This window comes from Verrucomicrobiia bacterium (assembly GCA_035946615.1).
Classification (GTDB): domain Bacteria; phylum Verrucomicrobiota; class Verrucomicrobiia; order Limisphaerales; family UBA8199; genus DASYZB01.
In genome coordinates, this window is the sequence record DASYZB010000116.1 from 1 (window position 1) to 57,671 (window position 57,671).

The window sequence follows — 57,671 nt, forward strand, 5'->3', positions numbered from 1 at the left end:
GGCCTGCCCGGAGAGACGGGACATGCGGACGGGACCGGCTCTGCAGCCCTCTTCGAGGAACCTTCGGGGGTGGCGCTGGACAGCGCGGGGAACATCTATGTGACCGATACTGGGAATCTCACAATACGCAAGATAACACCAGCCATGGCCGTGACAACGTTCGCCGGCACTTGGGGCTCCTGGGGCTTCAAAGACGGGCCCCCGGGTGTGGCCCAGTTCAACGTGCCGGTGGGATTGGCATCAGACCCCGCAGGCAACCTCTACGTGGCGGATTGGCAAAACAGCACCATTCGGAAAGTCTCACCGGCTGGGGTGGTCACGACGCTCGGCGGGCAGCCCACCGGGCCAGATGGAAGCGCGGATGGAACAGGCCAAGGCGCCCAGTTCAATCGGCCTTATGGAGTGGCGGTGGATTCCTTGGGCCGTCTCTATGTGGCCGACACATTTAACGACCGCGTGAGCGAGGGAATACCGGTCCCGGTCTTCACAGGCTCTACGACCAATGAGGGAGGAGTGACGTGGACCTTGGACGGGCTGCTTGGCGGGGTAACGGTGGTGGCGGAAACCTCAACCAACCTGCACGATTGGTGGGCGGTGCAAACCAACATCGCCGGCTCATTTCCCTCGCAGGTGCAGGTCAGCCGGCCCCTGCATCCGGCCCCAGCAGAGGAATTTCTCCGCGCGTTTTATCATTGAACATCCCGCTCGATGGGGCTGTTCTAACGCCTCCCTTCGATCGTTTTTTAGGAAGTCTTTCTCCTAACCAACCGCCCCTTTGCCAGCTTGCTTGCTTGCTTGCCAAGAGATTGATTTGGCATGATATAGTTGCGATACTCTCGCACCGTTTGATGCCGTGCCAGTTCTGGCGAGGGACAGACAGTTTTATGATTGACTTAAAAGTGCTGCTGTTGCTTGCCGGCGCGGTTCTCCTTGATCCACACGCTTGGGCTGATTCGGTCTCTTCTCACAAGGTAGTGGTTAGGAATCCCGCTGTGGGGGCGCAAATTGCGGCACAAGGTGGGCGGCTGATAGCTGACTACGGCAGTTCGCAATTGTATGAAGTCCAGCAGCTTAGTCCGGTTTTGGCAGCCACTCCGCAGGCGGAGGTTCACGATGAATACAATTTCATCCTCCTGAATGCTGCGCGCCTGGACACTCGGCGCGCGGAGGTGAAGGCGCTTCATAAACCTGCTGGCTCGTTTGCAGGCAAACGGATGCACCTGGTCCAGTTCGCCGGGCCTGTGCAGCCCGCCTGGCGCCAGGCTCTGGCCGCCTCCGGGGTTCAAATAGTCGATTACCTGCCCTACAATGCTTACCTGGTGTACGGCGACGCCCAGAGCCTTGCCAAACTCCAGGGTCTTGCCCCCACCATCTCAGGCATCCAGTGGGAAGCCCCCTTCGCCGAGGCCTACAAAATCCATCCCGCAGCGGAACCGGTTGATCGCAAAGGCCACCCACGGGCGATTGGCACCGATGAGTTCGCTGTCCAACTGGTTGCCGATCCGCCCATCAATCAGCAGACGCTGCGACTCTTGAATCAGCTCAAGCTTGCACCTTTTGCCAAAGAACAAGCTGTTTTGCATTACATTGATGTTGTCGTGCGGCTTTCTCCCGGGTCCCTGGCGCGGGTTGCTTCGCAGCCGGACGTGATTTCCATTCAGCCCTATTTTCCGCGCCGAAAGCTCTGCGAACGGCAGGACCAGATTGTGGCGGGTAATTTATCAGGCAATATCCCCAGTGGCCCGGGCTATTTGGCCTGGCTGGGCAGCAAGGGTTTTACGCAGGCCCAGTTTAACAGCTCAGGATTTGTGGTGGATGTTTCGGACAGCGGGATAGATAACGGAACGACATCGCCCAATCACCTGGGCCTGCACCAGGGCGGGGTTCTCACCAATCCGAGCCGTGTTGTCTATAACCGTTTGGAAGGGACTCCGAACTCGGGCAGCACGCTGGCTGGTTGCGATGGACATGGCAACCTGAACGCGCACATTGTGGGTGGTGATAATAGCCTGTCGGGATTCCCCCATACCGATTCTGCGGGGTATCACTACGGCCTGGGCGTCTGCCCCTTCGTCAAATTGGGCTCTTCGGTCATATTCGACCCGGACTCCTTTACTAATCCCAATTACGACGACCTTGAAGCGGATGCCTACCAGTCCGGCGCGCGGATCAGCAATAATAGCTGGGGCGGCACCGGCGTGGGCGCCTATGACATCGATGCGCAATCCTACGATGCCCTGGTGCGGGACGCCCAGCGGGCTGGTTCCACTCACCCCGCCCCTGGCAATCAGGAAATGGTCATCGTGTTCGCTGCCGGCAACGAGGGTGTGGACTCGAGTGGGAACCCGGTTGCGCAAAGTATCGACTCGCCCGGCACCGCAAAGAACGTGATCACGGTCGGCGCAGGAGAGGATGTGCAAGCCTTTGGAGGGACCGACGGCAGCGGGGTGCCCGATACGCAGGCTGACAGCGCCAATGATGTCATCGATTTCAGCAGCCGCGGTCCGTGCGCCGATGGCCGGCATAAACCGGAACTCATGGCCCCCGCCTCGCATGTCAGTGGAGGCGCGCCCCAGGCAGCAAACCCCGGCCCGGATGGCACAGCCAATCCATGTTTCCTTTCTGATTGGACCTCCGGGGTCTCCGGCGGACCGAACAACACCCCCTTTTGGCCCAGTGGCCAGCAGTTTTATACAGCCTCTTCCGGCTCGAGCCATTCCACCCCGTGCGTAAGCGGTGGCTGCGCCCTGGTGCGGCAGTTTTTTATCAGCCACTTCACCAATCCAGCCAGCCCGGCCATGACCAAGGCCTACCTGGTGAACTCCGCCCGGTATATGACCGGTGCTTTCGCCAACGATACTTTGTGGTCTGATACCCAAGGAATGGGTGAAATGAATCTGGGAATGGCCTTCGATGGCATCCCACGAATCGTGCGTGATCAAGTCCCCGCCGACCTTTTCACCGCCAGCGGCCAGGTCCGTGTATTCACAGGCACTGTTTCCGATTCAACCAAGCCTTTCCGCGTCACCCTGGCCTGGACTGACGCCCCCGGCAGCACAGCGGCCAATGCCTACAATAATGACCTGGACCTGACGGTCACCGTCGGCGGCAACACCTACAAGGGCAACGTCTTTACAGGGGCGCTTTCGGCGACCGGCGGGGTTGCGGACTCGGTCAATAACGTGGAAAGCGTTTTCCTGCCGGCCGGTTTATCCGGCAGCTTTACGGTGACCGTCACCGCCGCCAATATCAATTCCGACGGCGTGCCCAATAATTCGTTTCCGCTCGACCAGGATTTTGCATTGGTCGTTTACAACGGGAACTCGACCTCTGTGCCGGTGCTCGCTCCCGATGGGACGACCCTTCTCAACGAGAGCTGCACCAACGGAGCCATTGATCCAGGTGAGACGGTGACATTAAATTTCGCATTGCAGAACCTGGGCAGTGCTTCGACTACTAATTTGGTGGCCACATTGCTGCCCGGCGGCGGGGTGGTTTCGCCGAGCGCGGCGCAAAGTTACGGCGCTATTCCGGCTGCGGGCGGTGTAGCGGCAGAGCCATTTACGTTTACCGCACAAGGCTCCTGCGGCGGTGTCATCACGGCCACCCTGCAACTGCGCGATGGCTCGGCTAATCTGGGCAATATCACCTTCACTCTGCAATTGGGAAGCCCGGTTGCGTTCACTGCGCTGAGCCAGAATTTCGATAGCGTGACTCCGCCAGCCTTGCCTGCAGGTTGGACTTCGGTCATCAGTGGAGGCGCTACCCCATGGGCCACCTCTTCAGGAGCTTCTGCTACACCGCACAATTCGGCTTTCGGCGGCGATGTTGCCAACCCGGGCATCGCCAATTTGGTTTCTCCGGTTGTCGCCATCCAATCCGCCTTCGCACAGCTCACTTTCCAAAACGCTTACGACCTCGAAGCCGATACCACTTCCGGCACGGCATACGATGGCGGAGTGTTGGAAATCAAAATCGGCAGTGGCCCGTTCCAGGATATCCTCGCGGCGGGCGGAAGCTTTGTGACCGGCGGCTATAATATGACCATCTATCTCAGTACGGACAGTCCGCTTCCCAATCGCCAGGCCTGGAGCGGAATCTCGGGCGGCTTTATCACCACCACAGTGAACTTGCCGGCTGCCGCCCAGGGCCAAAACGTCCAGTTCCGATGGCGCCTGGCCACCGACACCGGCAATCAGAACGGCGGGACCGGCTGGTATGTGGATTCGGTGTCCGTCCGGGACTATTCCTACAATTGCTGCACCGCGCCTTTGCCGCCAACCATCAGCGGCGTCTCTTTGGCCGGTGCTCACGTGACAATTACCTTCAACAGCATCGCGGGCGTCCATTACACCCTCCAATACAAGAATGCCCCGACCGATCCGCAATGGAGCACAATCCCTCCGACAGTTACGGGGACGGGTGGCATCCTTTCCTTAACCGATACCAATTCCCTGCCGCCCAGCCGATTTTACAGGGTCATGGGTTATTAGAGGGTGTTTTGAAAATGCTCCCACTCCTCCTCGCCCTCGATTCTTAAGGGCTTTCGACGCAAAGCGCCAGAGAGACTGGCGCAGTCCATGACGCTTCGCGCGGACCCACACCGGAAGGCGCCAGCGTTTTGGACTGCGGCAGTCCTCTGCCGCTTTTGGATGTCCTGCCCTCGGACCGCGCCTTCCCAATTCCATGCCGCTGGGCGTGGGAATGGAAACTTAACGCAAGGGGCGGCCCCAAAGCGCCAGAGGACTGGCGCAGTCCACGACGCTTCGCGCGGACCGGCGCCAGAAGGCGCGCAGCGTTTTGGACTGCGCGGCGTTGATAAACCTCTCCGCTCAGCCCCGTGCCACGTATTTCAGCTCGCGGATTTCCAGCGCGCCCGCCTTCGGTTCATAGAACGGCTTTCCTCCCTTGACCCCGACGGTTCCATAGCCGGAGGCGGTCGAAAAGAAGCAGCGGAAATCCCCCGCCAGAGAAGGTTCGAGATACAGGATTTTATCCACGGCATCGTACCGCGCGCCGCTGAGGCCAAAGAGCAGGGCATAGGAGGACATCGCACGGGCGTACCAATGGCCGCATTCGTATTCGTCGAAGGGATTGCGCACCCGTCCGTCATAGCGGTCGCGGCAGAGGCGCACGATTTCGAGTCCTTGCTTCACCCGGCCCATCCGCATCAGGTGCGAGGCGACGTGGTATTCGATGCCGGTCCAAACCTCATTGGAATAGGGGAAGGGCAGCGATAGCTCGCTCCCTTTAGGCCAGGTGCACACCAGCAGCCCGCCTTCGGCCCCGCACGCATAGGTTGGCCGTTGCGGGTTGGCAAACGTTGCCAGCGTCCGCTTCAGATTGTAGCGGTGGACGGCTTCCAAATGACTGAGGACCTTGCCCGAATCGAGCACCTGGCCAACTCCGCAGACCAGCGCCAGCCATGAACCCAGCACCCCGTCGGCCAGGCAGCCGGTCCCATATTGATATTTGGGCCCTTCCTTCTCAAAGATGGCCACAGCCTCTGGAGAATAGCTTCCGACCATGCTCTTGTTTTCCAGCGGATTCTGCGCGCGCAGGCCCTTCCACTGGATGTGTTGGAAAAAGTACTCGCCATTGAACAGGTCGGTTTCCGCTTTCTGTGTCCCGCGCTCGAGCAATTCCCCATAGAGCGGTACCGCGTCGTCCAGCGCTTTGCCCATCAGCACAGCGGCCTGGAGCGCTCCGAGGTAGAAGCTGGTGCAAAACCCGCCTGGCCCCCAGAATTCGATATCGTATGTATTATGGTGCGGTTCCTCGATCCATCCCTTGTGCGCCGGGTCCCACGTCTCAATGCCGTAGTCCAGGCTGCGTTTGACCTTGGGCCAAAGACCGCGCAGCCATTGGCTATCCCCGCTGATGCGCCATTCGCGGAACGCCTTCATAATGCCCCCGAGCTGCCCGTCGGCTGCGGCATAAAAATCGTGTTCTATGGGCCGGATGGGCAAGGCGCTGCGGAACTGCTGATGGCCGGCATCGTTCTGCGAGGGTCCAAACTCTGTCTCGCGCAAGGTGCGTTCCAGCGCGGGGAACAGGTGAGGAATGGCCTGGGCATAGTTCCAAACATGGGTGCAGGAACCGTGGCAGCAGCCCGAATCATCCCCACAGCCTTCCCACGACCACAACCTCCCGTCCGTCTGGCGCAGCACCGTCGGGGATTTCAGAATGCTCAGGTCGGCTCCAACCGCTTCGAGCACCTCGGCTGGAAGCGTGGAATCAAATAAGCAATCGCTGAAGCGCTGGGTCTTTTGGCGCAGTTCTTCATAATGATCACGCCAGTAAAAGCTGATGCTGTTGATGTCCGTAAATCGGCCAGCATACCACGGTCGAAAATCCGCCGTGGAAACCGGCCCAGGCTTCACCCCGGGCAAATCCCTGCCAATACGCAAATTGGTCTGCGCGGCGAACCAGGCTAAACGCAGGACCACTGTTTGGGAGCCCCCCGGGCCCAGTTCGATTGGAACGAACAAACTGGCGCCGGGGCTGGCAGCCCCCTCGGTAATGGGCGGCCGGTCGAAACACGCGCCTTTGGCCACGTCCTGCCAGGCCATGGTGAGTGGGTCCCACCAACCGCCCCGGAACCAGGCATGGTTCACTTTAACCTCTGGAGATGAAACAGTCGCCGAGAAGGCCCCCTCTTCCCATGGCCGCTCTGCATCGCTGCCCCCCCACAGGATGAAGCCCCCGGCGATTGGCCGCACCGCTTGCGGGTTGTTGCCGTTGGCCATGAAGTTTTTGGCATTAAACGAGAACACCCCTTCGAGCCGCACGCGGCCGGCATTATGGAACCGATACTCGAGGGCGGCAACCGGCAGGCTCGAATTATCGGCGTCGCCCGGCTCGAATGGGCTCCAGCCGGTAATCTGGATTTCCAGCGGCAGTTCCGGGTCGCTGAGGGTCACCACGCCAAAGGGAAAGCGGCTTTTGAAACTGGCCGACGCACAGCGCGGCAATCCATAGGTCGTGCCCCCGGCCCCATTCGCCGTCCCGGGCGGCCCGAAGATTTTTCTGGCAGGCACCGGCCCCTCCAGCACCCGGGCCGCCTCCGGTTTATCTTTCAATGAGATGGCTGCAAACACGCACGGTTCGTTATAGACCTCTGGCCGGTTGCGAAACGAAACATGCGACAGCGTCCCGGCGCCTTCGAGACAAACCATGCCGGCGCCTATCCCGCCCAGCGGAAAGGCGACCTGGTTCAAAAACTCGCCTTTGTAATCTGAGTTATAGGCGCGGGTGCTCCCGCGCTTTGAAGCCCCGGCCCTTTTCGGCGCAGAAGTTTGCGGCAGGACCTGCTCGGCTTGGGCAGGCGGCATTGCCTGAAGGCCGCCAACAGCCCCCACCGTTGCAGCGGATAATTTCAGAAACCTTCGCCGGGGCATCGATAAGTCGCCAGGATTCTTTTTCATCGAAGTCTTTCAGGTCCTAGAAATGAGCCAATCAAAGGCCCGGCCTCAGCCTGGACATTTCATATTTGATTTCGCGTTTCATTCATCGGGGCTTTAGCCCAGTGAAGGGGCTCGCTCCTGTTGCGGCTCTGCCGCGCTGCAAAATACGCGTCTGGCTCAATTCTGGCCCCTGCCCGAAACCCCTCTTGTCCCTTTGGCAATCGCCCGCGCCGCTTCCTTTGGCCGCAGCGCGCGGACCGCTTTGCCCGCCTGCCACATCTCAGAATCGCCAATGGCGGCCAGTTCCTTGGTCAATTGCGCCTGGTAATCGGGTTTGCCGCATGCCGAGAGCACCCGCGCGCATTCTTTGCCAGCCTTGACCCGCTGATACAGCTCTTTGAAAACCGGCATCACCGCCTTCTTGAAACGAGGTTTCCAGTCCAGCGCACCCCGCTGGGCCGTCGCCGAGCAATTAGCATACATCCAGTCCATCCCGTTTTCATCGACAAGCCGAATCAGGCTCTGAGTGAGCTCTTCGACCGTTTCGTTGAAGGCCTCGCTGGGCGAATGGCCATGCGAGCGCAACACATCGTATTGCGCCTCCATGATGCCAGCTAAGGCCCCCATCAACACCCCGCGCTCACCGGTCAGGTCGCTATACACCTCGTGCTCGAATGTCGTGGGAAACAGATACCCTGAGCCGATCCCAATCCCCACCGCCAGACAGCGTTCCTGCGCCCGGCCAGTCGCGTCCTGGCCCACGGCAAAACTCGAATTAATCCCCGCGCCGGTCAGGAAATTCCGCCGCACGGAGGTCCCCGAACCTTTGGGCGCCACCATGATCACATCCACGTCCTTTGGCGGGACCACCCCCGTCTGCTTCCGGTAAGCTATCGAAAAGCCGTGCGAGAAGTACAGCGCATCCCCTGGCTTCAGGTTCTTTTTGACCCCCGGCCAAATCGCGCGCTGAGCGGCATCGGAGACGAGCATCTGAATGATCGTGCCGCGGCGCACCGCCTCGTCGATCTCAAAAAGCGTCTTGCCCGGCACCCAGCCGTCCTGGATTGCCCGGTCCCAATCCCGTTTGAACCCGCTGGCCTGCCCGATGATGACATGGAATCCGTTGTCGCGCAGGTTGAGCGACTGCGCCGGCCCCTGCACCCCGTAACCGATGACCGCGATGACTTCCTTCTTGAGCACCTTGCGCGCCCGTGCCATCGGGAATTCCTTGCGCGTAATGACCTCTTCCTTCGTTCCACCAAAATTTATTGTTGCCATAGTTTTTCTTTCCGTTTCCCAACACCGCCCCAACGTTGTTACTTCCGAGGCAAGGCCACCTTGCCCGTTCGCGTCAAATCCACCACGCCGAAGCTCTTCATCAAATCCAGAAACTTCTCCACTTTGCTCTCGTTCCCAGTCACCTCGATAGTCAGGCTCTTGGGCTGCACATCGACGATTTTGGCCCGGAAGATGTCCGTAATCTGCATCACCTCGGCCCGCGTCTTGGAATCAACCGACACTTTGATCAGGACCAGCTCGCGATCCACATATTCCCCATCTCGAAAATCCACCACTTTCATGATGTCGGTCAGCTTATTGAGCTGCTTGACGATCTGTTCCAGCGTCGCGTCATCACCCCGCGTCACAATCGTCATGCGCGATGCGGTCGGGTCCTGCGTGGGCGCCACGTTCAGACTGTCAATGTTATAGCCGCGTCCGCTGAACAAACCCGCCACACGCGTCAGCACACCGAATTTATTCTCTACCAGCACCGAGATCGTATGTCGCATAAGCCCCGGTTTTACGGGAGGCGAACCCTAGCAATCGCCACATGGCAGGTCAACTGGCAAGTTTAGATCGTCTTTTGAAAGAAGAATCGCCGCCGGCGTCCTGCATTACCGAACGGAAGTTCAAGCCCTCTGGGTTCGCGGCGCCCTTGGGAGAGAAAAACAAAGCGAGAGGCAACTTTCGCCGCTTCTCTTGAACAAGAACCCGGGTCCGGGCGTCTATACCCTCGGTTGTTCCAGCGGGCAGGAGTTCTAATCAATAGCTATCTATGGTTTTGGATGAATTGGAGCGCGTGCCAGGCAGCCATCCCCTGGGCTTGGATTGCCGGGCCCATGCAATCCGGAGGTTATGACAACTTAATCATTTTCAGCCTCGAATCCCAGGCCCTCCGCAGCGGCTTCTCTGGTTATTTTCCTCGCTGCCACCGCCTTCATGATTCTGCTGAAGCTGCTGCTGGTTCCTCATCGTTATTTGGCCTTTGGTTACGTTTTGCCGCTCCTGCTCTGCTTGTGGCACCAAGACCGGCGGCTGCTCTGGGCATTGGCCCTGGCATTCGCCGCCATCAGCGCGCTGAAAAATTTTGTGGTGCTGCCGGGCCGCCCTGCTGAAGAACCTTTCGAACTGCTGCAGTGGCTGATGCAATGCCTTAATCTCGCGGTCGTCGCAGGCACGGTGCATGGCATCCTGAACCTAACCGACCGCCTGCGCGCCAGGAATCGCGAACTGCACGCCGCAAACGACGAACTCACCGCCCGCGGCGAAGAGATAGCGAGGCAAAACACCGAACTCCAGGCGCAATCGGAGGAACTGGTGCAGCAGAACGAGGAACTGCAACAACAAAGCGAGGAATTGGGCCGCCAAAATGAGGAGATGGCCCAGCAGGCCGAGGAACTCGAACAGCAATCCGAGGAGTTGCAGCGCCAGTCCCGGCAACTACTGGCTGCCAACCACGAACTCAATCAACGTGAAGCCATGCTCCAAACCCTTTTGGGCTCTTTGGGTGAGGTGCAGGACGAACGCCAAATGTTGGAACGCGTCTGCCAGGCCCTTAACGATCTCATCGGCCAGCCCGGCACCGTCGCTGCCGTTATGGAACAACTGGACGATACCTTGGTCCTGCAGACCCAGTCTGGAACTACCCCATTGACCCAAAAACAAAGGCCCTTTGCCGGTTCCTTTGCCGCCGTGGTGATGGAGCATAATCGCACCGCCTTCGTCGATGACCTCTCCGCGCATCCGGACCTGGATGTGCCGCAGCCTGCCGAGCGTGTGTTCCGCTCGGTCCTGGCGACCCCCTTGCGCCTCCATGGCAAACCCATCGGCGTGGTGAAGATTTGCTCGTTCGACCCTCAAAAATGGACCACCCGCCATTTCCGGATTATCGAATGGATCGGAGCTCAATGCTCCCTCGCATTGGGGATTGGGCGTCTGCAACAGGATTTGGCCCAAACCAACGCGAACCTCGAACAGCAGGTTCGCCAGCGAACAGCCAAACTCCAGGAGATGGTCAACGAACTCGAACATTTTTCCTATTCGATTACCCATGACATGCGGGCCCCACTCCGGGCCATGCAAGGGTTTGCTTCCCTGTTGCGAGAGCTTTGTGGAACGAATTTGAACAACGAATCCATGCTCTGTCTGGATCGGATCTGCAGTTCGGCCAGGCGGATGGACCGGCTTATCACGGATGCCCTAAGCTACAGCCAGACTGTTAAAAGCGAACTGGCGCTCAGTCCGATTGATGCTGCCGAATTGCTCCGGGGCATCATTGAATCGTATCCGCAATTCCAACCACCTTCCTCCCAAGTCACTCTTTCGGGCAAGTTCCCCAGGCTCCTGGCCAACGAGGCGGGGCTGACGCAGTGCTTTTCGAATCTGCTGGATAATGCTGTGAAATTCGTGGGACCCGGAAGGCTCCCTCGAATCTCCGTTTGGGCAGAGGCTCGCGAGGATTCTGTCCGCCTCTGGTTTGAAGACAATGGAATTGGCATACCCGAAGGTTTCGTGCCCAGGCTCTTCCAGATGTTCCAACGGGCCAGCAGGTCTTACGAAGGCACTGGCATTGGGTTGGCCCTGGTCAGAAAAGTGACCGAAAGAATGGGAGGCCGTGTTGGCGTGGAATCCAAGCAGGGGAGCGGGAGCCGGTTCTGGCTCGAGTTCAAGCGCGATCAGGGGTCGGATGGGCTTGATAATGGAAGCCCTCGATTCGATGCGCCTGAAATGGGGAGCCAACGCCACACCCAGCAGGAACACTCCAGGCGATTGTCGGCTGGCCGCCAGCCACTCAAAGCGGGCGCAACTCGAGAAGAGGGGCTCTGACCATGGCTAGCGTCCTTTACGTTGAAGATGAGGAGAACGATGTCTTTTTCATGCGCCGCTCCTTTGACAGGGCTGGCCTCGAGGGAACCCTGCAGGTTGTCCTGGACGGCCAGGCGGCTATTGATTACCTGGCCGGCAACGGGCCTTTTGCAAATCGCCAGGAGCATCCCTTGCCAGAGGTGGTCCTGCTCGATCTGAATCTGCCCATGATCTCGGGATTCCAAGTGCTCAACTGGATTCGAAACCAACCCCAACTGCGCGATTTGCCGGTGGTTGTTTTTTCCTCTTCAGCCCGGCCCGAGGATCAGAAGCTTGCACAGGAATTGGGGGCGGATGACTATTTTGAAAAGCCGGGGTCTGGTTTCGATTTTGGCAGGGTGGTGAAGGCACTCAGCAGTAAATGGCTGGGGCGAGTCAGCCCCGCCCCGGCTTGTCGGACCATACCGGCAAGGTCTTGAACAGGTGAAGTCTCCCTCTGCTCCAAGGGCATGTAGTCCATCCCACGGTCCACCCGGTATGCTCAATTAACCAGCCGATACCAATTGTCCCGCTGGCGAGGCTCGTAGCCAAGGTCCGCGATCAGCCGTTTCATGTCCTTAACGCTCATTCGAAAGGTCGTGCCGGCCTGAGAAACGACATTCTCCTCGATCATGATGCTCCCCAGGTCGTTGGCCCCATACTTCAATGCCACCTGCCCAATCTCCGGCCCCTGCGTCACCCACGAACTCTGCACGCTGGCAAAATTATCCAGGTAAATGCGCGCCAGCGCCTGGGTGCGCAAATATTCGTGCGCCCCTGCCGGCGGGACGCGCAACCTGGTGTGCTCGGCCTGAAAGGTCCAGCAAATGAACGCCGTAAACCCTTTGCTGCGGTCCTGTTGGACGCGCACCCGTTCCAGGTGTTCAACCCGCTCTTCGCGCGTCTCCACGTGGCCAAACATCATCGTGGCGGAGGAATTGAGCCCCAGCCGGTGAGCGACCTCCATCACTTCGAGCCAATCGTCTGTCATCGCTTTGAGCGGCGAGACCCGCTGGCGCACCCGATCGACCAAAATCTCACCACCCCCGCCGGGAATCGAGCCCAGGCCCGCTGCCTTAAAATCGGAGATAATCTTTTCAAGCGGCTCGTTGAATACATCGCGGAAATGGACAAACTCGCTCGGGCTGAAACCGTGAATGTTTATTTGCGGAAACTTGGTTTTAATGTGCGAGAGCAAATCGAGGTACCATTGTTTGGTCAGCTTGGGATGATGGCCGCCCTGCATTAAAATCTGCGTGCCGCCAAGAGCGACGGTCTCCTCGATTTTTTTGTCCAATTCGTCGAAGCTGATGACGTAGGAATCGGCGTCTTTTTCCGTGCGGTAAAAGGCGCAGAACTTGCAATAGACATTGCAGACATTGGTGTAATTGATATTGCGATCCACGATATAAGTGACGATTTGGTTCCCGCGCCCATCATAAGCCGAGGCTCGGGCGAGTTGGCGTCGCCGGTCGGCCAGCGCGCCAAGTTCTTCGAGGGGAAGCCCGTAAAGACGCAGGGCTTGTTGCTCGGTGATACGGTCCCCTTTCCACACCGAATGCAATAATTCGTCCAGCGAGGCATCGTAAATCACGCGCGCAACTTAACCGAAGGAGAGATGGCAGGCAAGTTGAGGGGGGCATTTCAAAACAGAACGGGCCCCGAAGGGCCCGTTCATGTAAATGAATGGACTATTCCCGAGCCTTAAAAGGGCACATCATCTTCTTCCACTGCCGGGCCGTCGGCTTCGGGCGCCGGGGCGGGAGCAGAAGCAGGGGCCCCTGCGGGGGCCGCGGCAGTGCGCGTGCGCGCGGCGTCCGATGGGGCGACACCCTCGGCGGCGCGATTCGAGCCGATAAAGGAAAAGCTCTCGAGAACGACTTTGAGTTTGCTCTGTTTCTGATGAGTGTTCTTGTCTTCCCACTGATCGAGCCTAAGCCGGCCTTCCACGAGGAACGGGTTGCCCTTCTTCATGTATTGGCAGACCACTTCGGCCTGGCGCCCCCAGGCCTCGATGTCCACAAAGGTAACTTCCTCTTTCATCTCACCGGTCTCGGTTTTCCACTTGCGGTTGATCGCCAGGCCGAAACCGGCGATAGCAGTGCCTTTGGGCGTATAGCGCATCTCGGGGTCGCGCGTGAGATTGCCGGCAAGGATGACTTTATTGAAGTTAGCCATAGGAGTCCTTTCGATTAGGTTGTTTTAACGGTTTTCTGAACCGGGGCATTCGAAAACATGACCCGGAAAACTTCCGAATTCATGGCAAACCGATGCTTCAACTGATCGAGGGCCGCCGGCTGGCTTTCAAAGATAATATTGACGTAAAAGCCCGCATTGTGCTTCTTATTGGCGACCCGCGTAAAACTCTTTTTGTCCATCTTCTGCACCGTCTCGACCTTGCCTCCCGCTGAGGTAATCTCCTCGGAGATTTTGTCGATGGTGTCTTTGATGGTTTCTTCTTTGCCCGCCGTATCGAGTATGAACAAGCCTTCGTATCGTTTCACTGCTCTTTGCCTTCGTTTAAGGAATCGATGTTCCCGTTAAACTGACTCATTGCTTTCTGTATTCCGGCATCGAACCAGGTTTCGACCTGCTCGCATGCCACTGCCACCACTTTATCGACCAAGGCCGCCTCCGTCGATGTAAATCGGCCCAAAACATGCCCCGTAATCTCCCGCGCCTGGTTTTGCCGCCCAATTCCAATTCGCAGCCGGGCATATTCGCGCGTGCCCAGGTGCTCTTCGATGGATTCCAATCCATGATGGCCCCCGCTGCTGCCACCGGGACGCAACCGAAGTTGCCCCAAAGGCAGGTCCGCATCATCGACGATGACCAACATCCGGGAGAGGGCCACCCGGTAAAAATCCTTTGCCGCTGCCACGGCTGCGCCGCTGGCATTCATGTAGGTTTGGGGCTGGCATAACAGCACCCGGCGCCCGCCTCGCTCGGCCCGGGCTGCCCGGGCATTGAACTTCTTCTCGTGACTCCAAGTTGCTCCCCAATGTTGGGCGAGGCAGCCTGTCACCAAAAAACCGGCATTGTGCCGAGTTCGGGCATATTCGGCCCCCGGGTTGCCTAATCCCACGATGAGATACAGGTTCTCCATGCGCGGGGCAGGTCCAACAACCAGCCTGCAGCCAGGCCGTCCATCGGACTATTTCTTCTTCTCGGCTGAGCCGGCCTTCTTCTCGGCCGAGCCGGCCTTTTTCTCGGCGGCAGGCGCTTTCTCGGCGCCCTTGGCGGGGGCTTTTTCCCCGCCTTTTTCCGCGCCTTTTGCAGCGGGAGCCCCTTTTGCCGCAGGTGCGCCCTTGGCCGCAGGAGCGCCCTTCTCGGCGCCTTTGCCTGCCGGGGCAGCTTCCTCGCCCTCTTCCTTCTTCTCTTTGATCATCTCGACTTCGCCCGCAGCAGCGGCGGCGGCTTCGGCGGCCTCGGCGGCCTCTTCCTCTTCGGTGCGCGGTGCGGCAACGGCGATGACGGGGATTTGTTTGTCGCCTACCAACTCGACACCCGGCGGCGCCTTGATTTCTCCCAGATGCACTGCCTGGCCGATCATCAAATGGCTCACGTCCACTGTAATGAATTCAGGCAAATCCTTGGCCACGCCGCGCGCCCGGACTTTAAACAGTACGTGTTCCAAAACGCCCCCCTGAGTTTTGACTCCTTCAGGTTCGCCGGCCGTCTCGACAGGCACGCTGATGGTCACCTTCTCGTCGGGGGCGATTTCGTGGAAATCGACATGGAGAACCTGGCCGCTCAGGGCGTGGTGCTGAACTTCCTGGACCAGCGCCAGCCGTTGGGGACGGGAGTCCTCCTGGACTGCGAGGTCCACCAGCAGGTTCTCAGAAATGGAATGGTGGATGAGGTCCTCGATTTCGCGGGCATTGAGTTCCAGACTCTGTGTCTGGGCCTGGCGCCCGTAAATCACGGCGGGGATGCGCCCCATCGAGCGGAGTTTCTTGGCCCCGGCGCGGCGCCCAAGGGCGCGCGGAAAAGCTTTTAAAGGTACTGATTTCATTGTCTTAACTGGTCTGGCCCGAAAAAGGCGCCTGCCGTTTTGCCGGCTTTTTCCGGCGAGCCCCTCAACTGGTGCGCCCGCCTTTAAACTCAAAAAGCGAAGTAACCGACGAATTGCTATGGATTCGCTTGATGGCTTCGCCCAAAAGCCCCGCTACCGACAGGGTCGTAATCTTGACGCCGCTGATAACAGGGCGTAGGACGGTATCAGTTGTTACCAGTTCGTCAATAGCCGATTTTCGCAATCGCTCGATGCCGACCTCGTTCAAAACCGCGTGAGAAACACAGGCCAGGATGCGCTTGGCCCCTTTGCGTTTGATCAGGTCCGCCGCCTGGGTCAAGGTGCCGGCAGTCTCGGTTAAATCATCCACCAGCAGCGCGTCTTTTCCTCGCGTCTCGCCGATAATGGCCAGCGACTCGACTTCGCTGGCGCTCTTGCGGCGTTTGGCCACAATGGCCAACCCGGCCTCGAGCACCTGAGAATAGGCATAGGCCATCTTCAGTCCGCCGACATCCGGGCTGATGACCACCAGGTCATTAAGCTTCTTCTTTTTCAAGTACTCATACATCACCGGGGCGGCGTAGAGATGGTCCACCGGGATATCGAAGAAGCCCTGGATTTGTTGCGCGTGCAGGTCAACCGTCAGAATCCGGCTGGCGCCGGCGGCCACCAGAAGGTTGGCAATAAGCTTGGCCGTAATGGGGACGCGTGGCTGGTCTTTGCGGTCCTGGCGGGCGTAGCCGTAGAAGGGCAGCACCGTTGTAATGCGGGCGGCGCTGGCTCGCCGCAAGGCATCGATCATGATGAACATCTCCATCAAATGATGGTTCGTCGGCGGGCTGGTCGATTGCACCAGGAAGACGTCTTCACCGCGAACGTTCTCTTCAATTTTGACGAACGTTTCTCCGTCCGGGAAAGGTTTGATGGTCGATTTGCCTAGGTCGATGCCGATATAAGCGCAAATGGCTTCCGCCAAAGGCGGATTCGATGTGCCGCTAAATATCTTCACAATGCTTTGATGGTTCTCGAAAAAAGCAAAAATCCACCGCAAGGGTGGAGAAAAGCAGCCGGACTCTACCAGCCCCGCCCGAGAGCGCAAGAGGAAAGACAACGCCGTAGTTGCTCACGAGAGGTAATTCGTTACTATCGACGACAGCCGCTGTTGCGCGCAGAATGCGGCGTTGGAAAAGCCCAAAGCATGAACACGAGTCCAGAGAGCTACAGCCGAATTTGTGACGAGGTCTGGGCCCTTTACACCGCCCAGTTGGTGAAGGACAAAAGGCGCGGGGCAAAACGCCATGTGCTCCTGCCGCCGCCGCCGCGTGGCAGGCCGGTGGATTTGTTGTTTGTAGGGATTTCACCCAGCCAGGTTGCGCCGGTGGCGTACGCCGCCGAACGCAAGGCGGCCGAGCGGTTTGCCGCTGAGTTCGAGTACGTGCGCACAGCAGGCGCTGGCCGCCCCAAATTCAGCAATGACCCTTATTACGAGCCCCTGTTGCAATTCGCCCAGCGCATCGACGAGCGGTTCGGCGTCTGGCCGCAGGTCGCCTCCGGCGCCAAGGCCCTCCTGGTCGAGTTTACCGACGCCCTTCACATTACCACTGACGAGCGAATCGCCGATGACTTGCTGGGCGTGATGAACCCTCAAGCGGACGATTGTCCTGAATGTTTGAAGTGCAAAGAGATACTTAAGATGGAGCTGGCTCTCTACCGGCCACGGGTCGTTATCTGCAATGGCCGGCTCCCATCCAAGTTCGTTTGGGAGGTTTGCACCGGGCACCCCGTTGAACGCCCGGTCAAGGAGACCGTGTTCAAAGCGGCTCAATTTGGCGGCATCGCGCATTTTTGCGGGTATTTGAACTCCAAAGGGCTCGACGGCTTCAGCAGGGCGCGGCTGCTGCGAGAGGTCCGCGAGAACACCCAATTTTGACTGCTGTTCATAGGGCCTTCCTTATCATGCGCTCCTTTGACAGCCTCGATGAACGGGAGATACTGGCTCTGGCCATCTCGCAGGAGGAGGAGGACGCGCGTATTTACGACGATTTCGCCCATGGCTTGGAGACCAATTATCCGGAGCAAGCGAAGAAATTCGCCGACATGCGCAAGGATGAAGACGGCCATCGCCATCGGTTGCTGGATCTCTATCGGACCCGCTTTGGCGAACACGTGCCGCTGATACGCCGTCAGGATGTCCGCGGCTTCGTGCGCCGGCGCCCCGTCTGGCTGGTGCGCCCTTTGGGGCTGAAAGCGGTGCAGAAAGAGGCCGAGTTGATGGAGATGGAAACCAAGCGCTTTTATGAGGCGGCGGCGCGGCGTTCGCCCGACGCGGCCATTCGCCAATTGCTGGGGGACCTCGCCGAGGAAGAGCGGCATCATGCTGAAACGGCGGAGAGCATCGCGCAGACCAAACTGAGCGAGGAAGAATCAGCCCGGCGGAAGCGGCTGTTTCTGCTGCAGGTCGTCCAACCCGGTCTCGCCGGATTAATGGATGGCTCGGTATCTACTCTGGCGCCCCTGTTCGCTGCCGCCTTCGCCACACACCAAAGCCTGGATGCCCTGCGCGTTGGCTTGGCCGCCAGCCTCGGCGCGGGCATCAGCATGGGCTTTGCCGAAGCGCTGTCCGATGACGGCAACCTCACCGGACGTGGCCATCCCTGGGCGCGAGGAACGGTTTGCGGGCTGATGACGACCCTCGGCGGCATCGGACATAGCCTGCCTTTTTTAATACATAATCTTCGGACTGCCACCTCCGTGGCGGTGACAGTGGTCATAATAGAATTGATCGTCATTGCCTGGGTCCGCCGGCGCTACATGGACACGGCGTTGTCCTCGGCGGTGATCCAGGTCGTTATCGGTGGAGTATTGGTGTTTTTGGTGGGAGTTTTAATCGGGAGCACATAGCTGCTATAGGTGTAGCTTTGATTGACACGCCCGGAAACTGTGAGATTTTACCGGCAAAAATGAGCTAAACGCTATGATTAAGAGATACCTATGCACGTGCCTGGCCACCCTGAGCGCCTTGGCTCTGCCGATTTGCAACGCTGCAGATAATGAGGCGTCTAAAACCCCGGTAGATGTCAGCAAGCTGCCGCTCCCTTCCGACCGGAAAGATGTGACCTACGCGGCTGATATCCGTCCGCTGTTCGAGAAGTCCTGCGTCCGTTGCCACGGCCCACAAAAGCCCAAAGGAAAATTGCGCCTGGACAGTCTCGAGGGTGTCCTCAAGGGCGGCGAGGATGGCAAAGTGGTCCTGCCGGGGAACAGCGCCGGAAGCGTGCTGATCCATAATGTCGCTCATATCGGCGACCCAGATGATTATATGCCGCCGCCGAAAAACAAGGCCGGCATCCCGCCCCTGACGCGTGAGCAGATAAGCCTCCTGCGCGCCTGGATCGATCAAGGCGCCAAGTGACCGGGCCTTTACAAGTCGTTACGACTGCTCTTGGTCTTGAAAAATATCAGCGCCATATCTTTTTGTGCGCGGACCAGACGGAGCCCAAATGTGCCCCGCGCGAGCAGGGTTTGGCTTCGTGGGAGTTCCTGAAAAAGCGATTGAAAGAGCTGCAACTGAGCGAGCCCAGGGGGCTGGTGTACCGCACGAAGGTCAATTGCCTGCGGGTTTGTGCGCACGGTCCAATTGCTGTGGTGTACCCGGAAGCCGTCTGGTATCATTCGTGCATCCCGGTAGTCCTCGAACGCATCATCCAGGAACATTTAATCCAGGGAAAAATCGTCCACGAGTTCGCATTCGCAAAAAACCCGCACTTTGGCCAGGGAGCAGCAAGCTGCTAAACTAGCCCCGAGAGAACCCATCGCGGCGGATGGCGGCTAGAATTTCCGCGGGCTGCGGGAACTTTGCATCTTAGCAGCGGAGCGAACTCAAGCGAATTTTTGAAAACCCGTGAAATTCGCCTCTCCCTTCTTCACTCCTCCAACAGCTTGTCCACTTTTGCGGCCATAACGAAATCGCTTTCGGTCAGCGCATCGATTTTGTGGGTCCAAATGGTCAGCTTGACTTTGCCCCAAGCAAGGTAAATGTCCGGATGATGCCCCTGTGCTTCGGCCAGCTCACCCACCCGATTAGTAAAATCAAGTGCTTCGCGGAAGTTCTTGAACTTATACTCCTTTTCGAGATGGTGCTCCTCGACTACTCGCCAACCCTGCAACTGGCCCGCGAATCCCGCCAGGGCCTTCCCTTTGAGCGGGGCGACTCCACCCTTGCAAGGCACGCACTCTTTTTCGGCTAATGTTGTCATAATACGCCTCTCCTTCCTCTTCGATTAATCTCACTTTACCACACAAAACCTAAATATGCTCCCCTAGCACCGGAGGCGGGTGGTAAGGCAGGTCGCGTTCGGGGGTCAGGGGGGCGGTCTCCCGGGCCAGCACACGATATTGGCGGATTTGGAATGATACTTCCTTGCCATCCTCGAGGCCTTGGCGGGCGTAGTCTTCTTTGCTCATCCGCGCGCGAACCACCAGGCCGCTGGAAAGCTCCAGCTCAACTCGCAGCATGACACCCAGGAAGAAGGTGCGCCGCAGCACCGCGCGGTAGCGGTGCTCGGCCAGATCGGAGGAAATCTCGACGGCATAGGGACGAAACCCGATGCGGAGCTTCTGGCCCTCGGCCTGACCATGCGCGGGGAATTCCAGCTCGCCAAGGCGCGCCACGCCATCGCGAACCTCGGGTTCGAGCACATTCATGACCCCAATGAACCGGGCGACAAATTCGTTGGCGGGTTGATCATAAACCTCGCGCGGCGCGCCGACCTGTTCGAGAACACCGCGCGAAAAGATCACGATTCGGTTGGCCACTTCCATCGCCTCTTCCTGGTCGTGGGTGACGAAGATCGTCGTCACATTCAGGTCATGGTGCAGTCTGACGAGCCATTCCCTGAGTTCCTGGCGGATTTTGGCATCGACAGCGCCGAAGGGCTCATCCAGCAGGAGGACAGTTGGTTTAGGGGCCAAGGCGCGGGCGATGGCAACCCGCTGCCGCTGTCCGCCGGAAAGCTGGTGCGGATAACGCCTCTCGAGACCGTCGAGGCCGAAGAGCGCCAGCAGTTCGGCAATCCGCGCTTTGATGTCGGCCCGTTTCCATTTTTTGATCTTCAAGCCGAAGGCGATGTTCTTGAAGACGGTCATGTTTTTGAACAAGGCATAATTCTGAAAGACAAAGCCGATGTTGCGCTGTTGCACCGAGAGGTCGTTGACCCGCCTGCCGCGGATGAACACGTCCCCCTGAGTGGGGATTTCCAACCCGGCAATCATCCGCAGGACGGTGGTTTTTCCGCCGCCGCTGGGTCCCAGCAAGGCCATCAACTCGCCATCTTTGACTGAAAAGGAAACATTATGAACGGCATCGACGTTGCCGAATCGCTTGCTGACGTGTCGAAGTTCAATGCTCATTCAGTTGCGTTCATCTGCCTTCATCCACGGTTTTGTAAGGGTTAAAAACCCGGGCATCCACCAGGCCCCGGGCATGCTCGCGGGCCTGTTTCCATTCGAGAAAGGTCTTGATCGCCAATGTGAGCAAGGCAAGCAAGGCAAGCAAGCTGGCCACCGCAAAGGCGGCCGGGGCGTCGTACTCGTTGTAGAGCTTCTCGACGCGCAGGGGCATGGTGTCGGTAAGGCCGGTGATATGGCCTGAAACAACCGAGACGGCGCCGAACTCGCCCATGGCGCGCGCATTGCAAAGGATAATCCCATAGATGAGCCCCCATTTAACCGAGGGCAGCGTGACATGCCAGAAGGTTTGCCATCCGTTGGCGCCCAAGGTGAGGGCCGCCTGTTCCTGCTCGGCGCCGGTAGCCTGCATCACGGGAATCAACTCGCGCGCCACAAAGGGGAACGTAACGAAAACGGTGGCCAGCACCATGCCGGGGACCGCAAAGATGATCTTTATATCGTGGGAAGCGAGCCACGGACCGAAAAAGCCTTGCAACCCGAAGAGAACCACAAACATCAACCCCGCCACTACCGGTGAGACAGAGAAGGGCAGGTCGATAAGGGTGATGAGGAGCGATTTGCCACGGAATTGAAATTTGGCGATTGCCCATGCCGCTGCCAGCCCGAACAAGACGTTTAAGGGCACGCAGATGGCTGCTACTGTCAGGGTCAGCCGGATGGCTGACCACGAATCGGGCGATGTAAGGGACTGGCAATAATAGCTCCAGCCTTTGGCCAGGGCCTGGGCGAATACATTCACGAGCGGCAGGAGCAGGAATACAACTGAAAACGCCAGCGCGATGGCGATCAGAAGCCATTTGATGAAGGGCGGTTCATCGGCGCCCCGCTGCGAGGCGCGCGGTGGCGGTGTCAGCTTGGTTGTAACTGTTCCCGGCATGTGGTTAATGTTCGAAACGGCTCGCCCATTGTTCGAGCAGGTTGATAGCCGCCAGCAGCGCAAACGAGAAGACCATCAAAACGAACGCCAGAGCAATGGCGCCGTGATAATCGTACTCGTCCAGGCGCATGACAATGAGATAAGGCGCGATTTCGGTTTTGAAAGGGACGTTGCCGGAAATGAAAACAATCGAGCCGTATTCACCAACCGCGCGCGCAAAGGCAAGGGCGAATCCGGTTAGCAGGGGTGGCGCCAGAGAAGGGGCGATGATGCTGGCGAACGTGCGCAATCGGCTGGCCCCCAGAGTAGCGGCTGCCTCTTCGACGTCGCGTTCGAGGTTCTCGAGGACCGGCTGGAGTGTGCGCACCACGAATGGCATTCCCACAAACGTCAGCGCAATCACCACTCCTAGCGGAGTAAAGGCGCCTTTGATTCCAAGGGGCGCCAAATAGCGGCCAAGCCAGCCATTGGCCGCGAACAGATTCGCCAGCGTCAGTCCGGCTACCGCAGTCGGTAATGCGAATGGGAAATCAACCATCGCGTCGATAATGCGGCGGCCTGGGAATCTGTAGCGCACCAGGACCCAGGCAAGAAGCGTTCCGAAAAGGGCATTGGCGAGCGCCGCCAGGCCTGAGGCGCCAAAAGTGAGCCGGTAAGCCGCCAGGGCTCGCTCGGTGGTCGCCAGCCGCCAAAAATCGTGCCAAGACAACTCGCAAGCCCGAATTATCAGGCCCGCAAAAGGAATCAGGACGATGGCGCTGAGATAAAAGAGCGTAAAGCCGAAGGTCAGCCCGAAACCGGGGAGCGCATTGAATTTAGCTCGCGCCATGGAAGTTAGGATTTTAGCGAGAATTCCATTACTTGACTATTTGTTTGTAAAGGATGCATAGCTCATAAACTACACTATGTCAATCGGAATACTGTTAATAACCGGAATCCTGAGTAATCTTTGCGTTCTTTGCGTTCTCTCGCGGCTGATCGGGTTGGTTGCGGCTTGCCCGCGCTGCGAAATGCCAGGCTAAGGCCCCTAAACTCCGGGTATTGCCAATCTCCGCCGGACTGATAACAATCCGGGACTCAAAACAATGACCCCGATCACCCCGCTCTTCGGCGCGATCCCTCACGCGCACCTGCTCTCCCTGTCACCAATCGACCTTGTCATCATCGGCTTCTACTTCGCTGTCGTGCTGGGCATCGGATTTTACCTCAAGAAATTTGCGAACACGGGGGAAGATTTTTTTCTTGCGGGACGGAAGATGACGGCGTGGATAGCGGGCCTGAGCTTTATCTCGGCCAATTTGAGTTCGCTCGAGACGATGGGCTGGAGCGCGATGGCGTATCAGTATGGGATGTTGGGGGCCCACGCGTATCTCATTGGGGCTATCCCGGCCATCCTCTTTCTGGCAATCGTCATGATGCCTTTCTATTACATCTGCAAGACCCATTCGGTCCCCGGCTACCTGAAGCTGCGTTACGGGGAAGGTCCCCGCACTCTGGCTGGCATCTCCTTTGCAATCCTCACGGTCATGGTGAGCGGGGCAAGCATGTTTGCCATGGCCAAAATTCTAAATCTGCTTCTGGGCTGGAACATGCACGCCAGCATTTGGGCGTCGTCTTTCACCGTGCTGATTTACGTGACGCTTGGCGGGTTGCTCTCGGCGGTGTTCAATGAAGTCCTGCAGTATTTCCTCATCTGGGCGGGGGCGCTTCTCATACCGATTCTGGGCCTGATTGACGCCGGGGGCTGGCACAAGATGATGCAAACCATCCAACACAATGTGAAAGTCATTCATCCTACTGTTCAGAACGCCGATTTCACCAGCCTCTGGCGCAGCCTGGGTTCTTTCGACACCAACCCGATGGGCATCGACTGGTTTGGGATGGTCTTCGGTCTTGGGCTGGCGGTGAGCTTCGGCTATTGGTGCACCGATTTTCTCCAGGTCCAGCGCGTCATGGTCGCTAAGGACCTCCGTTCGGCCCAAAACGGCACGATTATCGGGGCTTTTCTAAAAATGCTGGTGCCGCTCATCGTCACGATTCCCGGCCTGCTCGGTTTGGCGGTGCTTCTCAACCCGGACGGCTCGCCGATGGTGCTTGTCCCCGAGAGCGACCCACGGGCTGGCATCACCCATCACACCTTCAACGATGTCATGCCCCTGCTGATGGGCCAATATCTCGGGCCTGGCCTGCTTGGGTTGGGTGTCACGGCCATGATTGCCGGTTTTATGTCCGGGATGGCCGGCAACATCAGCGCCTTCGCCACCGTGTGGACCTACGATGTCTATAAACCGCTCCTGAGAAAAAACGCCAATGATGCGCATTACCTGCGGATGGGCCGCTGGTGTTCGGCCATTGGCATTGTCATCTCGATCGGGACTGCTTACACCCTCTTTCTCTTTTCCAACATTCTCGAGTACTTGCAGGTGCTGGTGTTCTTTTTTATCGTCCCGCTTTTCGGCACCATTCTGCTGGGCATGCTGTGGAAACGGGCCACACCGGCTGGTGGCTTTTGGGGATTCCTCTCGGCTATCCTCGTCTCGATTGCCATGTGGGCCCACGTCCACACCTTTCCCGAGGGCTACCGGCCCCAGCCCAAAGCCACCTTAAGCCCCGGCGCTATGGTCACGCTCGTCAGATCACCTGAGGGCCAAATCTCACAAGTCATTGTCCAGAGCGGCAAGGTGGATTTCGTCAATGTACCCATCGGTGGCGAGAGTGTTGTCAAAAACTCGCCGCACACGATTCCGCCGCTCATCAAGAGAGCAGGTGGCGATGTGCCCGTCCAGGTCCTTGCTCCCGACGTCGTCCTTTCCGACTCGAAAGAAACATCGAAGTTCGGCGTGGAATCGGTGCCGCTGGTGATCGAGCCCGGAGTTGCTGTTCAAACCACGATGGTCTCGAGCACGTTTGTGCCTTCGGCCTTCAACCAGCAGCACGCAAAACTCATCGCCCGTTCTGAAAAGGCGAAGCCGATGGCCATTAACATGTATAGTTCGTGGTGGTCTTTTGTGGTGTGCGTCAGTGTCACCTTCCTGGTCAGCCTGGTGACCAAACCCAAACCTGAATCGGAGCTGAAAAACCTCGTCCTGGGGTTGACGACACTTCCGCCGGAACCGCCGAGCCCCTGGTATCGCAAGCCACTCTTTTGGGCCGCCATGGTGGCGCTGCTACTCATTGCCGTAAACATCATCTTCTGGTAACCGATATGCGAGATCACGAAAAGCAAATCCCCATTTGGTTCTTTATCGGTGTAATGCTCGCCCTGTACGGGTTTATCATCCTGGGGGCTGGCATCTACGGCTGGGTCCATCCCCCGCCTCCGGAGAAAATGGTTAAACTCTGGAATTACCATGCGGGAGTCTGGTGGGGCGCCTTGCTGTTTATCATCGGGCTGGTTTATGTGGTTAGGTTTTGGCCCTCCAAGGCAGAAACACTGACTGGGGAAGTTCTCCAACCGGATGCGGCAGCGAAGTCAAAATCCTAAGCCGTGTTTAAGCAACGCTTTGAGCGGCCACCAAGAGACCGCGAAAGGTTTTGCGGCTGCCACTGCCACTATGCAAGCGCGGTTGAGTCGAATATTTCCGTGGGAATCGTCGTCTTTCTTAAACAAAGGGGCTTGTCCCAGCCCGCGCTTTGAGTTTATGCTCGTAAAAATAGAGAACGTCATGACAATAGCATTCAGCAACATGCGGCGGTCCGTCCTGCTCTGCGGTTCGCTCCTCATCCTCGCATTAGCGCAGAGCGCCATGGCCGGCGATGATAGCAGCAACAAATCGGCCGGCTCAGGTCTGGTTCCACTCATCATCAGGCTGCCGGCGCCGGCTTTCAAAGGCACGCCCAAAGACATCCAGCTCAGCTCGTATGTCGAGCCGCTCTCGGATAAACCGCGCCCGCCGCTGATGGTGCCGCCCGGGCTCAAGAACATTGCCCCAACGGCCAAAATCACGTGCAGCGATAAGAATGCGCCTTCCGATGCCCTCGCCAAAATCACTGATGGTGATAAAGAAGCCTCCGAAGAGAGCATTATTTACCTGCGCAAAGGCACGCAATGGGTCCAGATGGATTTTGGTTCGCCGCAGGAAATCTTCGCGGTTGTAATATGGCATGCGCATAACTCGGCCAAGGTCTATCACGATGTGATTGTCCAGGTTGCTGACGACCAGGACTTCATCCAGAACGTGCGGACGCTTTTTAATAACGACCAGGATAACTCCTCCGGCCTGGGTGTGGGCACGGACCGCGAGTTTTTTGAAACCAACGAAGGCAAACTCATCAACACCAAAGGGGTCAAAGCGCGTTATATGCGCTTCTACTCCAGAGGCAGCACCGAAAGCGCTCTGAACGAATACACTGAGATTGAAGTTTACGGCCGCCCAGCCAGCTAAGCGGCCCACGCCTCTCTCACAAGGGCAAGCTGGGGCTGGCCGGGAATACTCATGCCCATGAGCCGGTCTGTTGCATTGGTGCTGCTACTTGCCTTGGCCGCTGCTCTGGGACTGCGCTGGGTGGCTCTGGACAGCCGGCCCATGCACAATGATGAGGCCGTCAACGCCATCAAGTTCGGCCAACTCTGGGATAGCGGACGCTACCGGTACGACCCAAATGAACATCACGGCCCAACGCTTTATTACGCTACGCTGGCCATGGGCCGCATCTCGCGCGGTCCGGATTTCAACCATTACACGGCGGAGCGGCTGCGCTGGGTGACGATTCTTTTTGGATTGGGTCTCATCCTGCTTCTGCCCTTTCTTCTTGATGGCCTTGGCCCAAGCAGCGTCGGGTGGGCTGCCGTTTTTACCGCGGTTTCGCCCGCTTTCGTTTTCTACAGCCGCTATTACATCCACGAAATGCTGTTGGTGTTCTTCACGTTTCTGGCGCTGGTTGCGGGCTGGCGCTATTGGCGGAGCCGCAGCCTGGTTTGGATGCTGATAGCAGGGGCGGCCCTGGGGCTCATGAGCGCGACAAAGGAAACCTTTGTGATCACCCTCGGGGCGGCGGCAGTGGCTGTTACGCTCAATCAGACCTGGAACCGCCTGATCGATGCCAGTGGGCGGCCTGTGACTGCCCCGCGCCTCAATCCCTGGCATGTGGTGACCGGGCTGGCGCTGTGGTTGGGAGTTGCGATGCTCTTTTTTTCCTCCTTCTTTACGAACGCGGCTGGGCCTCTGGATGCCCTCCGCACGTACCAACCATGGTTCCAGCGCGCCGCGGGCGACTCGCCCCACATTCATCCATGGTCTTTTTATCTGCATCGGCTGCTGTTTTTTCATGCGGCTAAAGGGCCGGTGTGGACCGAGGCGCTCGTGCTGGTCCTGGCCTGCGTCGCAGCCCTTGCGGGCTTCCGGCGCAGGAATCTGGCCAATGCCAATGCCAGCTTTATCCGGTTCCTGGCGCTCTACACTTTTATTCTGGGCGCCTTTTATAGCCTGCTGCCGTACAAAACGCCCTGGTGTCTTCTAAGCTTCTGGCATGGAGCGATCCTGCTGGCGGGGGTTGGGGCGGCGGGGCTCGTGTGCAGTCTTCCATCTGTAGGCGCAAAGGTGGGAATAGGCGCATTGTTGGTATTAGGGGCCGGTCACATGGCCTGGCAAAGCTGGCAGCAGGACACCACTTACGCTGCAGACCCACGCAACCCCTACGTTTATGCCCAAACCTCGACAGACCTTTTAAGCCTGGTCCGGCGCGTGGATGCCCTGGCTCAAGTCGACTCGCAAGGGCAGCGCATGCTTATCAAGGTGATGGTCCCGGGGGGTGATTATTGGCCGCTCCCCTGGTACTTGCGCAGCTTTGACCAAGTCGGCTGGTGGGACCGGGTGCCCGACGACCCCTTTGCTCCGGTGATGATTGTATCACCGCACTTCGATGGGCAGCTCGACCAGAATAAGGCCTATATCATGACCGGCATCTTTCAGTTGCGGCCTCAAGTCTTCCTGGAACTGTTTGTGCAGAAAGAGTTGTGGCAAGACTGGCTGGCCCACCGCCGGCCAGAAAAGGATTGAGACGAACGCACAAAAGGTTTTGTGATGAGCGAGCAACCAGTCCCGGGCTTGACCAAACCACTCGACAAAGTTTCCGACAAGGTTTCCGACAAAGGAATGCGAAAGGCGTCTGCGAAATGTCCAAAAATGTCCAAACTCCAGGCGCACCGATAGGTAGCAGTGCGGTTCACGCGGCTCAGCGCGCACGCCCCCCTACGCTCGACTTAAGTATTCCGCCCCAGCTTAGGCCTGGATTGCCAGGGTGGTCTCCATCGGCAGGGAGATGCGGACCACGCCTGACTGCCCGGATTGCGGGGGGAGAATCTCCAGCTTGCCGTGGTGGGTCTCGATAATCTTGCGTGTAACGGTCAGGCCCAGACCCAAGCCCACCGTGCGCGTGCTGAAGAATGGGGCTGGGGCTTTTTGGACCGCTTCGGGGCTAAAACCGCTTCCGTTGTCCTGGACGTCGATCTGCAGCGCGGAAGCGCCATGGCCGTTGGAGTCGGTGCGCAAATGAACGCCGATTTTGGGTTCGGCAGGGTTGGCCTGAAGGGCGTTGAGCATCACCTCGGCCAGCGCGTGCTTTAAAGCCGCCCTGTCGCCGTTGAGGATAATGGGTTTGTTGGCATTATCGTAGCGGAGTTGGGCCGACTTGGCAGGCTGGTACTTGCAGGCCTCCTGGTAGGCCTCTTCGATGAGGGGCGCCAAAGGAAATGCTTCCTGTGAAACGAGGCTGTCGCGGGCCAGGAACCGCATCTGGTTGATCAGGCGCGTGACGCGTTTTACCCCATCGGCCAGGGCCAGGTCCAGCGAGGTGCGGAACTCAGGGTCCTTCCACTTATCGGCCAATAATTGTTGGTGAGTCGAAAGGGGCACCATGGCATTGCCGATCTCATGGGTGAGGCGGTCTGCCATCGACTTTATCAAGCGCAGGTTGGCAGTCTCGACTTCGAGTTTGCGCAACTGCTCGCTTTGTGTCAGGTCCTCGGCCATCAACAAGGCGGAGGCGGGGAGGCCAGCTTGCTGGCGCTGGAAAGGGACGATATTGATGTGATAGACAGTGCCCCCGGCGCCCTGGGGCTCATATTTAAAGCCGGAGATGGCCGAGCCGGTTTTGAGGACCTGGTAAACCTTGGCGCCCAGGACCTGGGGCAGGTCGCTGAACTCGAGGTCGCTGCCCCGGCGGTCGGCTCTGGAGAAATACTTGCGCGCGGTTTTATTGGCATGGAGGATGGCCAGGTCGCGGCTGACGACGACGCAGGCGCTGCTGAGTTCGCGGAGAATCTCGGCCATCATTTCGTGATTGGCGGCCAATTGGTCGTGGAGCCAGATATTTTTGACGGCCAGGCCGAGTTGTTCGAGCAGGTGGAAAATGAGTTCGAGCTCGGAATTGACCAGCGGCTCGCCGGTGATGCGCCCGTCAAAGACAGCGACCCCCAGGAGAGTCTCGCGGTCCAGAATGGGGACCGCCACCTGAGCGCCCAGCAACTCAAATTCCTTCTGCGCCTCAGGGTCGGAGCGGGCTTCTTCGCCGAAACGGCGCAGGATGCGTCCCAGCCGGAAGAGTTGACCTCCAATGCCGCCTTCGAGTGAGAGTTCGAAATGTTCGAGTAATCCGGGGGAGAGCCCCAGGGCGCAAGCGGCGCGCAAGCGGCGCGTTTCAGCCGGGCTGCCTACTGCGAAGGAGCTGGAGGGCTGACGCAGGAAGATGGCGGCGCGATTGACGCTCATGATTTCGCGCAGGAGCAGCAGGAACTGCTTGAGCATTGCCTCTGCATTGAGCGAGTGGGTAAGGATGGCGGAGAAATCGCGCAGAATGGTCAAGGTATGCGGGGCGCCGTAGAACAGGGAGGTGTCGGAAGTTTTCGGAGCTTCGGCGGGGGGCGATGGCCCGCGAGCCAAGGCGGGCCTCTCGGGGGTTGGAGCGGGCCAGAGCCGCTCGAGGAGCGCCGAGAGCATTCGGGCGCGCACCGGTTTTTTGAGGATATGGGCCACTCCTTGCAAGTAGGCCTCTTCCTCCCATTCCCATTGGCTGGCGCCGGTAAAGACCAGCAGGGGGCATTTGGGGGCGCGGCGGCGGAGCTTTTCCATGGGCCAGATGCCCTGGACACTGGTCAGTTCAACATCCAAGAGGCAGGCGTCACCCAGGCCGTGGACCAACAACGGCTCGGCCTCATCGAGGGTTGCGCGATGAATGACCCGGTAGCGTTCAGCATCCACTGCTGCGCGGACCGTTTCAGCGAAATCGGGATGGCCGGAGACGACCAGGAGAGTTCTCATAGTGCAAGGCCCTGCTGCCCGGGTGGGGGCGAAGCGCAGTTGAGGTAATTGGCCAGAGGCACCATAGCCACAGTAAGGGGCATCCGCATCCCTGAGGCAATCTTTAGATTGCGGGCTGGAAGCGAGGTGCTGCCGGGTCGGGTCATTGTGCTCTGATCATCCATAGCGCCTGGTTTTCGTCAGACTTAACGTTGCGTGCCTTTGTAGCAGCGGCCCTGCTCCTATTCAACAACGGAGAATACTGACGGCCACTCTCGGACGAGGAGCGGACGGTTGTAAGGAAAACCCGAAGCTACTCGGAGGAGATGAGATTTTCCCAAAGTTTATCGTTGAGGAGGGCTTTTTGGAGGAAATCGGTGTCGCTCTGGGGGATGGGGGGAACATGGCTGGGGCTGAGGGGCAGGCGCAGAGTGAAGGTGGTGCCCTGGCCGGGTTCGCTGTGGGCGTCGATGCGTCCGCCGTGGTGATGAACGATGAAGTAGCAGGCCATCAGATGAATGCCATATTCCATGGGGCTGTCGGTGCGGACCACAAAGGGATCGAAGACCAGGCGGAGGGCTTCTTTTGGCAAGCCGGGTCCGTTATCGCTGACACGGACCTGGATTTGTTGCTTATCGGGAAGATGGCCATTGAGCAGTTCGGCGGAGATGGTGACGCGCGCGCCGGGAGGCAAACTGGCCAGCTCATCTTTAAAGAGCAACTCAAACAATCGATAAAACTTAGGCTTATCGACACTCAGCATGGGGAGGGAGTCGGAGAGGTGGTTTTCAATGGTGATCTTCTTGGAGGCGAATTCGTCCTTCAATTGTTCGAGGATTTGGGCCACCACGGCATGGAGGCGCACTTGATCGCCGAACTCGAATTTGGGCTGTTCGGAAGCAGACCAGAGGTCTTTGAGCATGTTGTTTATTTTTTCGATCTGGCCCTGGACGTTCTGGTAGTAATCCTTCCAGAAATCGGGGTTGCGCAGGCCCTCCATATCGAGCTTTTCCTCCTCCATTTTGGCTGGGGCGAGGTCGAGGAAGGTTTTGACGGCGACGAGGGCGTTGCGGATGTGATGGCTCAGGCCGGCGGCCAGGAGGCCCAGACTGACAATCCGGTCGGCGATCATCATATTGTGGAGGACGGAGAGTTTTTCGCGCAGCAACTGGTCTCGCTCGCGCTGGACCAGGAAGAACTCGAGGCCGCGTTTGAGGGTGGTTTCGAGTTGAGGGGGGTCCCAGGGTTTGGTGACGTATTTGTAAATGGCGCCGGTATTGACAGCGGCGATGGCGGCGTCCATGTCGGCATAAGCGGTCGCGAGGATGCGGATGATGCGTGGTTCAAGCTGGCGTGCTCGTTCGAGGAGCCAGACGCCCTTTTCGCCCGGCATGCGCTGGTCGGTCATGAGCAGGCCGATGTCTGCGTGGTGTTGTTCGAGGATTTTAAGACCGTCCTGGGCGCTGGTGGCGGTGAACATGCGGAACTGGTCCTCGAAGGCGCGGACAAAGTTCTTGAGCGATTTCTCCTCGTCATCGACGTAGAGAATCGCAAATTTTTTGTAGTCGTAAAGGTTGTCCATAAGGAGTGGGTTTTAGTGGGATGGATTACACACAGAGGGACCCCTCTGCGCTTCGGAAGGGGGTATCTGTTTAGCCCGCTCGCGCCGGCGCTTGGTAGCGCAGGTTCTAACCCTTGTCATTACCCACGTTTTTGGGATTGTGGCGCATGTCCCAGACTGCTCCGTACAGATGCGCTTAGTCATGCTTAGGTCGAAATTCAATTTGGCTTTGATCGATCTCATGTCATCCTTTGATGGGAAACTCCAGTCTAAACTCTGAAAACTTCCCGGGTTCTGTTCGAACGTTAATCCGGCCGCCGGATTCCTGGACAATCCGGTAGCAGATGGCCAAGCCGAGGCCCATGCCCTGGCCGACATCTTTGGTGGTGTAGAAGGGGTCGAAAATCTTGTCGAGATGCTTGGCGTCGATACCGGTCCCGTTATCGCGGACCACGAGGATGCTCTTACCGGGTTCAAGCAGGCCCTCGATCCAAATGGCAGGCTGCTCGTCTGCAAACTGCTTGCCTTTGAGGGCATCGAGGGAGTTTTGGAGCAGGTTCACCAGAACGTGGGTGAGCTTATTCTGGTTGGTGCAAATCCTATGGCCTGGCGGAAGGTTTTGGTGAATCTGGACCTTGTTGCGCCATTCGTTGCTCAAGAAGCGCAAGGAGGCGCGCACCACCTCGGCTACATCCACCTGGTCCTGGCTCTCGGTTTCGGGATGAGAAAAAGTGCGCAGGTCCGAGACGATATTCTTGACGCGCTTGATGCCTTCCTCGACGTCTTTGAGCACTTCTTCGTATTCTGGCCGCTGTTCGGGGGCGAGGTATTTGCCTTTGTTGCGCAGGGTGAAGAGTCCCGTTGTGGCAAAGTTGAGCGGGTTATTGATCTCATGGATAATGCCGGCGCTCATGCGGCCAAGGGAAGCCAGTTTTTCGGTTTGGACGAGTTGTGTTTCGGTGTCTTTGAGCTGCTCGATGGTGGTTTCGAGGACCTGGTTCTGCTTGGAGAGCTTGCGCTGGTATTGATAGGATTCAACGAGGTTCTTGATGCGCACGTGAAGCTCGGTTGTCGAGAAGGGCTTGGCCAGGAAATCACTGGCGCCTGCCGAGAGGGCGGCCAGCTTGGTTTCCTCATCCGCCCGGGCCGTGAGAAGGACAATCGGGATGCTTTGGGTTGAGGTATGCTCGCGGATTTCGCGGCAAGCCTGCAATCCATCTTTCTCGGGCATCATCATGTCCAGCAGGATAATGTCTGGAAGGAACTGGCAGGCCTTCTCGACCGCCTGCTGGCCATCGACCGCTTCAAGCACATGGTAGTGGGAGCTCAACTGCGATTTGAGGAACCGGAGCATGTCGGGCTCGTCGTCTGCCACCAGGAGGGTCTGCTCATGACCGTTGCGGGCAAGCTCGATGGGTCGCAAGGAGGAGTTGACTGAGGTCAAGGCTGGGAACAGCTCCGCCCGTCTGTAGAGATTGGCCAGCCACTCCTCGGATGCCACTGTGCTGGCCTTTTCGGATGGCTGATCCTCGTCCACCGAATCCTCATCGGCGCCTGCCTTCTTAACCTCATCCGCTTTCTCGTATGGGAGGCTCACCGTAAAGGTTGTGCCTTTGCCTTCCTGGCTTTGGACGGAGACGGCGCCGCCCTGGATTTCGGCCAACTCTTTTACCAGGGCCAGGCCGATACCTGCGCCTTGAAATTTGCGCTTCGAGGAGCTGTCCGCCTGCCAAAAGCGATCGAACACATGAGGGAGGTTCTTTTGCGAGATTCCCATGCCGGTGTCCGCCACGGTGAGAACCAACTTCGAGTCCTGTCTTTCAGCCTTCAGCTCGACCCTCCCGCCAGAGGATGTGAATTTCAAGGCGTTGAACAAGAGGTTTAACACGATCTTTTCGAGCTTGTCACGGTCGGCCAGGACGACCCCCAGAACCTGATCGGCCTGTGTTTCCAGGCCAATGCGCTTATCATCGGCCACTTGGCGCGCCGCGCTAGCGAGGCCCTTGATTAGTTCGCTGATTTGCACCGGTTCCTTTTTAATTTCGATCCGGCCAGATTCCAGCCGAACCAAATCCAACAGGTCATTAATGAGCTTGAGCAGCCGCATGCCGTTGGAATGCATGGTGGCCAGCAGGTCTTTGGTTTGGGCATCCAGGTTGAAGCGCTGCAGCATTTTTTCCAGGGGGGCAATGAGCAATGTCAAGGGCGTGCGCAGCTCGTGGCTGATATTGGCGAAAAAGCGGCTTTTAATCTGATCCAATTCCATCAGCTTGCGATTGGTCTCTTCCATGGCGCGCCGGCTTTTGTCGAGTTCCCATCGCAGTGTGAATTCCTGAAAGCGTTGGCGGGCGTTGCTCACGCTGCCCATCACAACGAACGCGGCGGTGAGAAACAGGAAGGTGGTGTTGTTGAGGATGTACTTGACCGGTTGTTGAACTGGCCGGGCAAAGGAAACCAGCACGTACATGGCCAGCACAAAGATGGTGATGAAGAAATTCTGTCTGTAAGTCCATGGTGAAATCAAACCCATAGCCAGAAGGATGATGTTCAAGCCGGCGTAATAGGGCGAGAGCGGATCGGGGAGCGTATAGATCATCCAAAGAATCATCATCAACGGCCCCATAAACCAGGTAACCCCAAAGATTCGGCGGTGGCAGGGCCGCGGGCTCTTGAACCATGCCCACACCAGCAGCGTCACAATGCCGCAGAGCACGCGCAGCTTGAAGAAGGCCCACATTTTGTCCGGGTACATGTAGTAGTCCATGACCGAGCAAGACAAGTTGAGCGGAATCGAAACGATTGAGCCAAAGACCGCGTTGCGGATGTAATCGCGCTGATTTTGCTCCCAGTAGGCCCTTTGGATCTCTGGAGCGCTCATAAAGGCTTGCGGACTTCCAGGAAAATATTTGTTCCGGTCGGCTCGGCCACCACTTTGCACTGGTTGGGTGAGACCTGCTCCGGAGCCAAAGCAGCGAGTTGCCTGGCATCGCGATAAATCAGAAACCATTCCAGAAAGTGCTCGATGAAGTTTCTGACGGGCATGTTTGGGGCAAAGTTGCCCACGGTCAACAACCCGCCTGGACGCAAGTGGTCGTAGAGGTACGTATTGACGGCTTTGACAACACGATCATTGAGGTAGTCGTAGAGGCCAGAGCAATAAATCAGGTCATAGCCCTCCTCGCCCGCAACCGGTTTGCCGTTGGCTTTCAACATTTGGTGGACCGATTTCTTGACCAGGGCTACTGAAGTCTTGAGATGATGTCTCTTTTTGACATGCTCCATTCGGGCGCCGGCATATCCCAAGGTTTCCGAATCAAAATCCAACAGATGAAACTCCGCGCAATCGGCCAGCGGATGTCCAGAGAGAAAATTCTCCACCTCTCGGGCGGGGCCGCAGGCGATATTGTAAATCCTTGCTGTTCGTCCGAGTCTCGCAATCCGGCAGGTTTCCTCAGTGATCTTGCCGCAGAGATAATCGGCGCGGTTTCTCACCGCCTGCGGTCCAATCTGATCGAGCAAATAGGCGTTGGTTAGTTTAGCGTAAAGCGAGTTTCCCTCCAGACCGTTGCGAAAAATCATGTTCATCATTTCGTAATCACCTGCGTAGCCCAGTGGCTTAGCGTACGTGCGGTGAATGAAGGGGGCGCACAGCAAGTGAGGGTGGAGTTGACGCTGGCCAAAAGCGCGATGGGCCGCCTGGAAATCGGGTTCGATCCTGGCGCATATCGCCTCAAAACGCTCAAAGATGTTGCCCAGGGTAGAAGCCACCTGGCTTCGCAACCCATGCGCGATGTCCGACTCAATTCTGGTCCGGTCCATAGACGCGGAGGCTTGGAGAGTCAGTTCCACCTGTTCGAGCCATAAACGCAAGCTGGATAGAAATGTTTGGAGATCGGCGATGACGACCTTGTAATCATGATTTAGCCGATAAAACTTTTGCCAGCACTTCAGGAACTCCCCGAAGCCATTTAAATAAATCTCCTCCGGGTCGTGGAGCGCAAGGGAGCCCCACCCTGGCAGCGGTGTAGGCAGAGCTGCTTCGCATGCTGTGGCCGTGCCGGTATTGACCAGGCTGCTGACGACCGCTTTGCCACTGTAAACCGGGCGCTTGCCAGCAAGTATTTCGAAGTCATTTAACACCTCCGATACTCTGAGAACAATTCCCGGACCGTACATCTCGAACGAGACGGAGTGGGGTGTAAGGCGCGCGACAGTTGCCTGGCCTTCGATGCCACTGCTGGTCTTGAAAGTCACCGCACTGGCCAGGGGTATCGATGTCGTCGCCATCGGCAGATCGGAGATTTCTTGCATGCGTGCAACCATTTGCGCAATAACCGTGCCTAAATCAGGCCGAAACCTGAGCCATCCAGATTCGTTGGTGTATAGGAAACCAAAAGTCTCCCGCTGATCCAAGCTCCAATGACGCGCGGCCACGGTACGCCCCCATGGGCAACACAGTTGGTGCGGTAGTTGCTCTTGTAGCAGAATCATCGCCCGCGCAGCCTTTCTGCGGGTTGGTTTCAGGACACTGTAATCTAAATAAAAGACATAAATTATGGCAAATACACCGAAGTTCGCGCGGATTCGGCTTAGCCATGCGCGATTAAATCAACTGTTTGTGGTTTTGGTCCTGGGCCTGAGTCAATGGCCGAGGGAGTGTTTGGCGATCGGTTCGCGGATCCCCAACCAGGATGCCGAGGCGATTGGGCGTGGCAACGCATTCGTTGCCACAGCGGATGATCCTGCGGCCATCTATTATAACCCGGCCGGAATCACCCAACTGGACGGCCAGAACGTCCAAGTGGGATCGCTCTTTTACCTCGGCATCGATGCGGATTACAAATCGCCCTCGGGGCAGGTCACGCAGAATAAACGAAACATCATTCCCGTACCGCAACTGGATTATGCTTTTACGCCCAAGGGCCAGCCGTTTTCCTTCGGATTGGGGGTTTACGCCCCGTTCGGGTTGGGAATGGAATGGCCGGATAGCGCGCCGTTCCGCAGCGCGGGGCTCAAGGCCGATCTGACCTACCTGACCATCAATCCGGTTGTTGCTTGGCGCCCACTCTCCACGCTCTCTATCGCGGTGGGCCCGACGTTCAATTATTCGCAGGCGGAATTGGACCAGGGCATCCTGGTGTCTCCCTACCAGCTTAAGTTCAAAGGCCGGGATTGGGCTTACGGTTTCAATGCCGGTATTTTGTGGCAACCGCATGCCATGTGGTCGTTCGGCGCAAAATACTTTAGCGCGACCACCATGGATTATAACGGAACCGCCTCTTTCAATCCGGCGTCCCCTTTCCTGCCCCCGCCCGCATCGACCAAAACTCACCTTGATTTCCCTCAGATGGTTAGCGGTGGAGTTTCTTTCCGCCCAACGACCAATTGGAATTTCGAGGTGGATATCGATTGGACAGATTGGGACAGAGTCAAGAGCGCGGTCATCGATGGGGTTGGCGCTCTGCCGTTGAATTGGCAGTCCAGTTTCTTCTATGAATTTGGCGTCACGCGCCAGCTTGGATGCGGTTATTACGTCAGCGCAGGTTATTTTTACAGTGAAGCCTCCACCCCGGACCAGTATTATACGCCTCTGGTGCCGGACACGAACCTGCATGTCGGCAGCCTTGGAGTTGGGCATCGCGGGCAGCATTTCGATTGGGCTTTGGCGGGCCAGATCATCGGCGGAGCGTACCGCAACGTGCAAGGATCGGTGAACCCATCCGTCAACGGCAGCTATCGCCTTTTTACCCCAACGGTCTCCTTTAGTGTCGGTTATCATTTTTAATCCTGCGTCACGCCGGTAGGCTCGGGTGGCCTGTCCCCGAAAACCGTGTCGAGCGCGCTTCCAACTCGGGGGCAAAGCCGTCCCTGCCCCGCCGCGAGTCTGACTCGCGAATCATGCTCATGTCCAGATGTGGCCGCAACGTGAGCAGACGCTTCTTGTTCATTTCGAGATGCCGCGGTTTGCTCCAACGTACCCCAATAGCCGATAGCAAATGGCCGAGCGCAAATTAAGGCGGGGTAATGCGGAGAAGAGGCGGGAGGGTCAATTATGGGTGAAATGGTCATGTATTTGCGGGCCGGGGATTTTTTGGTTGGACCAGGGTTGACCAGGGTTGACTTTCATTGACTTTGAAAGGGGCATGGGCGACCAGGGGTTTGGGGGGGCGGGTGCGTTCGAGGGGGTGGGAAATAAGCAGATGGCAAATAGCGATAGCCAATCGCCAATCGCCGAGCGCAAATGGGCGAGAGCAGTGACGGATGGTGAGGAGATTTGAATTGGGGGCATCGTTGTGCCGTGTGGGATTGGATGTGGTTAGATGTAGGCGAGGGGATCGGGGTCGGGGAGGTCCTCGACGGGTTTGGAGATGCCCAGGAGTTGCTGGTCGATGAGGTGGACGACTTTGCGGCGCTCTTTTTCCGGGTCGCGATGGGGGTAAAGTTTGGAGTTGATGTCGGGGCGTTTGGTCCAGGCCCAGAAGAGCTGGTCGAGCTCTTGCTGGGATTTGGATTGGGTGATGGAAAGGCGCTGTTGTTCGAGGGTGAGGCGGCGGGAGACGAGTTCGCCGCGTCTAAGGGCGACGACGCCGGTGAGGAACTCGTGGATTTGGCGGAGTTCGGCATTGGGGTCGTGGGCGACGGGGGAATCCTGGGCAAGAGCGGCAAGACCCAGAAGGAGGTAATGGACGAGGTTATCGAGCATCGGGCCGGATTCGTGCTGGGCGGGCGAGGCAGGTCCGGGCCGGCATCGGAGAGAAATTCCAAGGCGGCCTGGCGCATTTGCCAGCGAGGGAGAGATTTTTTGCAATACTTGGAGAGGTTTTGTTTGGTAATGGGCCGTCCATCGAACTGGGTTTTGAGGATGGCCTGAACCTTGGGCAGGGCATTGATCCATTTGAGGATTTGGGCGCCGGAGGCGCCGTCATTGAGGCGGTGGTTGAGCTGGTCGCGGATTTGGTGAGGGAGGCGGAGGAGTTTGCCGGGCATAGGATTGGGGATGGTGGCGCGATTACTAACAGACATAGGCCCAGGGTTCCTCTTTTTGGTTGGCGTGGGTGTGGGATGCGAGGGCGGCGGCCCAGGCGATGTCGCAGTGGCTGGCAGGGTTAAAGGTGTTGCGGCCTTCGGTGAAAATCCATTTTGTGCCGGTGTAACTTTTGCGAAGGGCGAAGAAATCGGCGGCGATGTCTTGCTCGCTGCGGGGGAAGCGTTTTTCAGCGGTGGAGAGCTGGTTCATGAGAGCGAAGCCGAGGTCGTGTTTTTTGGAGGCGAGGTTGACCTTGAGGAATCGGCTGGAGAATTGGGAAGCGGCTTCCCAGCAAATTTGGCGGCCAAGGCCGGACTCATCTCCTGCGGCGCGGAGACGAGGCAAGCGGCGGAGGAGGTAGAAGAGAACGGTTTTGAGGAAATGCCAGTCTTCGGTGCGGGCGGTGATTAGAGCGCGGAGAGAGAGTTGGGAGGCTTCGGGAGCATCGATATAGAAAGCGGCGAGGTCGCCCTGGCCGGAGGCGGCGACATCGAAACCGAGACGGAACTCGGCGGAGCGATTGGGGGAACTCAAGGGACTCGTCCCTCCGAGGAGGGCTGGGAACTTTTGGTGGAGGAACAGTTGGATTTTTTCTTCGCGGTCATCGGCAGAACGGGGATTAAACTGGCCGAAGAGGCGGAGGACGTCCTGGGCTTCGAGGTGGACGCGGTCGATGGGGTAATCGGAGCGGCAGCGTTCGATGGCGGACCATTGGACGATGGCGTTGGTTTGGGCGCCGAGTGGGTTGCACATGTAGGCCTGCTCGAAGGTTTCGTCGGAGCCGGAGCGAGCGCGGCAATCGTCGAGGAACTGTTCGATGGTGAAATGGGCGCCCTACCGGCACGGCACCGCTACGCGGCGCGACTTTGTCCACTGGCCGGGCGCAAAGTCCGAGAGCAGCTTTGCTGCCAGTCTGAGCCATGGGGAATGGCTTGTTGCCAGGGCTTTGGCATTGATGCATGATGCGGTCATGAAAGTTCTCTTTTTGAGCATTTTTCTGCTCGGTCTGGCTTTGCCGGCGGCGGGTTTAGAGAGGGCAGATTTGGATTACCGCATACGGAAGTTGACGGTGAAGTTGGAGGCGATGCAAGCCAAGGCGGATAGGAGCATCCCGGCGCCGATGCTGCGGGCGGCCCAGGGGATCGTTCTGCTGGACCGGACGAAGGCGGGTTTTATTTTCGCGTACCAGGGCGGCAGCGGCATTGCGATGGTGCGCAATCCCCGGAACGGGCAGTGGGGACCGCCGGCGTTTTTGAAGGCTAACGAGGCGAGCCTGGGTTTCCAGATAGGGGGGCAGCAGTCGTTTGTGGTGCTGCTGTTGATGAACACGAATGCGGTGCAGTTGCTGGCGCAGGGAACGGTCAAGGTCAGCGGGGAAGCGGCCGGGACGGCCGGGGATATCAGCCGCGGCACGGAAGCGGGGGTGTCCTCGCTTGAGCCGCTGATTCGGGTCTATACGGACAAGGAAGGGCTCTATGGGGGCGCGGCGGTGAAGGGGGATTTGCTTGCGCCGGACATCGATGCGAATCTGGTGTACTACGACCAGAGCCTGACGTTGCCGGAAATACTTTTCAGCCGAAAGCTCAAGGTGAGCGAAGCGACTGCGGAATTGGCGGGGAAGCTGGGGCAGATGTCGCGGTGAGGGCCATTGCTAAGAAGCGAATGAACGAATGAACTGCAAATGAACCATTCCTCACAACAGATTCTCGACCAATGTAATTCGGTACTTCATCGATTTAAAGTTACCAATCAAAGGCCGTGTAATGCCTCAGTGACTCGGGGCTGCCGGCTGAAGCCGGCGTTCCGGACGCGCGGAACGCCGCCTTTAGGCGGCAGCGCCCGGCGTCACTAACCGATTACAAGGCCGTTCTTCAAGCTCAGGATTCGCTGAAGGTCCGGCGCATGAAGCGGCAGTTGGCCTGGTAGCTTTGCAGGATGGGTTTGCCGGGAGGGACGGCCCCTTCGATTTGAATCCAACCCGCATACTGGATGTCGTCCATGGCGACGCGCGCCTTTTTGAAATCGACTTTGCCCTGGCCAAGCAGGGCGCCATTTTCTTTGGCGTGAAATTCGCAAATGCGGTGGCCGAGCTGGCGGATTTCTCGGTAGATGTCGTAGCCCATATCGTTGGAGTTGCAGAGGTCGTAATAGACTTTGACGGCGGGTGACCCGACGCGGTCGAGAATCTCGATGTGCTGGTCGGCGCTGAGCCAGCTTTCGATGCCCAGGGCGACGCCGGCCTTCTCGGCTTTGGGGGCGACCGCTTTGAGCCGGCGCACGACTTCGTCTGTGCCGGCTTTATCACCGCGCAAATCGTCATTGCTGAAGAAGGCGAGCAAGACGACGCGCAGTCCGAGGGCCTGGCAGACATCGATGCTGTCGCTGACCCATTGGATGGTGCGCGGGTCGCTCTTGAAAGGGATTTCGTTGAGTTCGCCGATGGCCAGTGAGGCGATGTGGAGGCCGGCGTCTTTGGCGGCGTCTTTATACTGCTGTTGCACCTTGGGCAGGCGCAGGCGCATCCCGTTTGCGGCGGTGGCCAGGCTCACCTGGACGCCGTCCAGGCCGATTTGGCGGGCGAGGTCGAATGCCGTGGGGTCGCCCATTTTGCCGATAGACCAATCGCAAGCGCCAATTTTGAAGCGGCGCTGAGCGGGGTCGGCGAGCAACGGGGCGAGGTTGGGGGTTAAAGCGGCGCCCGCTGCGGCGAGGGCGGTTCGGCGGAGCATCGAGCGGCGAGAGAGAGGAGAGGCAAGCATTTGAAATCGAAGCTAATGGGGCGGCATTGGAGCGGCAACAAGAAAGAGGTTTTAGTGGGAGAGGGAGAACCATTGGCCACATTAAGGTGTAGTTCATGTTGGGGGACTGCTGGGGGCGGGGTCATTGGGCATCGAGCATTGAGCATTTTGGATTCTTCATTGTAAGACTTGGCGTGCCTGGCTTGTCGGTCGCCAAAGGCCAGTGGGGACCTTAATTGTCTCGATCGAATGGGTCAATGGCCGATGCCTGGGGCGGCTTTTCGCGAGACCCTCTTGAAGAGGAACACCATCGGGATACAGCAGAGAGAAAACACGCCGAACAGGCGGAAATTCTCGACAAAGGCCCAGAGGCTGGCCTGGCCCTGCAAGAGGTTATAAATAAGGCCCTGGGCTTGCGCGTGGGCCAGGACCGGCCCGCTTTGGGGCGTGAGGGCGCGGGTCAGCCCGGCGACGGTCTGGACATAGACAGTGTTGAAGGGGGTCAAGTGAGCGACCATATAGGCATGGTGGACTTGGGCGCGGCGGATGATCATGGTGCTGACCAGGGCGATGCCGAAACTGCCGCCCAGATTGCGCATGAGGTTATAAATACCGGTGGCGTTGCCCATTTGTTCCTGGCGCAAATGGCCGACTGCGGCGGTAGTCAAAGGGGTAAAGATGAAGCTGATAGCAACGCCGTTGAGCACGCTGGGCCAGATGACGTTCCACAAGCCGATTTGCAGATCGATATGCCCCAGCCAAAAGGAAGACAGCGCCAGCAAACCAAAGCCGAAGGCGATAAGCACGCGGTTGCGAACCCGCCCGACGAGCCGGCCAACAATGAAGGTCGTGATAAAAGCCCCGACGCCGCGCGGGCTGAGGGCCAGGCCGCTTTCCAGGGCCGGGTACCCCATGAGCGTCTGCAAAAAGATCGGCAGGGCCGCCGTGGTCCCATAAAGCACGGCGCCCAAGGTGGTAATGAGCAGGACCCCGGCGGCGAAGTTGCGATTCTTGAGGACGCACAGATCGACGATGGGATGGGCAATGGTGAGCTGGCGGACCACAAACCCCAGGAAGGCAAAAATCGAGACTACCGCGAACCAGCGAATCCAAACCGAGGCGAACCAATCCTCCTGCTGGCCCTTATCGAGGATGATCTGCAAGGTGCCCAGCCAAAGCGCCAGCAGACCGAAGCCGGCGAAGTCAATGCGCTCGATGCGGGCAAAGCGGATATAGGGCGGGTCTTCGACAAAGGCCTGGACCATCAAGATGGCCATTAACCCCACGGGCACGTTGATATTAAAAATCCAGCGCCAGGAATAGTTGTCAGTAATCCACCCGCCCAAGGTGGGGCCTAAAATGGGGGCGACGACCACGCCCATGCCGAAGGTGGCCATGGCGACGCCGCGTTTTTCTGGAGGGAAACTTTCGAGCAACACCGCCTGGGAGACCGGGATGAGCGCGCCGCCACCGGCGCCTTGAATGACGCGAGCGATGATGAGGAATTGCAGATTGGGCGCTATGCCGCAGAGGACTGAGGCCACGGTAAAGATAGCAATGCAAGTGGTCAGAAGGCGGCGCCGCCCGAGGAACATCCCGAGCCAGCCGGTGATAGGCAGCACGATGGCATTGGAAACCAGATAACTTGTCAAGACCCAGGTGGCCTCTTCGGGGGTCACCGAGAGGTTGCCGGCAATGTGCGGCAAGGCCACGTTGGCGACGGAGGTATCGAGAATCTCCATGAAAGTGGCTGCCATCACCGCAACGGCAATCACCCACGGATTATGGCTCGGACGCCACTGCCCGGATGCGCCGCCCGCCATGGTTGGTGTGCCCTCAGCCATGTCAGCTTTTCACCTCCTTCTTTGCGCCAACCACAACCAGAGCCCGCCAAGGAGCAGCCCGGCTAGAGCAGCGGCCGGCGCAAGGAGGTCCTGGGAAATTGTAAAACTGGAGACTTGCACCGACGGGACGACGGACATCCCTGGTCCGAGGGTGTGACCAGTACTGAGAGGTTCATCGAATAGAATCTTAACTGGCACCCGCTGCACTACCTTCACATAGTTGCCGACGGCGTTTTCGGGGGGCAGCAGGCTGAAGCGCGCTCCGCTGCCGGCCATGACGCTGCCCACGTGCCCGTTAAAGGCCTGGCCGGCCAATGAATCAATGGTGATGCGCACCGGTTGGTTGGCGCGGATGTGGACCAGTTGTGTCTCCTTGAAATTGGCCGTAACGAACAGGCGGTTGGGCACCAAAGCCATCAGACTTTGCCCCGCCTGGACGTAGTTGCCTTTCTCGACCGATTTTTTCGTCACACGCCCGTCCTCTGGGGCTTTGACTTGGGTGTAGGAGACATTGAGTTGGGCGGCCTGGACATCCCATTCGGCCTGGCGGGTTTGAGCCTGCGCCCGTTCGTAGCCCATGCGCCCGGCCTGGAATTGGGCCTGGGCCTGCGCCACCTTCGATTGATCGCTGGCCGCCTTCTCAAGAGCCGCTTTCAGATTGGCCTCCGCCGCCGCGGCGCTCGCTTTGGCTGTATCAAATTCCTGCGGAGAGATCGTGCGGTTTCCTATCAGCTCCTGCGCCCGCTTCAGGTCCGAGGCCGCCCGTTCGGCCAGGGCTTGCGAAGCCGCCGCTTCCGCCTGGCTCTGTTTGACGGTGGCCTCAGCCGTCGCGATTTGCGTCTGGAACAAATCGACGCTGGCTTTGATCAAATTGACGTTTGCCTTGGCGGAATCCAAAGCGGCGCGCTTTTGGTCAAGCTCGACCTGGAGGTCTCTCGGATCGATTTGCACCAGCAAATCCCCCTTCTTGACCGCTTCATTATCATCCACCTGCACGGCTTGGATGCGGCCAGCCACCTTTGGGGCTATGGTAACAATATTTGCGTCGAGAAAGGCATCGTCAGTCGTTTCGTGTGTAAAGGTTTCGACCAGGTAACAGAAGCCAAAGAAGAACAACAACGCCAGGACCGCCGTTCCGATCAAAATCACGGGCCAGCGCCTCCAAATGGGGCGCTTGGGTGGCCGGGATTGAACCCCCGGCGCGGTTGTCGGTTCGACCTTCTGCGTTTGTTCCATCGGTGTCCCTTAAGGCAAATCTGAGCGTTTCGACTCGGTGAATAATCGCGGCAGAAAAGGCGGCTGTCGAGTTGCCAATTCACAGAGAGAGACGGAGGGAGACCGGGCTTCGTGAACTCGGCCCTCTCAGTGCATCACGACATAAAGCGCATCGGTTGGGAACTTGAACCGTTTTTGATCGCCGGAACTTTCCAGCGGGATATCTTTGAGCGGCATTCCATTGGGGTCCAGGACGGTTGCTGTTGTAATATCAGGGTTGCGGATGATGACCGTTACGTCCGCCTGCACAATCATCCAGGGCGCATGGCCGAAGCTGACCACTTCTTCGCCGGGACGGCCATGGAGCTGGACGGGCTTGGTTTTCCAATCCAGTGGCCGTTCCGTTGTGCCAACCTGCACGAGGATTTTAGCGGACTCTGTCAATGCCTTATCATCCATCGCAACTGCCAGGACGGTGGCATAATCGTTGCCGGATTGAATATCGATGGCAGCGAGCTTGAAATCGCGTTGTGTGCTTAGAAAACCAGTTACCCCCTGCGCCTTGGGCGCATTCAAGGTGCAGAGCCCGTTGCCGTAATCCATTTGTAACTGGCCGGTGATAGATTCAATCCGCTTCTTGTCCTCCTGGATGAATGGGCGCAGGTCGGTTACATGGCTCTGAGATGGGTCGCCCCCGTATTTTACCAGGACAGGACCAACGAGGTAGGCCAAAGGATTCACGCCATCTTTAATATTCGATTCCTTCGAGCGCTCCCCTTTGTCGCGGTTAGGGTCATAGCCGGCGTCCTCGGCGATGATAGGCATTCGGCGGCGCCAGAGGTCGTCGAGCGCGCGTTGTTCGTACACCACCGGCTGGCCTTCGGCGATATAGCGGCGCCGGTACATCAATGCCGTCGCCGGCCACTGGCCCATCAGCATCGGTGTGGCGCACACCCATTTGCCTTCGGAAGGCATAAAACCATTGGCCGAGCCAGGCTGGCGCCAGTCCTCCTCGCCGGTTGCGAACCAGTAAAACGCGTCGATACCCGTCAAGGATTGATAGGCAGCCACCAGAAACGGCCCCTCGGATTGGTAACCTTGTGGCGGAACCCAGGAACTCTCGGTGACGAGCATCGGGAAGCCATCCACCTGCTTGAGAGTCAGCGGGAACTCGCGAGGATGAAGCAGGACGCTGTCATCGGTGAAGCGGTCTCCATTGATGATGGCCCACCCGCTATCTTTTCCTTCATGAAGCCCGCCATAGTAGCGGTTGACGGCCATCACATCGTTGGCGGTGTAGGACCACCGCTCCGCATCGAGCATGACGACATTATCAGCCGCGCGCCAGTTACCGGCGTTGACGAGTTGCTTGCATCTAAGTTGGTTTCGCAGGTACTCGCCAATCATCCGGTTGAAATCGCGCATGGTCTCGGTGAGAAACTGCATCTGGTCGGCACAGCGCTGTTGCTGGCCTGCGCTGCCGCCGTGCTGAGTCAACTGCCAAACAATGTAGAGCGCCGCCTCGCCCTGGGCGAAGTTGTCGGGCGCATCCTGGTCTGGAGACGGCGCCGCCCCGTTCCAGGCCTGAGCCGCCTTTTCGAGTGAGCCGTATTTGCGGACCAAAAAACCACCGAATTGGCGGCGCAGTTCCTTTTTTGCCGAGCCTTTAATGGCCTGGCTGGTCCAAAAGAGGAGCGAGTCTTCGTTTTGGATTTCGACGATGGCCAGGGCGGGGTCCTGGGCCAGCGGGATGTCCGTGTAGGGGTTCTTCTCTGTGAGCACCAGTTTTAGCCAATGCATGTAGGCCTCCTGGAGCTTGCGATCGAAGAATAGCAGGCCCCAATTGCCGGCGCCGCCTGTGTCGAGGATGCCCATCGAGGGTTTGACGCGCGCCGGCCCGGCCCAATAAGGCGAGTAAGTCACGTAGATGCCTTCTTTCTTCATGGCGGCCACTCCTTTCCAGAGATGGTCGCGGTCCGCCTGGTCAATTTCCATCAGGTCACTGCCGGTTGGGGTGATGTTGCAATGGAAGCGGACCATGTTGATACCGCGTTTGGCCAGAAACCGGGCGTGGCGGGCCGGGTCTTTGTCGAATGCGAAGTCGTTGACTGCCCAGAAGCGGGCCGGCGTCCCATCGCTGAAGGAAAAGTCATTACCGTCTTTGGAGCGGGTGAGGAAGCCGTGCTGGCCGGCGATCTGCTCATTGAGCGCGCGCAAATCGAGCAAGGCCTGGGGATTAAACTGGTCCCGTGCCGGTGTGAAAGCCCAGCGGCCTTGAGCTGTGACTTCCGATGTGGCGGAGTTGGAAACAGCGGATTGGCCCGGCGGCTCTCCGTTCACGGAACACTCAGCGAACGCAACGGCACAAACCCAAAAACACAATACAAGGTTCATTCTGACCCGAACGGCCAGTTTCAGACACATAGCATTCTGGTTTGATGCTGAGATAAAGCTGTCCGAAAGCAAGCGAAATGACAGCGAAATGGGGGCTGCGATGAGACCAGTGAGACCAGCAGTGGTCCTCAAGTCGTTGGGTGGCTTTCCTGGGCATCCGGGGCTGCGCCTTCGGGCAGGTTGGGTGTCTGTCGCCGATAAATGGAATAATACGCAGCGGGTACTATGAAAACCGTCAGCACCACTGAGGCCGCCAGGCCGCCAATGATGGCCCGTGCCAAAGGAGCATAGGCCTCGCTGCCCGTGCCCAGCTTGGCCGCCAGCGGCAGCAACCCTATGAGCGTCGCCAGCGACGTCATCAGGACGGGACGGAGGCGCACCCGGCACGCCAGCGAGACCGCTTCGCGCAAGGGCTTGCCCTCTCGCCGGAGACGCCGTGTAAACTCAACGATGAGGATGCTGTTAGACACGACGATGCCTACCATCATCACAACGCCCATCAATGACATCACGTTGACAGTGGTAGCGGTGAAAAAAAGCATCAGTAAAACGCCGGTCAACCCGGTTGGCACTGCCAGCAAGATCAGCAACGGGTCCAGGAACGACTCGAACTGTGCTGCCAGGATGAGATAGACCAACAAGGTGGCCAGAATCAGCCCGAGGCCGAAACTTTTAAACGAGGTGCGCATGGCTTGCACCGAACCTCGCACCGATACACGCACCCCTTCGGGCAAGGGGGTCTGGCGAATCACCTTCTGCGCCCCGTTAAAGACTCCCTGGAGGTCCTCGCCGTTCGGCGCCACGTAAACGTCCACGACGCGCCGCAACTGGTAATGATCCACTTCGGTCGGCGCCTGTGACCGCCAGATTTGGCTCAGATTCTCCAGCCGGGTCGTCTTGAGCAACCGCGCCGCCCGCAGCGGCAGTGCGCTGAGCGCCGCCAGATTCTTCACGTAATCCTCGGGGTACTGCACGGTGAGAAAGTAATCATTGCCGGTTTTGGGGTCCACCCAGTAGCTCGGGGCGATCATCGCATCGGAAGTCAGCGCCGTGATAACGCTGCTCACCGCCTCTTTTGCGCTCAAGCCCAATTGATCGGCGCGGACGCGATCGATATTTAAATTCAACGCCGGGTAATCCATGTCTTGTGGCACCAGCACGTCACTGACGCCCGGCAGACGACGGACCTTCTGCGCGATTTGGGTCGCGGTCGCGTGCGCGGCCGCCAGATCCAGGGCACTGACGGCGATATCCATGGGTGCGGGCATCCCCAGGTCAAGGATGGCGCCCACGAGGCCGCCGGTGCGGAAGTAGGCAGTTACTTGGGGCAGATCGCGTTTGACCCGCTGGCGCACGCGTTGCATGTACTCAAAGGAACTCTGATGAGAGTGAGGTTGGAGACCCACCTGAATAAACGCCGTGTGCGGGCCGGAGTTGGGGGTGTAGATGGAGGAGAAGCCCGGCATGACACCGATGTTAGCCACCACGATCTTGATGTCCTTAGCCGGAACGACTTGCCTGACGATGCCCTCGACCTTGCCGACGAGTTTATCGGTCAATTCCAGACGCAGGCCGGTAGGGGCCTTGATGTTAATGACGAACTGGCCCGGGTCGGTCTGCGGGAAGTATGCCTTCCCGATGAATGGATACACGGCCAGGCTTAATACGAACAAACCGGTGATCCCCAGTACCGTAGCCGCGGGCCGAATCAGCGCTAGGTTCAACACCGCCGCATATTGGTCGAGCATTTGCTGGAACTTGCGATTGAACCAGTCATTGAACCGCCGGCCCCAACCCTTGCGCTCGACCGGCCCGCCAGCGGACCCTTGCCCATGAGCTTTAAGCAATTTGGCACAGAACAGTGGCACGACCGTTAGCGCCACGAAATAAGAGGCGAACAGCGATAACACGACGCCCAGAGCCAGCGCCGTGAAGAGGAAGCGGCTGACGCCGTAGAGGAATGTCACCGGAAAAAATACCACCGCTGTCGCGAACGTCGCCGCCAGAACCGGCAGGGCCACTTCTTTACCACCTTGCTCTGCCGCGATGTGCGGGGGTTCCCCACTTTCGAGGTGGCGGAAAATGTTTTCCAGCACGACGACTGAATTGTCGATGAGCCGGGAAAAGGCCAGCGCCAGCCCGCCCAGCAGCATCACGTTGATGGTGCTACCGCCCAAGGACAAGCCAATGAATGCGGCCAGCGCCGAGAGCGGAATGCACAGAAACACCGCCGCCGTTGCGCGCAGGCTGCCGAGGAAAACGAGGATCAGCAGCCCCGTCAGAAGCAAGCCGATCAGCCCTTCATCGATGAGGTTGCGAATTGCCGAGCGGACAAAGAGCGACTGATCGAATACGACATCGGGCGCCAGTTCTTTTGGGACATCCACCAAGTTTCGCACCACTTTCTTGATGCCGTCCACTACTGCAATGGTGTTGTCCTCACCCCCTTGCTTGAGTACCGGCAGATAGACCGATGGCTGGCCGTCCACCCGGACGATACAGTTCTGAATCTGGGAGGCGTCCTCGGCTTGGCCGACGTCACCCACCAACACCGTGGCCTGGCCAACGCTTTTGAGCGGAATTCGGTTGATTTCCTGGATGGCGTTGATTTGGCTGTTGGCATAGACGTTGTAGTCGAAGGGGCCGATCTTCACGTCCCCCGCGGGCAGGATCAGATTGGCGTCGTTTACCCGCCGCACGACATCCATCACGCTTAGCCCATATGCCTCCAGCTTCAGGGGGTCCACATAAACCATAATCTGCCGATAGCGGCCGCCGAAAGGCTGGGGTACGGAGGCGCCCTGGACGTTTGCCATCTGATCACGCACCTCAAACTGCCCCAGATCGCGCAATTGCGTCTCATTGAGTCCCTTGCCTTTCAAGGTCACCAGGCAAACCGGGAGGCTCGAAGCATCGAACTTGAGCACCACCGGCGGCAGTGTCCCGGGCGGTAGCCGTCGCAGGTCTGCCATCGCCAGGTTCGCGATCGTTGTCACGGCAGCGTCCGGGTTGACTCTGGGCTGGAAAAAAATCTTGATCAGGCTCACTCCGCTGAGGGAGCGCGATTCAATGTGATCCAGGCCGGCGGCCAGCGTGAAAAAACGTTCAAATCGCCCGGTGATGTCGTTCTCGACCTGCTCCGGTGGCATGCCCGAAAAAAATGTTGCCACCACGACGACCGGGATTTTGATGGGCGGAAACAGGTCCACCGGCATACGGAGCAGGCTGGTCAGGCCGACGACGCATACGATGAGGCAGGCCACGATGATCACGTAAGGATGGCGAATGGAAAAGCGCGACATGGACTGGGCTGCTCCCTCTCACGGCAGCATGGCGGTTCAGCCTTTCGCGATGGCGGCCCGGAGTTTTTCGAGCGAAAACTCCGGCGAGCGACAGAGGGCGATGATGGCCCGTTCTTTAGCGTCGATTTCCGCCGCGATGGCCGGAATCTCAGCGGCGATGGTCAGGGGAACGGATTGGATACCATGGCAATCCCCGTGAAGCAAATCGCCGGAGTGGATCTTAAGTCCGCCGATTTCGACCGGCTGTCCGATCTCGACGATGTGAACATAAGAGTGCGACACCGCCAAGCCGCCGGCAAAGTAATGGAATCCGGCGCTCTCGGCCGCCGGCAGATCGCGCACCCCGCCGTTGGTGACCACGCCAACACATTGGAGCGCTCGCAGAATATTCATGTGCACGGCTCCTATTAGCGAGCCGAGCCCGGGACGAGTGGCTATATCTTGCACCACTGCCACCCGGGGCACGGGCAGGGACAAGACGTAATCCCACCAGTCGGTCCGTTCCGGGTACACCCCCCCCGCCGTCGGAGGCGCTGAACCGCGAATCCGCAGCGTGGCCGCATAGCCAACCATCGGCTCAAGGCGCGGACAGAGGCAATGCACGGTGTGGTCAACAAAGCCTTCATTGCGCAAGCGCCTCTGAAAAGTCTCAATCGCATTGGCCAGGGTGCCTGCGGGCAGGCGCCTTAAGGCTTCCAGCAGGTTTGCTTCCAGCGGTTCAATCTTGCGATCTTCTGCGAGGCCATCGGCAAATTTTCCCGGAGTCTGCATGGTTTATTGATATGGATTGGTTTACCTCTTGACGCAGTGCCGGTTTATTGTCGCCGCGATAGTGAAGGAGAATTGGTCTTGCGTCCCGCTCATGCTCAGGCGCATCGTACCATTGGTGATCGTCTGCGTCAACCCCTAATTCCCTCCTTCCCGTAATCGGTTAGTGACGGCGGGCGTGGCGGCCTAAAGGCGGCGTTCCGCGCGTCCGGAACGCCGGCTTCAGCCGGCAGCCCCGTAGTCACTGAGGCGTTACTCCTTCCCAAACCCTCGCCTTAGCGCCCTTGCGAAAGCGCGCAGGATGAGCGAAAGTAGCCTAACAAAGGAAAACCTATGGAAGAACCAAATCGGGTGAATGCACAGGCGGGTGAAATGAAAGCTAAACTCCAAAACGTTATCGAAAAGGCCAACGGGGTTTGCGAGCGTCTGCGAGACCAGACGGCTGCCGCCGCCAAGACCACCGACAAAACCATCCGCGACTATCCGTATCAGGCTATGGGAATCGCGTTGTGCGTGGGTGTGCTCGTCGGCGTGCTGGCGATGCGGAGCAGGCGCGACTGAGAGCGGGCCAATCAAAGAGACCAAAAATACGAAAAGTCCTTGAACCCATCAGGGATTAGATGGTATCTGAAAATGATGCGGCGAATCGGCGCCCGGTGGCGCATTTGGCGGAAGGAATGCACTCGTGTTGGTTACAAGAATATTCATGCGTTTGAGAATCTGGACATCCTACGTTGCGGTGGTTTGCGCTGGCTTCGTCTCCTTTTTGTTTTTCCGCTTCCCCTTCAATTTTACCCGCGTGCGGGGACGGAATAATATTCCCCCGCGTGGGGAACGGGTGCTTTTCGTCTCGAATCACACCACTATGTACGATTCGTTTCTCATCGCCGTAGCCGCCTATTTTCCGCAAAATATTTTTTACCCGTCCCTCCCCTTTGTGAATTTCGCCGCCCGGGAGAATTTCTTCCGCACCCGGTTTTCCAAGACCCTCTTTACTCTCCTACGAACTGTCCCGGTTGAACGGCGCGATCATCCTTGGCTGATGCGCAAATACGTCGATTTTCTGCAACGCAACAATCTGCTCATCTTCTATCAAGGCACGCGCAGTGATGATCTTTCGGTCATCAAGAATGGTCCCGCCTATGCCATCGCGCACACTCAGTCTGCGATCACCGTCATCCCGGTGTACCATCAGGGCATCGAACGGATTTTCAGCAAAGGCGGACCAAAAACCCGGGGACTGTGGCGCTGGCTGCCCCGCAGCATCTTCCGCCGCCCGATTGTCGTTTTCGGCCAGCCGATTGATTTCTCTGAATGCTTTCGGCTCACCGAAACCCGCGAGCGCATCACTGCCATCAACCAGCGTATCGTCGCCAGCATCGTCTCTCTGCAAGCGCTTGCCACCGCTTGACTTCAACAATTGAAGGCGGGGACCCGGTTAACGGGGAATGGCGGCTTCCAATTGGAACGGTTCGTTGATGCCGTAGCGGTTGAGGACTCGATCGGTTGCCTGGCGCTCGGTTTCTCCAGCCGCCAAAATCATCCGCCGCAGAGAATCGCTCTGCATGAATTCGATGATATGATAGCCGTTCTGCGGTTTGTCCAGGGCCTGGCGCAGGTCGGAAAGACGGCTGATGCGCTGGCCATTGACCCTGTCGAGCACAAGCCATTTCTGCTCCTGGTAACCAATGTTGTACGGGTCGGGCAATACTTGTGACAACAGCACCAGCGCGGGGCGCTCTTTTGAAGGCGGCTGGTTCCGGTAATACGAAAGCCGGAATGGGGCGCGGTGTTTCCAATCCGCTCCCCAACTCTGCAGGTACGATTCGGTCAACGGCTGGAACACCAGCCCGCCCACGATGAGATATTTGGGGTCCTGATCGTAATTGGCGGCAGGCACCAGCGCCGTTGAGTAGTCGAACTTCGGCAGACGATAACTCACTTCCATAGATTTGCCGTCGCGCCAGATTTGCATTTTGATGTCGTCGCCGGCCCACTTATGGCGCGTAGCAAGGTTCTCAATCATCAGATGGCCATATTGCGGGTCCTCGTAGTCTCCTGAGGTATCCAGGTCAAAGCCGTCGATGCGCAGGATGATGTCTTGAGGTTTGAGGACATTGGGGAGGCCGTCGTCGCGCTTGGCCACCTGGATGACAATCACTCCGCGCCGTTCGCCGGGCAGCTTCAGCCGGTCCAGGGATGCGGGGTTCTCGGCCGGTTGCCAGTAGAAATGGAAATAGCCCAAGCCGTGATATTGCCCCTTCTTTCGCGCATCGAGGATGGATTGGATAAATGAAGACGGCACAGCGGTGCAGGTGCGGCCATCCTGCGCAGTCAGAAGTCCGACGATATGTGAGTTGGCAATAAGGGGCTCGCCCCAACCAGCGCCTTGGATGTCCGAATCAGCCTCGATGAAGACATGGTTCACAGCGCTCAGTTGCCCTTCCTTCACAGTGAACTGCGTGAACTCCGCCCGGCGATTCTCCAGGTTACCGGTCCGCCAGCGCAGAATCTGCAGGTTATCCTCGGGCGAGACAGGTCCCAGTGCGACGGGCTTGAGGTCGCGCCAAAAATCCCCTTCCGCGACGGATATCAACGCCAGGTTGGCGTAATAATCTATCCAGGTCACTTCCCCAATCCACCAGCGGCCTCGTCCGCCCTTTTGCAGACGGATGAGCGTGCGGTCGAATGCCCCGTCGGCCGTGGTAAGGATTTGCCGGTCTGCGATGACGATGCCGGGTTTCTGAACTCGTGCCGTTCGGGTGGTCCAAGGCTGGTAGTAGTCGTATTGCTTGCGAGCGACATCGATGGTGACAATGGAATGTTCCCACGGCGAAAGCCCGCCTCGCTTCGCTTGTTGCGCGCAGAGCGACCCGGGCACAAGAAAGGCCACCAGTAGAAGGACTGCCCAGAAGGACCGGCGGATGCGGGAGGCGCTAAGCGAAAAACACACTCGATTGCAAAAGCTCATAAGCGTCGATCTCTCCCGATGCCGTAGGTCTGAAGTATCCTTGGATTGGCCTTGGCCACATCGGCCCGTTCCAGGCATTCAAAGCTCTCATGGGGTAGAAATTCAATAATGTCGGTTGTGTTGGTGTTGGTCTCGAAAGCGCGCACGACGTCTTCGAGCTTATCAATGCGCACGCCATTGATGCGGTCCACCAGCACCCGCCCACGAACCGTCACGTTGGCATTGACGGCATCAGCCAGGACCGAGGCCAAAACGATTGGCTCAGGCCGGGCCTTGCCGGGCGTTTCAAAGCGGCGATAGAACAGCTCGTAATAGCCTTCGCCAAAAGCTCCCTCGGTCGGGCCGCGCCCCAGCGTTCGCAGGTAATCCAGGCTCAATGGAGTAAAGACCAGGCCGCCATAAACAAAGTAGCGCGGGAGAGTGTCGTATTCGTAACCGGCAGCCCGGTCTTTATTATAGACAAAGAGCGGCAATGAAACCTCCTTGGCCGCGCCATCGCGCCACAGTTCCACAGGCACACTCTGGCCATTCTGGGCGAACTGAAAGGCCAGCGCAGCCGAAACCCGGTTTCCCTGATAGAGAATCGTGCCGTCACTCGCAATGGGGAACTGCCCAACCCGCAGCAGCACGTCATCATCCTGGATGACCTGCTCCGTGCTGGGGATTTGTAAAATGCCATCGATGCGCGCGCCCTGGTTGTTATCAGGCAACTTGAGAAATGCGCGGTAGGTGGGATTCTGAAGCGCCGTGACGCGCAGGCCCGCCTGAGGGAACCCGTCGTACTGTTTGTCCTCAATGTCCTTTAGAAAGTGCTCAATCACGGGAGGAGGAATGAAAAAACCGGCATTCTGCAAACCGGGCATGCCCTGAAAGGCGACGCCGACGACTTTATCGTCCTGGACGACCGGGCCGCCGCTGTTGCCCGGATTGATGGCGGCGTCGGTCTCGGCGCTGAGCAACCGGCGGTTGCCAATGTGCGCGTAAGTCTCGAGATCAATCCTCGAAACCACTCCGCGCGTATAAGAGATTTCATCGCCCCCTGCTGGATAACCATAAGTGACCACCGTCGAGCGGACCTTTGGCAAATCCCCGAGCTCGAGAGGCTGGAGGTTCTCGAAAAAACGGTCATCAGCCACGGTAAGCACCGCCAGATCGCAATCATGCCCGACGTATTCGACCTCGGCCACATAGGGGCGCGGGTCCTGGTAACGGCGCACGATAATCTGCCGGCCCCAGCTCACGACGTGCGCGTTTGTCATGATGCGTTTGCCCTTGATCACAAAACCGGACCCGCCCAGAGCCCGCACTGGGTCGAAGCGCCAGGGCGCATCCCAAACCGGTTGTTGCTCGAAGGTGAGGATTTGGATGACTGACCGCTCCGGGTCCGCCGCGCGCGAGACGGCCAGCCCAGCCGCGAGCAGCACGAGGACTAAACTCTTTTTGAGCACCGTGAGAAAATGGGGTGTTTCCAAGCAGCAGGTCAAGAATTTCCGCTATTTGGGGTGGATTTTGAGCGCCAAGGTTGACATTGTCCCAAAGACCGGACGAGGCAATTGTGGTCGAGGGCCTTTTTTGAGCATCCGAGCAAGCCGGCGGGAATCCTCAACAGAAGCCGCCATAACCCGCAACTGACTTGCGGGGCGCTCTTTCCCAGAGCCGAGAATCAAATTGCTGTTCAAAAGACAACCGGGTTGTTACAACCCGAATTGCGGCTCTGAACCGCCAGGCAGCTCAAGCGGTACCGCATTGCCTGGCGGACGAGCTAAGACTGACTATGCGAAGGATTATCGTCCGCCACATTGGATTTCAGTTACGATCGAGACAATCTTCCGGAAACCGTGTACAACTACGCCATGAAAAAGACATTGGCTCTCGCTTTCTTATTTCTCTTCGCTCTCGCTACCATCCGCAGTTCGGCCGCTGACGCCAAAAAGATCGTTTTTATCGCCGGCAAACCCAGCCATGGCCCGGGCGAACACGAACATCGGGCCGGATGCCTTTTGCTGGCCGGTTGCCTGAGGGATTTTCCTGGCGTGGTCTGCGAGGTTTACAGCAATGGCTGGCCGGCAGACCCGGCCCAGGCCTTCGCCGATGCCGCCACCGTCGTCATCTACAGCGACGGTGAAGGAGGCCATCCGCTGCTGCAGCAAAACCACATCCAAACCATGAGCGATTTGGTCAGCAAAGGCGTCGGCCTGGCTTGCCTGCATTATGCTGTCGAGCCCACGCGGGAACGCGGCGAGAAAGAATTCCTCGATTGGCTGGGCGGCTGTTTCGAAGTCCATCACTCGGTCAATCCTGTCTGGACAGCGGATTTCCAAACCCTGCCCGATCACCCCGTTACACGTGGCGTGGAGCCGTTTCGCCTCCAGGACGAGTGGTATTTTCACATGCGGTTCCGCGACGGGATGCAGGGCGTGACGCCAATCCTCACCGCGATTCCACCCGAGAGCACCATGAGCCGGGCCGACGGCCCGCATGAAGGCAACCCTGATGTGCGCGCTGCTGTCCGGCGCCATGAACCCCAGACCGTCGCCTGGGCCTTCCAACGAACCGGCGGCGGGCGCGGCTTCGGCTTCACCGGCGGCCATTATCATAAAAACTGGGGCAACGATAATGTCCGCAAGCTGGTCCTTAACGCAATTATTTGGACCGCCCACCTGGAAGTGCCGCCCAGCGGTGTGCAGAGCCAGGTCACCCCGGCCGACCTGGCGCGCAACCTCGACGCCAAGTGACCCCTCGCCGGAGGGTCGAGTTCCCCCCGAGTCCCCATCTGAAAGAGTTGAACCACGCCCCAGCCAACGCCTTTCAAGCTAAGCTGAACGCAAACTCATGAATCTGGCATGTGGTTCATGTTCCGCTTGTCCCGAATCATCGCGTCGGTGTCATCGGCCTTCCGAAGCGACGCGGTATCGGCGAGCGTGGTTTTTACGCGCGCTCCAAAGTCGTTTGGATGGCTATCTTTTTGTTCGGTTTCGGTATCCAGCGGCGCTTTATTAGTATGGTGAGCGCGACATGACGGAAACCGGAAAATTATTGGTCGAATATGCCAGAAATGGCTCGGAGGGTAATGCCTCAGTGACTACGGGGCTGCCGGCTGAAGCCGGCGTTCCGGACGCGCGGAACGCCGCCTTTAGGCGGCAGCGCCCGCCGTCACTAACCGATTACCTCGGAGGCGGCGTTCGGGGAATTGGTGAGCCGTTACATCGACTTCGTTTATTCGACTGCGCTGAGGCGCGCTTTTGGAGACAGCCATTTGGCCGAGGACATCACGCAAACGGTTTTTGCGGATTTAGCTCACAAGGCCGGAAGACTTTCAACCGAAGTGATGCTTGGCGGCTGGCTGCACCAGCGCGCGTGTCATGCTCAACGCGCTGGAGCGGAAATCGCCGTACGTTTTGGCCACTAATTTGTCACGTTCCTCACCAATCTATTTGCTGAGCGTTTCGGATGCAGGTTGGGTTACTTCCTGAGCCTCCCGGCTGCCGGGTAATTGGCGATAGATGAACTCGGCTGCGCGCCGGCCTTGTTTCTCCCAGGCGTAGTTTTCGATCAAGCGTTTCTGCAAACAAGCTCCACGGCGGCGCAGTTCCGCTCGGGGGATACCTGCCACTTTGTCGAGCGCCGCCCGCATATTCGCGTCAAAATCCGCCGGGTCAAAGTAAAAGGCCTCCTCGCCTAAGACCTGATCGACTCCCGAAATGGGTGAGGTGAGAATCGCG

General features: G+C 58.3%; 47 protein-coding genes (1 of these 47 running past the window's edge). 18 read left to right on the plus strand and 29 right to left on the minus strand.

The window, feature by feature from the left end; translation table 11 throughout:
* Both VG146_17015 and VG146_17020 read left to right on the plus strand, forming a co-directional pair.
* A partial coding sequence (locus VG146_17015) for a hypothetical protein (GenBank protein ID HEV2394055.1) occupies positions 1–696 on the plus strand: 696 nt, incomplete at its 5' end.
* 188 nt (positions 697–884) lie between these two features.
* Positions 885–4,493 carry a S8 family serine peptidase gene (locus tag VG146_17020; protein HEV2394056.1) on the plus strand — a complete coding sequence of 1,203 codons (3,609 nt, stop codon included), beginning with the start codon at positions 885–887 and terminating at the stop codon, positions 4,491–4,493.
* A gap of 339 nt (positions 4,494–4,832) precedes the next feature.
* Here the strand turns inward: VG146_17020 and VG146_17025 are convergent, their stop codons facing one another.
* From VG146_17025 to ilvN, 3 genes are all read right to left on the minus strand, one after another.
* Positions 4,833–7,427 carry a GH116 family glycosyl hydrolase gene (locus tag VG146_17025; GenBank protein ID HEV2394057.1) on the minus strand — a complete coding sequence of 865 codons (2,595 nt, stop codon included), beginning with the start codon at positions 7,425–7,427 and terminating at the stop codon, positions 4,833–4,835.
* 156 nt (positions 7,428–7,583) lie between these two features.
* Positions 7,584–8,684, minus strand: coding sequence for a ketol-acid reductoisomerase (gene ilvC / locus VG146_17030; protein ID HEV2394058.1), 1,101 nt, complete (start codon positions 8,682–8,684; stop codon positions 7,584–7,586).
* A 38-nt stretch (positions 8,685–8,722) separates the two neighbouring features.
* Entirely contained in the window at positions 8,723–9,196 is a 474-nt protein-coding gene (ilvN, locus tag VG146_17035) for an acetolactate synthase small subunit (GenBank protein HEV2394059.1), read from the minus strand.
* Between the two features lie 430 nt (positions 9,197–9,626).
* Between ilvN and VG146_17040 the strand changes: the two genes are divergently transcribed.
* Both VG146_17040 and VG146_17045 read left to right on the plus strand, forming a co-directional pair.
* Positions 9,627–11,513 carry an ATP-binding protein gene (locus VG146_17040; GenBank protein ID HEV2394060.1) on the plus strand — a complete coding sequence of 629 codons (1,887 nt, stop codon included), beginning with the start codon at positions 9,627–9,629 and terminating at the stop codon, positions 11,511–11,513.
* A 2-nt stretch (positions 11,514–11,515) separates the two neighbouring features.
* Positions 11,516–11,971, plus strand: a complete 456-nt coding sequence (locus tag VG146_17045) for a response regulator (protein ID HEV2394061.1) — start codon at positions 11,516–11,518, stop codon at positions 11,969–11,971.
* Between the two features lie 62 nt (positions 11,972–12,033).
* Here VG146_17045 and mqnC read toward each other — a convergent pair whose 3' ends face one another.
* From mqnC to VG146_17075, 6 genes are all read right to left on the minus strand, one after another.
* Positions 12,034–13,125 (minus strand): cyclic dehypoxanthinyl futalosine synthase, encoded by a 1,092-nt coding sequence (mqnC, locus tag VG146_17050; protein HEV2394062.1) that lies wholly within the window; start codon positions 13,123–13,125, stop codon positions 12,034–12,036.
* 110 nt (positions 13,126–13,235) lie between these two features.
* Positions 13,236–13,709 carry a single-stranded DNA-binding protein gene (ssb, locus tag VG146_17055; GenBank protein ID HEV2394063.1) on the minus strand — a complete coding sequence of 158 codons (474 nt, stop codon included), beginning with the start codon at positions 13,707–13,709 and terminating at the stop codon, positions 13,236–13,238.
* 14 nt (positions 13,710–13,723) lie between these two features.
* Positions 13,724–14,035: a 30S ribosomal protein S6 gene (gene rpsF, locus VG146_17060; protein HEV2394064.1), complete on the minus strand. Its 312-nt coding sequence runs from the start codon at positions 14,033–14,035 to the stop codon at positions 13,724–13,726.
* Positions 14,032–14,637 carry an aminoacyl-tRNA hydrolase gene (gene pth / locus VG146_17065; protein ID HEV2394065.1) on the minus strand — a complete coding sequence of 202 codons (606 nt, stop codon included), beginning with the start codon at positions 14,635–14,637 and terminating at the stop codon, positions 14,032–14,034. The genes rpsF and pth overlap by 4 nt, the downstream gene beginning before the upstream one ends.
* 48 nt (positions 14,638–14,685) lie before the next feature.
* Complete coding sequence (locus tag VG146_17070; GenBank protein HEV2394066.1) at positions 14,686–15,546, minus strand: 50S ribosomal protein L25; 861 nt, start codon at positions 15,544–15,546, stop codon at positions 14,686–14,688.
* 64 nt (positions 15,547–15,610) lie between these two features.
* A complete protein-coding gene (locus VG146_17075; protein HEV2394067.1) occupies positions 15,611–16,555 on the minus strand; it encodes a ribose-phosphate pyrophosphokinase in 945 nt (314 codons plus the stop codon).
* Between the two features lie 189 nt (positions 16,556–16,744).
* On the opposite strand from VG146_17075, the gene VG146_17080 reads away from it, so the two are divergent.
* The 4 genes from VG146_17080 (at position 16,745) to VG146_17095 (ending at position 19,338) form a co-directional block, all read left to right on the plus strand.
* Positions 16,745–17,476, plus strand: coding sequence for a hypothetical protein (locus VG146_17080; GenBank protein HEV2394068.1), 732 nt, complete (start codon positions 16,745–16,747; stop codon positions 17,474–17,476).
* 26 nt (positions 17,477–17,502) lie between these two features.
* Positions 17,503–18,447: a ferritin family protein gene (locus tag VG146_17085; protein ID HEV2394069.1), complete on the plus strand. Its 945-nt coding sequence runs from the start codon at positions 17,503–17,505 to the stop codon at positions 18,445–18,447.
* 73 nt (positions 18,448–18,520) lie between these two features.
* Positions 18,521–18,958, plus strand: coding sequence for a c-type cytochrome domain-containing protein (locus VG146_17090; protein HEV2394070.1), 438 nt, complete (start codon positions 18,521–18,523; stop codon positions 18,956–18,958).
* Complete coding sequence (locus VG146_17095; protein HEV2394071.1) at positions 18,955–19,338, plus strand: (2Fe-2S) ferredoxin domain-containing protein; 384 nt, start codon at positions 18,955–18,957, stop codon at positions 19,336–19,338. Before VG146_17090 ends, VG146_17095 begins: the two co-directional genes overlap by 4 nt.
* 131 nt (positions 19,339–19,469) lie before the next feature.
* On the opposite strand, the gene VG146_17100 is transcribed toward VG146_17095, so the two are convergent.
* The 4 genes from VG146_17100 to cysT are packed head-to-tail and all read right to left on the minus strand — an operon-like array spanning position 19,470 to position 22,721.
* Positions 19,470–19,802, minus strand: coding sequence for a 4a-hydroxytetrahydrobiopterin dehydratase (locus VG146_17100; GenBank protein HEV2394072.1), 333 nt, complete (start codon positions 19,800–19,802; stop codon positions 19,470–19,472).
* 49 nt (positions 19,803–19,851) lie between these two features.
* Entirely contained in the window at positions 19,852–20,955 is a 1,104-nt protein-coding gene (locus tag VG146_17105) for an ABC transporter ATP-binding protein (protein HEV2394073.1), read from the minus strand.
* Between the two features lie 10 nt (positions 20,956–20,965).
* On the minus strand, positions 20,966–21,892 hold the full coding sequence (cysW, locus tag VG146_17110; GenBank protein HEV2394074.1) for a sulfate ABC transporter permease subunit CysW: 927 nt from the start codon (positions 21,890–21,892) through the stop codon (positions 20,966–20,968).
* Positions 21,893–21,896: 4 nt separating this feature from the next.
* Positions 21,897–22,721 carry a sulfate ABC transporter permease subunit CysT gene (cysT, locus tag VG146_17115; protein HEV2394075.1) on the minus strand — a complete coding sequence of 275 codons (825 nt, stop codon included), beginning with the start codon at positions 22,719–22,721 and terminating at the stop codon, positions 21,897–21,899.
* 256 nt (positions 22,722–22,977) lie between these two features.
* On the opposite strand from cysT, the gene VG146_17120 reads away from it, so the two are divergent.
* The 4 genes from VG146_17120 (at position 22,978) to VG146_17135 (ending at position 27,891) form a co-directional block, all read left to right on the plus strand.
* Positions 22,978–25,092, plus strand: coding sequence for a sodium/solute symporter (locus VG146_17120; protein HEV2394076.1), 2,115 nt, complete (start codon positions 22,978–22,980; stop codon positions 25,090–25,092).
* A gap of 5 nt (positions 25,093–25,097) precedes the next feature.
* A complete protein-coding gene (locus VG146_17125) occupies positions 25,098–25,376 on the plus strand; it encodes a hypothetical protein (protein HEV2394077.1) in 279 nt (92 codons plus the stop codon).
* A gap of 181 nt (positions 25,377–25,557) precedes the next feature.
* The gene (locus VG146_17130) at positions 25,558–26,277 is read left to right on the plus strand and encodes a hypothetical protein (protein ID HEV2394078.1); all 720 of its coding nucleotides are present in this window, start codon (positions 25,558–25,560) and stop codon (positions 26,275–26,277) included.
* A gap of 57 nt (positions 26,278–26,334) precedes the next feature.
* Positions 26,335–27,891, plus strand: coding sequence for a flippase activity-associated protein Agl23 (locus VG146_17135; GenBank protein HEV2394079.1), 1,557 nt, complete (start codon positions 26,335–26,337; stop codon positions 27,889–27,891).
* Positions 27,892–28,113: 222 nt separating this feature from the next.
* Here the strand turns inward: VG146_17135 and VG146_17140 are convergent, their stop codons facing one another.
* The 4 genes from VG146_17140 to VG146_17155 all read right to left on the minus strand — a co-directional run bounded on the left by VG146_17140 (position 28,114) and on the right by VG146_17155 (position 36,001).
* On the minus strand, positions 28,114–30,150 hold the full coding sequence (locus tag VG146_17140) for an ATP-binding protein (protein ID HEV2394080.1): 2,037 nt from the start codon (positions 30,148–30,150) through the stop codon (positions 28,114–28,116).
* A 292-nt stretch (positions 30,151–30,442) separates the two neighbouring features.
* Positions 30,443–31,711, minus strand: coding sequence for a hybrid sensor histidine kinase/response regulator (locus VG146_17145; protein ID HEV2394081.1), 1,269 nt, complete (start codon positions 31,709–31,711; stop codon positions 30,443–30,445).
* 223 nt (positions 31,712–31,934) lie between these two features.
* Positions 31,935–34,568 (minus strand): ATP-binding protein, encoded by a 2,634-nt coding sequence (locus VG146_17150; GenBank protein ID HEV2394082.1) that lies wholly within the window; start codon positions 34,566–34,568, stop codon positions 31,935–31,937.
* Positions 34,565–36,001 carry a class I SAM-dependent methyltransferase gene (locus VG146_17155; GenBank protein HEV2394083.1) on the minus strand — a complete coding sequence of 479 codons (1,437 nt, stop codon included), beginning with the start codon at positions 35,999–36,001 and terminating at the stop codon, positions 34,565–34,567. Before VG146_17155 ends, VG146_17150 begins: the two co-directional genes overlap by 4 nt.
* 244 nt (positions 36,002–36,245) lie before the next feature.
* On the opposite strand from VG146_17155, the gene VG146_17160 reads away from it, so the two are divergent.
* A complete protein-coding gene (locus VG146_17160) occupies positions 36,246–37,475 on the plus strand; it encodes an outer membrane protein transport protein (GenBank protein ID HEV2394084.1) in 1,230 nt (409 codons plus the stop codon).
* 7 nt (positions 37,476–37,482) lie between these two features.
* Here VG146_17160 and VG146_17165 read toward each other — a convergent pair whose 3' ends face one another.
* The 3 genes from VG146_17165 to VG146_17175 form a co-directional block, all read right to left on the minus strand.
* Positions 37,483–37,638 carry a hypothetical protein gene (locus tag VG146_17165; protein HEV2394085.1) on the minus strand — a complete coding sequence of 52 codons (156 nt, stop codon included), beginning with the start codon at positions 37,636–37,638 and terminating at the stop codon, positions 37,483–37,485.
* A gap of 368 nt (positions 37,639–38,006) precedes the next feature.
* Positions 38,007–38,393, minus strand: coding sequence for a hypothetical protein (locus VG146_17170; protein ID HEV2394086.1), 387 nt, complete (start codon positions 38,391–38,393; stop codon positions 38,007–38,009).
* Positions 38,394–38,702: 309 nt separating this feature from the next.
* Entirely contained in the window at positions 38,703–39,470 is a 768-nt protein-coding gene (locus VG146_17175; protein HEV2394087.1) for a hypothetical protein, read from the minus strand.
* 64 nt (positions 39,471–39,534) lie between these two features.
* Here VG146_17175 and VG146_17180 point away from each other — a divergent pair, with 64 nt between their 5' ends.
* Positions 39,535–40,359, plus strand: a complete 825-nt coding sequence (locus VG146_17180; GenBank protein ID HEV2394088.1) for a lipid-binding SYLF domain-containing protein — start codon at positions 39,535–39,537, stop codon at positions 40,357–40,359.
* 235 nt (positions 40,360–40,594) lie between these two features.
* Here the strand turns inward: VG146_17180 and VG146_17185 are convergent, their stop codons facing one another.
* The 6 genes from VG146_17185 to VG146_17210 form a co-directional block, all read right to left on the minus strand.
* A complete protein-coding gene (locus VG146_17185; protein ID HEV2394089.1) occupies positions 40,595–41,476 on the minus strand; it encodes a sugar phosphate isomerase/epimerase family protein in 882 nt (293 codons plus the stop codon).
* A gap of 233 nt (positions 41,477–41,709) precedes the next feature.
* Positions 41,710–43,299, minus strand: a complete 1,590-nt coding sequence (locus VG146_17190) for a DHA2 family efflux MFS transporter permease subunit (GenBank protein ID HEV2394090.1) — start codon at positions 43,297–43,299, stop codon at positions 41,710–41,712.
* 9 nt (positions 43,300–43,308) lie between these two features.
* On the minus strand, positions 43,309–44,535 hold the full coding sequence (locus VG146_17195; GenBank protein ID HEV2394091.1) for an HlyD family secretion protein: 1,227 nt from the start codon (positions 44,533–44,535) through the stop codon (positions 43,309–43,311).
* 126 nt (positions 44,536–44,661) lie between these two features.
* Positions 44,662–46,854: a hypothetical protein gene (locus tag VG146_17200; protein HEV2394092.1), complete on the minus strand. Its 2,193-nt coding sequence runs from the start codon at positions 46,852–46,854 to the stop codon at positions 44,662–44,664.
* Between the two features lie 182 nt (positions 46,855–47,036).
* Positions 47,037–50,210, minus strand: a complete 3,174-nt coding sequence (locus VG146_17205; protein HEV2394093.1) for an efflux RND transporter permease subunit — start codon at positions 50,208–50,210, stop codon at positions 47,037–47,039.
* A 36-nt stretch (positions 50,211–50,246) separates the two neighbouring features.
* Positions 50,247–50,981: an RraA family protein gene (locus VG146_17210; protein ID HEV2394094.1), complete on the minus strand. Its 735-nt coding sequence runs from the start codon at positions 50,979–50,981 to the stop codon at positions 50,247–50,249.
* Positions 50,982–51,311: 330 nt separating this feature from the next.
* On the opposite strand from VG146_17210, the gene VG146_17215 reads away from it, so the two are divergent.
* Positions 51,312–51,539, plus strand: coding sequence for a hypothetical protein (locus VG146_17215; GenBank protein HEV2394095.1), 228 nt, complete (start codon positions 51,312–51,314; stop codon positions 51,537–51,539).
* 145 nt (positions 51,540–51,684) lie between these two features.
* Positions 51,685–52,389 carry a lysophospholipid acyltransferase family protein gene (locus VG146_17220; GenBank protein ID HEV2394096.1) on the plus strand — a complete coding sequence of 235 codons (705 nt, stop codon included), beginning with the start codon at positions 51,685–51,687 and terminating at the stop codon, positions 52,387–52,389.
* A gap of 27 nt (positions 52,390–52,416) precedes the next feature.
* On the opposite strand, the gene VG146_17225 is transcribed toward VG146_17220, so the two are convergent.
* The gene (locus VG146_17225; GenBank protein ID HEV2394097.1) at positions 52,417–53,949 is read right to left on the minus strand and encodes a hypothetical protein; all 1,533 of its coding nucleotides are present in this window, start codon (positions 53,947–53,949) and stop codon (positions 52,417–52,419) included.
* On the minus strand, positions 53,946–55,421 hold the full coding sequence (locus tag VG146_17230) for a trypsin-like peptidase domain-containing protein (GenBank protein HEV2394098.1): 1,476 nt from the start codon (positions 55,419–55,421) through the stop codon (positions 53,946–53,948). The genes VG146_17225 and VG146_17230 overlap by 4 nt, the downstream gene beginning before the upstream one ends.
* 381 nt (positions 55,422–55,802) lie before the next feature.
* Here VG146_17230 and VG146_17235 point away from each other — a divergent pair, with 381 nt between their 5' ends.
* Both VG146_17235 and VG146_17240 read left to right on the plus strand, forming a co-directional pair.
* Positions 55,803–56,684: a ThuA domain-containing protein gene (locus VG146_17235; protein ID HEV2394099.1), complete on the plus strand. Its 882-nt coding sequence runs from the start codon at positions 55,803–55,805 to the stop codon at positions 56,682–56,684.
* A 458-nt stretch (positions 56,685–57,142) separates the two neighbouring features.
* Complete coding sequence (locus tag VG146_17240) at positions 57,143–57,358, plus strand: sigma factor (GenBank protein ID HEV2394100.1); 216 nt, start codon at positions 57,143–57,145, stop codon at positions 57,356–57,358.
* A gap of 21 nt (positions 57,359–57,379) precedes the next feature.
* Here VG146_17240 and VG146_17245 read toward each other — a convergent pair whose 3' ends face one another.
* A protein-coding gene (locus VG146_17245) for a glycosyltransferase (protein HEV2394101.1) crosses the window boundary here: on the minus strand, positions 57,380–57,671 show its end. 947 nt of this gene lie beyond the right edge of the window; only the last 292 of its 1,239 coding nucleotides appear in the window; the start codon falls outside the window, past its right edge — the gene reads right to left on this strand; the stop codon is at positions 57,380–57,382.

Bases quoted from the DNA above. Each gene is read 5' to 3' on its own strand.
- VG146_17070 (HEV2394066.1), bottom strand. From the start codon at position 15,546: ATGAAATCAGTACCTTTAAAAGCTTTTCCGCGCGCCCTTGGGCGCCGC.
- VG146_17195 (HEV2394091.1), bottom strand. From the start codon at position 44,535: ATGGAACAAACGCAGAAGGTCGAACCGACAACCGCGCCGGGGGTTCAA.
- VG146_17220 (HEV2394096.1), top strand. From the start codon at position 51,685: ATGCGTTTGAGAATCTGGACATCCTACGTTGCGGTGGTTTGCGCTGGC.
- VG146_17125 (HEV2394077.1), top strand. From the start codon at position 25,098: ATGCGAGATCACGAAAAGCAAATCCCCATTTGGTTCTTTATCGGTGTA.
- VG146_17025 (HEV2394057.1), bottom strand. From the start codon at position 7,427: ATGAAAAAGAATCCTGGCGACTTATCGATGCCCCGGCGAAGGTTTCTG.
- VG146_17080 (HEV2394068.1), top strand. From the start codon at position 16,745: ATGAACACGAGTCCAGAGAGCTACAGCCGAATTTGTGACGAGGTCTGG.
- VG146_17135 (HEV2394079.1), top strand. From the start codon at position 26,335: ATGAGCCGGTCTGTTGCATTGGTGCTGCTACTTGCCTTGGCCGCTGCT.
- pth (HEV2394065.1), bottom strand. From the start codon at position 14,637: ATGGAGAACCTGTATCTCATCGTGGGATTAGGCAACCCGGGGGCCGAA.
- VG146_17020 (HEV2394056.1), top strand. From the start codon at position 885: ATGATTGACTTAAAAGTGCTGCTGTTGCTTGCCGGCGCGGTTCTCCTT.
- ssb (HEV2394063.1), bottom strand. From the start codon at position 13,709: ATGGCTAACTTCAATAAAGTCATCCTTGCCGGCAATCTCACGCGCGAC.
- VG146_17205 (HEV2394093.1), bottom strand. From the start codon at position 50,210: ATGTCGCGCTTTTCCATTCGCCATCCTTACGTGATCATCGTGGCCTGC.
- VG146_17045 (HEV2394061.1), top strand. From the start codon at position 11,516: ATGGCTAGCGTCCTTTACGTTGAAGATGAGGAGAACGATGTCTTTTTC.
- VG146_17215 (HEV2394095.1), top strand. From the start codon at position 51,312: ATGGAAGAACCAAATCGGGTGAATGCACAGGCGGGTGAAATGAAAGCT.
- ilvN (HEV2394059.1), bottom strand. From the start codon at position 9,196: ATGCGACATACGATCTCGGTGCTGGTAGAGAATAAATTCGGTGTGCTG.
- VG146_17130 (HEV2394078.1), top strand. From the start codon at position 25,558: ATGACAATAGCATTCAGCAACATGCGGCGGTCCGTCCTGCTCTGCGGT.
- VG146_17140 (HEV2394080.1), bottom strand. From the start codon at position 30,150: ATGAGAACTCTCCTGGTCGTCTCCGGCCATCCCGATTTCGCTGAAACG.
- VG146_17235 (HEV2394099.1), top strand. From the start codon at position 55,803: ATGAAAAAGACATTGGCTCTCGCTTTCTTATTTCTCTTCGCTCTCGCT.
- VG146_17180 (HEV2394088.1), top strand. From the start codon at position 39,535: ATGGTGAAATGGGCGCCCTACCGGCACGGCACCGCTACGCGGCGCGAC.
- VG146_17105 (HEV2394073.1), bottom strand. From the start codon at position 20,955: ATGAGCATTGAACTTCGACACGTCAGCAAGCGATTCGGCAACGTCGAT.
- VG146_17145 (HEV2394081.1), bottom strand. From the start codon at position 31,711: ATGGACAACCTTTACGACTACAAAAAATTTGCGATTCTCTACGTCGAT.
- VG146_17160 (HEV2394084.1), top strand. From the start codon at position 36,246: ATGGCAAATACACCGAAGTTCGCGCGGATTCGGCTTAGCCATGCGCGA.
- VG146_17170 (HEV2394086.1), bottom strand. From the start codon at position 38,393: ATGCTCGATAACCTCGTCCATTACCTCCTTCTGGGTCTTGCCGCTCTT.
- cysW (HEV2394074.1), bottom strand. From the start codon at position 21,892: ATGCCGGGAACAGTTACAACCAAGCTGACACCGCCACCGCGCGCCTCG.
- VG146_17150 (HEV2394082.1), bottom strand. From the start codon at position 34,568: ATGAGCGCTCCAGAGATCCAAAGGGCCTACTGGGAGCAAAATCAGCGC.
- VG146_17190 (HEV2394090.1), bottom strand. From the start codon at position 43,299: ATGGCTGAGGGCACACCAACCATGGCGGGCGGCGCATCCGGGCAGTGG.
- cysT (HEV2394075.1), bottom strand. From the start codon at position 22,721: ATGGCGCGAGCTAAATTCAATGCGCTCCCCGGTTTCGGGCTGACCTTC.
- VG146_17165 (HEV2394085.1), bottom strand. From the start codon at position 37,638: ATGAACAAGAAGCGTCTGCTCACGTTGCGGCCACATCTGGACATGAGC.
- VG146_17175 (HEV2394087.1), bottom strand. From the start codon at position 39,470: ATGTGCAACCCACTCGGCGCCCAAACCAACGCCATCGTCCAATGGTCC.
- VG146_17090 (HEV2394070.1), top strand. From the start codon at position 18,521: ATGATTAAGAGATACCTATGCACGTGCCTGGCCACCCTGAGCGCCTTG.
- VG146_17210 (HEV2394094.1), bottom strand. From the start codon at position 50,981: ATGCAGACTCCGGGAAAATTTGCCGATGGCCTCGCAGAAGATCGCAAG.
- ilvC (HEV2394058.1), bottom strand. From the start codon at position 8,684: ATGGCAACAATAAATTTTGGTGGAACGAAGGAAGAGGTCATTACGCGC.
- VG146_17225 (HEV2394097.1), bottom strand. From the start codon at position 53,949: ATGAGCTTTTGCAATCGAGTGTGTTTTTCGCTTAGCGCCTCCCGCATC.
- VG146_17040 (HEV2394060.1), top strand. From the start codon at position 9,627: ATGATTCTGCTGAAGCTGCTGCTGGTTCCTCATCGTTATTTGGCCTTT.
- VG146_17100 (HEV2394072.1), bottom strand. From the start codon at position 19,802: ATGACAACATTAGCCGAAAAAGAGTGCGTGCCTTGCAAGGGTGGAGTC.
- VG146_17155 (HEV2394083.1), bottom strand. From the start codon at position 36,001: ATGCAAGAAATCTCCGATCTGCCGATGGCGACGACATCGATACCCCTG.
- VG146_17185 (HEV2394089.1), bottom strand. From the start codon at position 41,476: ATGCTTGCCTCTCCTCTCTCTCGCCGCTCGATGCTCCGCCGAACCGCC.
- VG146_17120 (HEV2394076.1), top strand. From the start codon at position 22,978: ATGACCCCGATCACCCCGCTCTTCGGCGCGATCCCTCACGCGCACCTG.
- VG146_17085 (HEV2394069.1), top strand. From the start codon at position 17,503: ATGCGCTCCTTTGACAGCCTCGATGAACGGGAGATACTGGCTCTGGCC.